The sequence below is a fragment of the Duganella sp. CF517 genome (assembly GCF_900110275.1).
Taxonomy (GTDB): domain Bacteria; phylum Pseudomonadota; class Gammaproteobacteria; order Burkholderiales; family Burkholderiaceae_D; genus Rugamonas.
Genome location: NZ_FODC01000003.1, coordinates 631,493 through 689,163, shown reverse-complemented (window position 1 = coordinate 689,163; position 57,671 = coordinate 631,493). Strand labels below are relative to the sequence as shown.

43 protein-coding genes (2 of these 43 running past the window's edge) are annotated in these 57,671 nt (G+C 65.3%); 20 read left to right on the top strand and 23 right to left on the bottom strand.

The annotated features are described in order from the left end of the window. On the bottom strand, nt 1–1,105 hold the 5' portion of the coding sequence (locus BMX85_RS14620) for an ATP-binding protein (protein WP_090319214.1). The gene continues 1,100 nt to the left of window position 1, outside the view; 1,105 of the gene's 2,205 nt are visible here — the first part of the coding sequence; it begins with the start codon at nt 1,103–1,105; the stop codon falls past the left edge of the window. Between the two features lie 6 nt (nt 1,106–1,111). Continuing rightward, entirely contained in the window at nt 1,112–2,263 is a 1,152-nt protein-coding gene (locus tag BMX85_RS14615) for a pyridoxal phosphate-dependent aminotransferase (RefSeq protein ID WP_090319211.1), read from the bottom strand. 123 nt (nt 2,264–2,386) lie between these two features. On the opposite strand from BMX85_RS14615, the gene BMX85_RS14610 reads away from it, so the two are divergent. Then, entirely contained in the window at nt 2,387–3,565 is a 1,179-nt protein-coding gene (locus BMX85_RS14610; protein WP_090319206.1) for a branched-chain amino acid ABC transporter substrate-binding protein, read from the top strand. 67 nt (nt 3,566–3,632) lie between these two features. On the opposite strand, the gene BMX85_RS14605 is transcribed toward BMX85_RS14610, so the two are convergent. Continuing rightward, entirely contained in the window at nt 3,633–5,918 is a 2,286-nt protein-coding gene (locus tag BMX85_RS14605) for an outer membrane beta-barrel family protein (RefSeq protein WP_090319203.1), read from the bottom strand. A gap of 335 nt (nt 5,919–6,253) precedes the next feature. Here BMX85_RS14605 and BMX85_RS14600 point away from each other — a divergent pair, with 335 nt between their 5' ends. The 4 genes from BMX85_RS14600 (at nt 6,254) to BMX85_RS14585 (ending at nt 10,349) form a co-directional block, all read left to right on the top strand. After that, nucleotides 6,254–6,643 carry an OsmC family protein gene (locus BMX85_RS14600; protein WP_090320104.1) on the top strand — a complete coding sequence of 130 codons (390 nt, stop codon included), beginning with the start codon at nt 6,254–6,256 and terminating at the stop codon, nt 6,641–6,643. A 154-nt stretch (nt 6,644–6,797) separates the two neighbouring features. Beyond that, nucleotides 6,798–7,226, top strand: coding sequence for a post-PEP-CTERM-1 domain-containing protein (locus BMX85_RS14595; protein WP_090319200.1), 429 nt, complete (start codon nt 6,798–6,800; stop codon nt 7,224–7,226). After that, complete coding sequence (locus BMX85_RS14590; RefSeq protein WP_229210463.1) at nt 7,216–8,628, top strand: PA domain-containing protein; 1,413 nt, start codon at nt 7,216–7,218, stop codon at nt 8,626–8,628. The genes BMX85_RS14595 and BMX85_RS14590 overlap by 11 nt, the downstream gene beginning before the upstream one ends. A 134-nt stretch (nt 8,629–8,762) precedes the next feature. Beyond that, nucleotides 8,763–10,349 (top strand): RecQ family ATP-dependent DNA helicase, encoded by a 1,587-nt coding sequence (locus BMX85_RS14585; protein ID WP_090319193.1) that lies wholly within the window; start codon nt 8,763–8,765, stop codon nt 10,347–10,349. Here BMX85_RS14585 and BMX85_RS14580 read toward each other — a convergent pair. The 11 genes from BMX85_RS14580 to hmpA all read right to left on the bottom strand — a co-directional run bounded on the left by BMX85_RS14580 (nt 10,315) and on the right by hmpA (nt 23,329). Next, nucleotides 10,315–11,481, bottom strand: a complete 1,167-nt coding sequence (locus tag BMX85_RS14580) for an esterase-like activity of phytase family protein (protein WP_090319190.1) — start codon at nt 11,479–11,481, stop codon at nt 10,315–10,317. The two genes, BMX85_RS14585 and BMX85_RS14580, sit on opposite strands and share 35 nt — an antisense overlap. 47 nt (nt 11,482–11,528) lie before the next feature. After that, complete coding sequence (locus BMX85_RS14575; protein WP_090319187.1) at nt 11,529–13,022, bottom strand: DUF3526 domain-containing protein; 1,494 nt, start codon at nt 13,020–13,022, stop codon at nt 11,529–11,531. Next, complete coding sequence (locus BMX85_RS14570) at nt 13,019–14,527, bottom strand: DUF3526 domain-containing protein (protein ID WP_177196760.1); 1,509 nt, start codon at nt 14,525–14,527, stop codon at nt 13,019–13,021. Before BMX85_RS14570 ends, BMX85_RS14575 begins: the two co-directional genes overlap by 4 nt. Continuing rightward, a complete protein-coding gene (locus tag BMX85_RS14565) occupies nt 14,487–15,191 on the bottom strand; it encodes an ABC transporter ATP-binding protein (protein WP_090319181.1) in 705 nt (234 codons plus the stop codon). Before BMX85_RS14565 ends, BMX85_RS14570 begins: the two co-directional genes overlap by 41 nt. A gap of 18 nt (nt 15,192–15,209) precedes the next feature. Then, a complete protein-coding gene (locus BMX85_RS14560) occupies nt 15,210–17,516 on the bottom strand; it encodes a TonB-dependent receptor (RefSeq protein ID WP_090319178.1) in 2,307 nt (768 codons plus the stop codon). Nucleotides 17,517–17,538: 22 nt separating this feature from the next. Then, complete coding sequence (locus tag BMX85_RS14555; protein ID WP_090319175.1) at nt 17,539–18,807, bottom strand: GTP-binding protein; 1,269 nt, start codon at nt 18,805–18,807, stop codon at nt 17,539–17,541. 128 nt (nt 18,808–18,935) lie between these two features. Then, nucleotides 18,936–19,367 (bottom strand): Fur family transcriptional regulator, encoded by a 432-nt coding sequence (locus tag BMX85_RS14550; protein ID WP_090319172.1) that lies wholly within the window; start codon nt 19,365–19,367, stop codon nt 18,936–18,938. A gap of 60 nt (nt 19,368–19,427) precedes the next feature. After that, on the bottom strand, nt 19,428–20,168 hold the full coding sequence (locus BMX85_RS14545; RefSeq protein ID WP_090319169.1) for an ABC transporter ATP-binding protein: 741 nt from the start codon (nt 20,166–20,168) through the stop codon (nt 19,428–19,430). Continuing rightward, nucleotides 20,165–21,049 carry an ABC transporter permease gene (locus tag BMX85_RS14540; RefSeq protein WP_090319166.1) on the bottom strand — a complete coding sequence of 295 codons (885 nt, stop codon included), beginning with the start codon at nt 21,047–21,049 and terminating at the stop codon, nt 20,165–20,167. Before BMX85_RS14540 ends, BMX85_RS14545 begins: the two co-directional genes overlap by 4 nt. Before the next feature lie 12 nt (nt 21,050–21,061). After that, nucleotides 21,062–22,054 (bottom strand): aliphatic sulfonate ABC transporter substrate-binding protein, encoded by a 993-nt coding sequence (locus tag BMX85_RS14535; RefSeq protein WP_090320101.1) that lies wholly within the window; start codon nt 22,052–22,054, stop codon nt 21,062–21,064. Nucleotides 22,055–22,147: 93 nt separating this feature from the next. Further along, a complete protein-coding gene (gene hmpA, locus BMX85_RS14530; protein WP_090319163.1) occupies nt 22,148–23,329 on the bottom strand; it encodes an NO-inducible flavohemoprotein in 1,182 nt (393 codons plus the stop codon). A 150-nt stretch (nt 23,330–23,479) separates the two neighbouring features. On the opposite strand from hmpA, the gene BMX85_RS14525 reads away from it, so the two are divergent. Together BMX85_RS14525 and BMX85_RS14520 are read left to right on the top strand one after the other, a co-directional pair. Then, complete coding sequence (locus BMX85_RS14525) at nt 23,480–25,576, top strand: TonB-dependent receptor family protein (protein ID WP_229210462.1); 2,097 nt, start codon at nt 23,480–23,482, stop codon at nt 25,574–25,576. A gap of 281 nt (nt 25,577–25,857) precedes the next feature. Further along, a complete protein-coding gene (locus BMX85_RS14520; RefSeq protein WP_090319160.1) occupies nt 25,858–26,631 on the top strand; it encodes a Crp/Fnr family transcriptional regulator in 774 nt (257 codons plus the stop codon). Between the two features lie 26 nt (nt 26,632–26,657). On the opposite strand, the gene BMX85_RS14515 is transcribed toward BMX85_RS14520, so the two are convergent. Beyond that, nucleotides 26,658–26,885, bottom strand: a complete 228-nt coding sequence (locus BMX85_RS14515) for a hypothetical protein (RefSeq protein WP_090319157.1) — start codon at nt 26,883–26,885, stop codon at nt 26,658–26,660. Nucleotides 26,886–27,089: 204 nt separating this feature from the next. Here BMX85_RS14515 and BMX85_RS14510 point away from each other — a divergent pair, with 204 nt between their 5' ends. After that, complete coding sequence (locus BMX85_RS14510; protein WP_090319154.1) at nt 27,090–28,538, top strand: SulP family inorganic anion transporter; 1,449 nt, start codon at nt 27,090–27,092, stop codon at nt 28,536–28,538. A gap of 27 nt (nt 28,539–28,565) precedes the next feature. On the opposite strand, the gene BMX85_RS14505 is transcribed toward BMX85_RS14510, so the two are convergent. From BMX85_RS14505 to BMX85_RS14485, 5 genes are all read right to left on the bottom strand, one after another. Then, the gene (locus tag BMX85_RS14505) at nt 28,566–29,021 is read right to left on the bottom strand and encodes a hypothetical protein (protein ID WP_229210461.1); all 456 of its coding nucleotides are present in this window, start codon (nt 29,019–29,021) and stop codon (nt 28,566–28,568) included. 52 nt (nt 29,022–29,073) lie between these two features. Next, nucleotides 29,074–30,513: a catalase gene (locus BMX85_RS14500; protein WP_090319152.1), complete on the bottom strand. Its 1,440-nt coding sequence runs from the start codon at nt 30,511–30,513 to the stop codon at nt 29,074–29,076. Nucleotides 30,514–30,662: 149 nt separating this feature from the next. Next, on the bottom strand, nt 30,663–31,196 hold the full coding sequence (pal, locus tag BMX85_RS14495) for a peptidoglycan-associated lipoprotein Pal (protein WP_090319148.1): 534 nt from the start codon (nt 31,194–31,196) through the stop codon (nt 30,663–30,665). Nucleotides 31,197–31,309: 113 nt separating this feature from the next. After that, nucleotides 31,310–33,481, bottom strand: a complete 2,172-nt coding sequence (locus BMX85_RS14490) for an ATP-dependent helicase (protein WP_090319147.1) — start codon at nt 33,479–33,481, stop codon at nt 31,310–31,312. A gap of 3 nt (nt 33,482–33,484) precedes the next feature. Next, on the bottom strand, nt 33,485–34,621 hold the full coding sequence (locus BMX85_RS14485) for a LacI family DNA-binding transcriptional regulator (RefSeq protein WP_090320095.1): 1,137 nt from the start codon (nt 34,619–34,621) through the stop codon (nt 33,485–33,487). A 198-nt stretch (nt 34,622–34,819) separates the two neighbouring features. On the opposite strand from BMX85_RS14485, the gene BMX85_RS14480 reads away from it, so the two are divergent. From BMX85_RS14480 to BMX85_RS14470, 3 genes are all read left to right on the top strand, one after another. Further along, nucleotides 34,820–36,070 (top strand): Hsp70 family protein, encoded by a 1,251-nt coding sequence (locus tag BMX85_RS14480; RefSeq protein ID WP_090319143.1) that lies wholly within the window; start codon nt 34,820–34,822, stop codon nt 36,068–36,070. 21 nt (nt 36,071–36,091) lie between these two features. After that, nucleotides 36,092–36,712 (top strand): 3'-5' exonuclease, encoded by a 621-nt coding sequence (locus BMX85_RS14475; RefSeq protein ID WP_090319141.1) that lies wholly within the window; start codon nt 36,092–36,094, stop codon nt 36,710–36,712. A 116-nt stretch (nt 36,713–36,828) separates the two neighbouring features. After that, nucleotides 36,829–38,226 (top strand): tetratricopeptide repeat protein, encoded by a 1,398-nt coding sequence (locus BMX85_RS14470; RefSeq protein ID WP_090319138.1) that lies wholly within the window; start codon nt 36,829–36,831, stop codon nt 38,224–38,226. A gap of 14 nt (nt 38,227–38,240) precedes the next feature. Here the strand turns inward: BMX85_RS14470 and BMX85_RS14465 are convergent, their stop codons facing one another. After that, nucleotides 38,241–40,028, bottom strand: coding sequence for a GGDEF domain-containing protein (locus BMX85_RS14465; RefSeq protein WP_090320092.1), 1,788 nt, complete (start codon nt 40,026–40,028; stop codon nt 38,241–38,243). Between the two features lie 239 nt (nt 40,029–40,267). Here BMX85_RS14465 and BMX85_RS14460 point away from each other — a divergent pair, with 239 nt between their 5' ends. From BMX85_RS14460 to BMX85_RS14435, 6 genes are all read left to right on the top strand, one after another. Further along, a complete protein-coding gene (locus BMX85_RS14460; protein ID WP_229210460.1) occupies nt 40,268–40,888 on the top strand; it encodes a cupredoxin domain-containing protein in 621 nt (206 codons plus the stop codon). A gap of 15 nt (nt 40,889–40,903) precedes the next feature. Continuing rightward, nucleotides 40,904–43,309, top strand: coding sequence for a putative bifunctional diguanylate cyclase/phosphodiesterase (locus tag BMX85_RS14455; RefSeq protein WP_090319132.1), 2,406 nt, complete (start codon nt 40,904–40,906; stop codon nt 43,307–43,309). A gap of 124 nt (nt 43,310–43,433) precedes the next feature. Further along, complete coding sequence (locus tag BMX85_RS14450; protein WP_090319129.1) at nt 43,434–44,516, top strand: DUF5694 domain-containing protein; 1,083 nt, start codon at nt 43,434–43,436, stop codon at nt 44,514–44,516. Nucleotides 44,517–44,605: 89 nt separating this feature from the next. Beyond that, nucleotides 44,606–46,831: a prolyl oligopeptidase family serine peptidase gene (locus tag BMX85_RS14445; protein WP_090319126.1), complete on the top strand. Its 2,226-nt coding sequence runs from the start codon at nt 44,606–44,608 to the stop codon at nt 46,829–46,831. Then, nucleotides 46,828–49,332, top strand: a complete 2,505-nt coding sequence (locus tag BMX85_RS14440) for a zinc-dependent metalloprotease (protein ID WP_090319123.1) — start codon at nt 46,828–46,830, stop codon at nt 49,330–49,332. The genes BMX85_RS14445 and BMX85_RS14440 overlap by 4 nt, the downstream gene beginning before the upstream one ends. A gap of 194 nt (nt 49,333–49,526) precedes the next feature. Beyond that, nucleotides 49,527–50,729 carry an ammonium transporter gene (locus tag BMX85_RS14435; protein WP_090319120.1) on the top strand — a complete coding sequence of 401 codons (1,203 nt, stop codon included), beginning with the start codon at nt 49,527–49,529 and terminating at the stop codon, nt 50,727–50,729. Between the two features lie 30 nt (nt 50,730–50,759). Here BMX85_RS14435 and BMX85_RS14430 read toward each other — a convergent pair whose 3' ends face one another. Further along, on the bottom strand, nt 50,760–51,335 hold the full coding sequence (locus tag BMX85_RS14430) for a helix-turn-helix domain-containing protein (protein ID WP_090319117.1): 576 nt from the start codon (nt 51,333–51,335) through the stop codon (nt 50,760–50,762). A gap of 191 nt (nt 51,336–51,526) precedes the next feature. Between BMX85_RS14430 and kbl the strand changes: the two genes are divergently transcribed. From kbl to BMX85_RS14415, 3 genes are read left to right on the top strand one after another with little or no spacing between them, the layout of a single operon-like run. Beyond that, complete coding sequence (kbl, locus tag BMX85_RS14425) at nt 51,527–52,732, top strand: glycine C-acetyltransferase (protein ID WP_090319114.1); 1,206 nt, start codon at nt 51,527–51,529, stop codon at nt 52,730–52,732. A gap of 17 nt (nt 52,733–52,749) precedes the next feature. Next, on the top strand, nt 52,750–53,718 hold the full coding sequence (locus BMX85_RS14420; RefSeq protein WP_090319111.1) for an NAD-dependent epimerase/dehydratase family protein: 969 nt from the start codon (nt 52,750–52,752) through the stop codon (nt 53,716–53,718). Between the two features lie 41 nt (nt 53,719–53,759). Beyond that, the gene (locus tag BMX85_RS14415) at nt 53,760–55,157 is read left to right on the top strand and encodes an L-serine ammonia-lyase (protein WP_090319108.1); all 1,398 of its coding nucleotides are present in this window, start codon (nt 53,760–53,762) and stop codon (nt 55,155–55,157) included. A 9-nt stretch (nt 55,158–55,166) separates the two neighbouring features. Here BMX85_RS14415 and BMX85_RS30995 read toward each other — a convergent pair whose 3' ends face one another. Further along, nucleotides 55,167–57,671, bottom strand: the 3' portion of a protein-coding gene (locus BMX85_RS30995; protein ID WP_229210459.1) for a bifunctional diguanylate cyclase/phosphodiesterase. The gene runs 642 nt beyond the window's last position; the window shows 2,505 of its 3,147 coding nt (coding positions 643–3,147); its start codon lies beyond the right edge, outside the window; its stop codon occupies nt 55,167–55,169.

Genomic DNA, 57,671 nt, shown 5'->3' with positions numbered 1-57,671 from the left:
GCAGCTGCGTTTCGGCCAGCAGGTGCTGCCGTTCCTTTTCCTGCAGCGCGGCGGCCATGGCGTCGAGCGCGCGCGCCAGCTCGCTGATCTCCTCGTTGCCGTAGGCGATGCCGCTGCGCGCGCCGAGCGTGCCGGAGGCGATGCTGTTGGCGGTGGTGGCCAGCCGCTTGACCCGGCGCAGCACCAGCACATCGCCGACGAACCACGCCGCCAGCAGCGCCAGGATCAGGGTGGCCGCCAACGCCATCAGGTCGAGCTTCTGGTCGCGGCGGGCGACTGCGGTGATGTCGTTGGCGGGAATGCCGATGGTGACGGTGTAGTCGGACAGGCCGTTGTTGCCGACCCGGGCGAAGCGGTGCAGCCGCTCGACGCCGTCGGGGCCTGTCAGCAGCACCGGCTTTCCCGGCTCGCCGGCCATGGCCGCGCGCATCTCGGGCCACACCTGTTTGCCGAACCACTGCTCCGGATGGGGTTTGCGGGCGATGATGTTGCCGTCCGAATCGGCCGTCATCAGCAGGGAGCCGGGCGGCAGCTGGATGTCGGCGACGAAGCGATCGAGCTTGGTCAGGTCGAGCGCCGCGAACACCACCGCCTGCACCTGCTGGCCCTCGTCGAGCAACGGATAGGTGAGGTTGACGGTGTGCTTCTGGATCACGCGGCCGAAGATGTAGCCGCCGGCGACGAAGCGGCGCAAATGCACGGCGCGGCGGAAATGCGTGCGGTCGCCCAGATTGACCTTGGTCTTGGACGGCACGGCGGTGCAGGTGACGTCGCCGTTCAACTGCACCAGCCCGAAATTGGCGTAGTCCGGATTCTGTTTGTGGATATTGGCCAGCAGGCGGCTGCAATGGGCCTGGTCGCCCATCAGATCGGGCACGCTGGCCAGGTCGCGCAGGATCTGGCGCGCGCTCTCGATCGATTGCGCCTCGTTGGCGGCGGCCAGGTTGGTCAGCTGCTGCAGGTTTTCCTCGGCCACGCGGATGGCGTGTTGGCGTTCGCGCACGCCGCTGACGATGGTCATCACCGCGATCGGCGCGATCGCCAGCGCCACCAGCAGAATCAGCCGGCTGCGCAGGCTATTGAGTTGGAAGAGGAGGAAGGCCACAGCGGATCAGCGGGCGCGGTGCAGCACGTTGCCGAAGTCGATGATGGCCCTGACACCGCGCCGCAGCGTGGCCACATCGTCCGAAATATAGCCGATACGGATATGCCCCGGCATGCCCAGCGCCTCGCCCGGCATCACCGCCACCGAGCGCTCGGCCAGCAGCCGCTCGGACAGCGCGGCGGTGTCCATCGTCAGCGCGGAGACATCGGCCCACAGATACGGTCCGGAGGCCGGGCAGCGCATCGTCAGCCACGGCAGGCCGGCCGTCAGGTCGAGCACCAGATCGCGGCGCGCGCGGTAATCGGCCAGCATCGCGCGCGGTTCGCCCGATTCGAACGCCGCGGCCATCGCCAGCTGAATCAGCATCGGCGTAGCGGCGGTGATCGGGCCTTGCAGCGCTTCCATCGCCGATACCAGGTTGGCCGGCGCCACCGCGAAGCCGGCGCGCCAGCCCATCATGGCGTAGCTTTGCGAGGCCGAGAACAGCGTGACGACGCCGATCCCGCGCCAGTCGAAGCGCGCGGCCAGGCTGATATGCGCGCCGTCGAAAATCAGCTTTTCGTAGCTCTCGTCGACGATGGCGTGGGTGCCGGTGCGTTCGAGCCAGGCGCCGATGCAGTCGATTTCGGCGGCGGCCAGCACCGCGCCGGTCGGGTTGTGCGGATTGTTGATCAACAGGACCTTGGCCGGCGGCAGGCTGTCGAGCAGTTCGGTGGTGATCGCGGCGGGCAGGTCGACCAGCACCGGCTCGAGTCCCAGCAGTTTGCTGGCCGCCACGTAGGCGGGCCAGTGCGGCTTGAAGATGATCACGCGGTCGCCGGGATCGGCCATCACATATAAAGCCTGGTACAGCGCCTGCTTGGCGCCGTTGGTGACCAGGATCTCGGCCGGTGCGGCGTCGATGCCGTTCTCGTTGACGACCTTGGCGGCGAGCCGGGCGCGGATCGCGGCGTCGCCGACGACCTCCGTGTAGGCCAGCGACGGCTGGCACAGGGCTTCGCGGGTGGCTTCGAGCACCGCCTCCGGCACCTGGAAATGCGATATCGCGATGGAAAAATCGACCACATCCTCGCCGCGCGCCTTCATGGCGGCGACCCGCCCATGCATGGCCGTTGTCGCCAACGGCCTGGAACGCGCGATGCGTTGGGAAATTTCCATATTGATATCCCTGAAGCAAATGTTTCGATGAATTATTTTACTTCAGTTATACCAGCAGCAACGCACGGAATGCAGAGACTGGTTCCGGATGTTATCCTTGCCAAGTTAACCAACGAGGATTGTATGAAGTTCCCAACAAAAGCTACTGTATTAAAAACAACGACCAGCGCTGGCGTCGTGGCGCTGGTACTGGCCGCCGGCGCGCCGGCCGCGCAGGCCGAAGACATCATTAAAATCGGTCACGTCGCTGCCACTTCCGGCCCCATCGCCCACCTGGGCAAGGACAACGAAAACGGCGCCCGCATGGCGGTCGATGAGCTTAACGCCAAGGGCGTGGCCATCGGCGGCAAAAAGTACAAGATCGTGCTGCAGGCGGAAGACGACGCCGCCGATCCGAAGCAGGCCACGGCCGCCGCGCAAAAACTGGTGGACGCCAAAGTGCAGGGCGTGATCGGGCACGAAACCTCCGGCACTTCGATTCCGGCTTCGCGTATTTACTACGACGCCGGTATTCCGCAGATCTCGCCGTCGGCCAGCAATCCGCAGTACACGCGCCAGCGCTACAACACCACGTTCCGCAACGTCGCCAACGACGAGCAACTGGGCGCCGCGCTGGCCCGCTACGCCATGCAGCAGGTCAAGGCCAAGCGCATCGCCGTCATCGACGACCGCACCGCCTACGGCAAGGGACTGGCCGATGAATTCATCAAGAACGTCAAGCGGGGCGGGGCGGCGTCCGGCTCGAGCATCGTGTCGACCCAGTTCACCAACGACAAGGCCACCGACTTCAGCGCCATCCTGACGGCGGTCAAGGCGACCAAGCCGGATATGATTTTCTTCGGCGGCATGGACGCCGTGGCCGGCCCGATGCTGCGCCAGATGAAGCAACTGGCGATCCCGATCAAGTTCATGGGCGGCGACGGCATGTGCTCGGACTCGGTGCCGCGGTTGGCGGGCAACGCGATGAGCGACGGGCAGGTGATTTGCGCGGAGGCGGGCGGGGTGGAGCCGTCGCAGGAAAAGGGCATGGCCGATTTCCGCGTCGCCTACAAGAAGCGTTACGGGATCGAGGTGCAGACCTACGCGCCTTACACCTACGACGCGTTGATGACGATGGTGGCGGCGATGCGCAAGGCCGGCTCGCCCGATCCGGCCAAGTACCTGCCGGAGCTGGCGAAGATCCAGTACAAGGGCGTGACCGGCAATATCGCGTTCGACGCGCGCGGCGACGTCAAGGACGGCGTGCTGACCATCTACACGTTCAAGAACGCCACGCGCGAGAAGCTGGCGGTGGTGAAGTAAGACGATAGCGTGTCGCCCGTTTCGACTTGGCGACACGCCTCAATGGACTCGGCGATGGACCCGGCCATCAGGCGCCCGGTGGACCGCCGCCGGGGCCAGGTCCGCCCGGGCCGCCCGGACCCATGCGCGGTCCGAAACCGCCGCCTTCGCGCTCGGACGACGAACCGCCGGGGCCACCGAAGCGGTATGACAATCCCACGTAGAATACGCGGCCATCGAAGCGCCGGGTGCTTGTTTCGCGCAGGGTGCTGCTGTTGATGACCGTCTCCATCTTGTTCTTATCCAGCACGTCGGTGACGTTGGCCACCAGGCTTAGTTGCGGCGTCAGCGCGTGGCGCGCGCTCAGATTGAGCGTGCGGTTCGGCGAGCGGTAGCCCTGGCCGGACAAGGTCTTGCCCATCATCTGCAGCGCCATCTGCATCTGCGTGGCGGCGCTGTACTGGTAGTTCAGCCGCAGCCGGCCGCTGAGCGAATTGGCGGTGCGCGTGCTGTACACACCGGTGTCGTCCTGCGAGCGCTGCTGGCTGCGCGCCAGGTTGCCGCTGGTGTTGATCGTCAGGTTGGGCAGCAGCTTGCCGCTGACGGTGAATTCCAGGCCGCTCGAGTGGCTGCCTTCGCCGTTTTGCTTGGTCGTCAGCAGCACGTTGTTGGCGATGAAGTAGCGGTAGTCGACGATGGCGTCCGAATCCTCGCGGTAGTAGGCGCGCAGATTGGTTTCCAGGCCGGCGACCTTGGTCTCGTAGCCCACTTCGAACGAATCGGTCTTGGTCGGCATCAGCTGCGGATTGCCGGCCGAGACGTTGAATTCATCGCGGTAGACCTGGTAGGGATTGAGGTCGTTGGCGCCGGGACGGCGGATGCGGCGCGCGTAGGCGAAGCGCATATTGGCCGTGTCGTTGACCTTGTAGGTCGCGAACAGGCTTGGAATGAAGTTGACGTAGCTGTTCTTGTCTTCCGTGCCGCTGGTGATCTGGCGGATGTCGATGTCGGTGTACTCGGTGCGCAGGCCGGCCAGCGCGCCCCAGTTTTCGCTCAGGCGCATCTGGTAGGAGCCGTACAACGCCAGCACCGTCTCATCGACTTCGAAGCGGTTTGTGCGCGCCGGGTTGACGATGGCGGCCGACGTCAATGGATCGATGTCGGTGTACAGGGTGTCGAACGTGCTTTTGGTGCTGGCGGCCTTGTAGCCTGCTTTGGCCGAGCCGCCCCACAGCGGCCGCTCGTAGTCGCCGGTGAAATCGACCACCTTGATGGTGGTGTCGCTGTGCTGGAAGGCGCGCGTGTCGGCCAAGCCCGGCGTGGCGTAATCGTTGGCGTAGTGGCTGTCGTTCTCGTTGTCCGACGAGGACACGCGCAGGTCGATCTTCAGCGACTCGCCCGGCAGCTCGCCTTTGTGGTCGTAACGTCCGCCCCAGCTGTAGTTCTTACTGTCCCCTTCGCGCGCGGTCGTGCGCACGTAGTCGCGGGCCGGGCTGAACGCGGTGGCGCCGTTGAGGTAGCGGTCGGTGCCGCGCTGGTCGTTGGTGCGGCCGTTGTAGGAGGCGCTGCCGGTCAGCGTGTCGGTCTGGTTGAGGTTGTAGCTCACGGTGCCGTTGGCGCCGACCATGTCGTTGAGGCCCTTGCCGACCGACGACTGGCTGCTGTGGACGAACTGGCCGGTGGACGGATCGAGGCGGTCGCGGCTGACCTCGGCGGTGGAGTCGCGACCGTCGTGGCGCACGTTGAGGCCGCCCTGGAAGCCCCACGCGCCCTCGTTGTAGCTGCCGTTGACGGCGCTGTTGTAGCGGCCGTCCTTGCCGGCGTTGGCGTTGACGGTGCCGAAGCCGCCCGGCTTGCGGTTGCGGCGCATCACCAGGTTGAGGATGGGGCCGCCGCCGCCCTCGTTGCCGAACTGCGCGCCGGGGTTGTTGATGACCTCGACCGATTCGATATCGTCGGCGCCCATCGCCTGCAGCGCCGCGCCGCGGTTCTCGCCTTGCAGCATGGCCGACGGCTTGCCGTCGACCAGGATTTGCACATTGCTGCTGCCGCGCAAGGTGACGGTGCCGTCCGGATCGACGGCGACCGATGGCACGTTGTTGAGCGCGTCGGCGGCGGTGCCGTTGGAGCTCGAGACGTCGGATTTGACGTCGTACACCTGGCGGTCGATGCGGTTGGTCGGGCGCTCGCCGGCGACGGTGACGGACGGCACGACGGCCGCGTCCTTCGCGGGCGCGGCCGTGGTGGCGGCCGGCTTGGCGGCCGGTTTCTCAGCCGTGGTTTGTGCCACGGCGCCGAGCGGCGCTGCCAGCAGCACGCCGAGCGAGCCGACGGTGAGGCACTGGGACAGGAGTTTCTTCTGCTTCTTTTGCATGAGGCTGGCGGGCCGCCGGGCGGCGCCGTCTTATATGATGTCGGAAGCCTGCTATTTTACAGAAGGCCCATGCCGAATATTGCCATTTACAAATCTTTACCAATATGAAGCTTGCGCAAACAAGCAAACCGTTGTTTCCCGGCGCTCCCGCCAAAACCCGGGCCACGCTGCCGGGGTCAAGTCTGTCATTCGGACACGGGCTGGTCCATCGAAGCGCGATCTTGGATGGGCTCGTGTCCGAATGACAGACTTGACCCCGGTCTGTCTTTTGGCGGAGCCGAATCGTGTCGCTCGAGTACGGCGGGCGCGTTAAAATGGCGCCAAGGAGAATGACCATGGCACAAGGCGTCGCACGCATCGGCAGGGATATTTATAAGACATCGATCGAGGTCGGCGGCCACGCGCTGACCGGCGACGAACCACCGCGCAACGGCGGCGCCAACGCCGGTCCGGCGCCGTATGATTTCATCCTGGCCGGATTGGCCTCCTGCACCGCGATCACCTTGCGCATGTACGCCGACCGCAAGCAGTGGCCGATGGAGGCGGTCGACGTCGCGCTGCACCTGGCGCCCGCCGACGACGGCGCCCTGCGCATCAAGCGCGTGCTGACTTTCCACGGCGCGCTCGACCCCGAGCAAAAAGCCCGCATGGCCGAAATCGCCGAGAAGACGCCAGTGACGTTGACCTTGAAAAGCGGCGTGCGCATCGATACCAGCGTCGCCTGACGTCGTCCAAACCGCCGTTCACGTATTGAACTGGATCAGGAAATCCTACCAGCCTGAAGTGGAACCAAATCGAGCTGTGCCTCGTCTAACTGAGGCAAGTTGAACCATACCCATGGTTTTTGTTCGATTCGACGTTCTTACCAAAGGGCTTGATATGAACCTGACTAAACTTCTGGCGGGACTGCTTGGCGCGGCCGCCAGTTGCAGCGCCACCGCCTCTCCGCCAGCCGCCAACGGCGTCATGGAATTTCCCAACGTAACTGTTGTCGCGCAGCCCGCGCCAGAGTCCGGGCGAGCGGCGCCGCCGCCGCGTGCCGGCATGACGGCCTACAAGGACCCGACCACCGGCAAGCTGACCGCGCCGACGGCCGGGCAGGCGACCGCATTGATCGTTCCGCCCAAGGCCGCCGCCGCCGCAGCCGCCGCCTCCAGACCCGCGCTGACCCGGCCGCCGCACGGCGGCGTCGCCGTCAAGCTCGACGAGCGCCACGAGCGCTACGCCGTGGCGCGCAAGGATGCCGCCGGCATGGTCGCCGCGACGTGCGAACCAGACAGCAAGCTGGGAGAGCATGATGAAAAATAAACTCATCGCCATCTGCGGCGCGCTGGCCATGCTGTGCTCGGCGGGCAGCTGGGCCGCCGCCACCATCACCATCGTCAACGGCGATCCGGCCGGCGTCGGCTTCAACGACCCCACGCCGGCGACGCCGGTGGGCGGCAACAGCGGCACCACCGTGGGCGCGCAGCGTATCAACGCGTTCCAGCAGGCAGCGAGCATCTGGGGCGCGACACTCGACAGCAGCGTGCCGATCCGCGTGCTGGCGACGTGGGAAGCCTTGCCCTGCAACGACACCGGCGCGGTGCTCGGTTCCGCCGGCGCCCTGCAGGTGTTCGCCAACTTCCCCGGCGCGCCGCAACCCGACGCCTGGTACGGCGAGGCCGAGACCAACAAGCTGGTCGGCTTCGACGCCGATCCCGACCTGCCCGAGATCCGCGCCCGCTTCAACGTCAACCTGGGCCAGCCCGGCTGCTTCACCGGCTCGCCGTTCTATCTGGGGCTGGACAACAACCACGGACCGTTGACCGACCTGGTGGCGGTGCTGCTGCACGAGTTCGCGCACGGCCTCGGCTTCCAGACCTACACCGACGACGCCACCGGCGAGCTGCTGGCCGGCATCCCCAGCATCTGGGACTATTTCCTGCTGGATACCGCGACCAACAAGTTGTGGAAGGACATGACCGACGCCGAGCGCGCCGCGTCGGCCCGGCGCGCCGGCCGGCTGGTATGGAACGGCGCCAACGTCACCGAGGCGGCGCAGCTCGTGTTGCGGCCAGGCACGCCATTGCTGACGATATTGTCGCCGTCGCGCGTGGCCGGCGTCCGGCGGATCGGCGTGGCGCAGTTCGGGCCTCCGCTCGCCAGCCCCGGGGTGACCGGCGAGGTGATGCCGGTCATCGATACCCCGCCCGACACCGGTCTGGCGTGCACGCCGCTGTCGGCCCCCAACGTTCGCGCCGTCCAAGGCAAGATCGCGTTGATCGACCGTGGCGGGTGCACGTTCGTCGAAAAGGTCAGGAATGTGCAGAACGCCGGGGCCATCGGCGCCATCATCGTCGACAACGCGGCAGGCACGCCACCGCCGGACCTGGGCGGCGACGATCCGACCATCGTCATTCCGGCGGTGCGCATTTCGCTGCAGGACGGCGCCGCGCTGAAGGATGTGCTGGCTACGCGTTCGCGGACCAAGTCGGGCCTGTTCGCCAACCTCGGCGTCAATTTGGCGGTGCGCGCCGGGGCCGATCCGTCGGGGCGGGTGCTGATGTACGCGACCGATCCCAATCTGCCCGGATCGTCCGTGTCGCACTACGACATCAGCGCCATCCCCAACCAGTTGATGGAGCCGTCGATCAACGACGACCTGTCGCACAAGGTCACGCCGCCGCGCGATCTGACGTATCCACTGCTCAGGGACATCGGCTGGTGACGCCGTAAACCACGCGCGCCGCGGGCGCCACGCCACCGCCCCGGCCAACACGCCCGGGCGGTGCGTTGGCGTACATACCAAGGTGGCGTCCTTGTCTACTCTTTCCCCAGTCCCGCTGAATAGAAAGAGTGTCCATGGCAGCCCCCAAAAACAAGCAAATCAACGACCTTCTGCGCAAGGTCTTCGGCATCGAAGCGCTGCGCGACGGCCAGCGCCACGTCATCGACAGCGTACTGGCAGGCCAGGATACGTTGGCCGTCATGCCGACCGGCAGCGGCAAGTCGCTGTGCTACCAGTTGCCGGCGCGGCTGTTGAAAGGCGTGACGGTGGTGGTGTCGCCACTGATCTCGCTGATGAAGGACCAGGCCGAGAAGCTGGAGGAGGCGGGCATCGCCAGCGCCGCGCAGATCAATAGCAGCCTGTCGCGCGTCGACGAGCTGGCCGCGCTCGAAGGCATCGAAAGCGCCGACAAGGACATCGTCTTCTGCACGCCTGAGCGGCTGGTGACCCCGGAATTCCTGGCGCTGCTCAAGAACACCGAGATCGCGCTGGTGGTGATCGACGAGGCGCACTGCATTTCGCAGTGGGGCCACGACTTCCGTCCGGCCTACCTGGAGATCGGCGCCGCGCTCAATGCGCTGGGCCGCCCGCCGGTGCTGGCCCTGACCGCGACCGCCACCGACGGCGTGATCGCCGACATCCGCGCGCAATTGGGCAGGCCGCGCATGGCCGTCATCAACACCGGCATCTACCGCCCCAATCTGCATTACCGCGTGCGCCAGGTGACCAATCCCGGCGAAAAGGGCGCGCAGGCGCTGCAACTGGTGCGCGAGACCGCCGGCGTGGGCATCATCTACGCCGCCACCGTCAAGGCGGCGGAGGAGATGTACGACATGCTGCGCAACGCCGGCGAAAGCGTGACTCTTTATCACGGCAAGCTGAAGGCCGCCGAGCGCAGCGAAAACCAGAACCTGTTCATGAGCGGAGAGCGGCGCGTGATGGTAGCGACCAACGCCTTCGGCATGGGCATCGACAAGAGCGACACGCGCTTCGTCATCCACCTGCAAGTGCCGGCCAACCTGGAGGCCTACTACCAGGAATCCGGCCGCGCCGGGCGCGATGGCCTGGACGCGGAGTGCACGCTGTTGTACTACCACGCGGACAAGCGCTTGCAGCAGTTCTTCCTGATCAAGCATTATCCGACGGCGCAGGAACTGCGCGCCGTCTACGAGGCGGCCGTGGCGTCGGAGCAGATGACGTTCACCGAGGCGGATCTGAAGCCACGCCTGGAGCAGATCCCCGCCAGCCAGTTGAAGATTTGCCTGAAGATGCTCAAGGACGGCAAGCTACTGAAGCGCAACAGCAAGTTGGCTTATCTGCTGGCGAAGCAGCCGAAAGGCCCGCCGAAGATGGCGGAGTTCGAGCGCATGGCGCAGATCTACGTCGACAAGCACGAGCGCGACCGCGAAGGGCTGGAGCAAATGGTGGGCTATGCGCAGAGCGGCTATTGCCGCTGGAAGCTGCTGCTCGATTACTTCGCCGACCTGTCGCCGGGCTTCGAGCGTTGCTGCAAGTGCGACAATTGCCTGTCGCCGCCGTCGATACAGGAAAGCGGGCCGCTGCTGGCGGTCGATGCCGACCCTGCGCCGGCATCGCCACCGCCCGCGCTTCCGGCGCAGCTGAACGCTATGGGATCAGCTCAAACAGCAGCAGTTGCGTAACCTGGTCCTTGCCGAAATTGTCGTCCGAGACCAGCACCAGGCTGGCGTGGCCGTTCGGCAGCACCGGACCAAGCGAGATGCCTTCCAGGTTGTCCACCCGTGGCAGCTTGAGCTCATTGACGTCCAATACGAGGCGCTTTTTCAGCGGCGTGTAGGCCGAGCCCTTGAGCGTCGCCAGGTTGCGGATATCCGTGGCGCCGTCGGTGGTGATCTCGTAAATGCGGACGAAATCCTGGAAGCTGCCGTCGTCGGCCTGCACGCCGGAGCGCTCCATGACCAGCACCCGGCTTTCGCTCAGGGCGAGAATTTCGGAGATGCCGTTGTCGGCGAACTTGCCCTGGCCGGGAGAAGCCGGAATCGCATCGAGCGGGTAGGCGAACTGCCCCAGCACATTGCCGTCGCGTTCGAAGTGGGTGATGCGGGTGAAGGCGCCGGTGCGCGGGTCCGGCAGCGCGCCGTCCTGGATCATCGGTCCTTCCATCGACACCCACAGCGAATTCCCATCCGGCGAAAAGCTCAGGCCTTCGAAGCTTTGATTGTTGCGCGGTCCGGACTTGCCGTCGGCGGGCACGTTGAACATCGCCGGCAACGGCAGCTCCGACAGGAAGGCGCCATCGGCTTTGGCGTGGCGCACGAACGGCGGCAGGCGGGCCGGAACATCGCCTTCGCTGGAGTACCAGATGCTGCCGTCGCGCGGATCGACGCGGGCCGACTCCAGGTCGGGTACCACGCCGCCATGCCGCTTGAAGTTTTCCTTCGACGGATAGGCCTTGCCATCCGGTTGCAGCAGCGTGACGACGCTGGTCAGCTCGACGGACTTGAACGACTTGTCATCGTACGCGAGCCGCGCGCGGTAGTAGCGCGCCGGATTGTGCTCGGAGCGGTCGTCGGAGATCATCACCCAGTCGCCACGGGCGGCGTCGTAGTCGATGCCGGACAGGCCGCCCACCATCGTGCCCTGGAATTGCACGCGCCACGGCAGCCGTTGTTCGCCGATCAAACGCATCGACGATACCGTATCGGGAATGGTTTTGGCCGTCGGCAGCTGGCTGCAGCCGGCGAGCGCCAGAAGCAGGGATAACGCGCCGGCGAGTGGCCCGAAGGACCGGCGAGGTGGGTGGTAAAGCGTCATAATCTCTTGTCGTAAGCAGCAAAGCCAGCAGTATAACGGAGCCGGCGCTACCGCCGCCGAATGCGCGACATCAGGCCGGCCGCCAGTGCCAACAGCGCGGCGATCCACAGCGGCAGCGCGACCAGTTGCGGCGGCCCGTCCGGCGCCCGCAGCAGCGCCGTGGAGGCGCTGAAGCGCGGCACCTGGTCGAAGTCACGGAAGCCGTAGCCGCCAAGGCAGGTGGCGGGGCAGGGCTGGCGTTCGTCCCCCAGCGCCGCCAGCTGGATGGCGCGCTGGAAGTAGTCGCGCAGCCGCTCCTGGTGGCGCTGCACCTCCGCCATGAATTGCCGGTGGCGCTGGCCGTCGTTGCCGGCGATGCCGGACAGGGCTTGATACGCCAAGGTCACGGGGCTGAAAACGACCGCCTGCTCGAACAGCTCTTGCTGGCGCATCCTCGCCTGTTCGAACTGGCGGTCGACACCGGCCATGACGCGTTCCAGCTCCTGCGCGCGCTGCAGCCGCGACACGCTAGACGAGACCTTCGAGAGCGGGGTGGCGGACGGTTTCCATTCCGGGTGGCTGTCGTAGAAGCGCGCCAGGCTGCCCAGCTTATCGGCGTTGACCTGGTCGCCGGCGTCGCGCAGCGCCTGGACGTAGCGTTCCCGCACCGGCACCGGCGCGCCGATCTGGATGGCCGCCGTCATCGCGCCGGGCAGCAGCACCGCCAGCATCAGCCACGCGCCGAAGCCGGCGAAGGCGGCCGTCATGCGGTTGCCGCACACCGAGCAGATGACGATCGTGACGGCGGCCCAGAACATCGAGTACAGCAGCACCACGCCGGCCCACGACGCCAGCGCCGCCATGCCGGCGCCATCGGCCGGTATGGCGGCGGCGGCGAGCGACGCGGCGCCGACGGCCAGCACCAGCACCAGGCTGGCGGACAGGGCGCGCGCTCCGACCTGCGCCGCCAGCATGCGGCCAAGGCGCACGCCTTGGAGCTGCAAGGCCCGCAAACGCTGGCTCTCGCGGTCCTGCGTCAGCACGGAGGTGCATAGCGCGAGCAGGATCAACGGCCACAAATAGACGACGAAGAACATCAGATCGAAGCGGCCGACGGCCAGCCGCCCCGGATGTTCGATCTCCAGCGCCGTGCGCGCCAGCTCCATCGACTCGGCGCGCACCCGGACGTAGGCGGGCAGCAGGTCGGCCTGGCCAATCGCCAGCGCGGCGCCGGGAACCTCCGGCTTGCCGGCGAAGCCGACATGCGTGCGGAAGGCGTAGCCGCGCACGTCCACCGGCGTCTTGTACCATTGCAGCGCCTTGAACTCGGGCGCCGCCGGATCGGCGAAATAGCGCTTGGCCAGCGCGTTGGCTTCGGCGCGAGCGGTGATTTCCTGGCCGGCGGCTTCGGCCACCGCCCGCCGCTGGTCGCGTTCGAAGCGCGCACCTTCGAACAAGCCGAATCCGGCCAGCGCGAGGGCGACCAGCACCAGGGCGACGGTGCCGCGCTCGCGCAACTGGCTGCGCAGGTCGTAGGCGATCAATGTGAACATCTGTTTCATCGTAGGTTTCCGCTGCGTAGATGGCGCAAGCCGGCGCCGCACAGCAGCAGGCTTGCGATGAAAAGGGCGAGCAGGGGCAGGCCCTGGCGCAACGCCAGCGCCTTCAGGTCGAGCGCCTCGAAGGTGAATATGAACGGCGGTATCTTGTCCCACAGCGCCTGGTCGCCGTCGTGGCGGACGCCATCCTGTTCCGGGTGGTCGGTGATCGCCTGGTTCAACACCTGCTGCATGCGGCGCCGCTGGCGCTCGGCGCCATCGACGAATTGCAGATGGTGGTGGGTGTCGCTGCCCGCCGCCGCGCTGGACAGACCGGCCATCGCGACCGCCGGCGACAGCCAGCCGGCTAGCGCCGAGGCGTCGCTTTGCCGCCGCATCGCGTCGAACAGGCGGCCGTAATGTTGGTCGAAAATGCGGTCGCCGTGCTGCTCGCCGCGCTGCAGACTGATGCCCGCCCAGTTGACCGGCAAGTCCTTGACATCCTTGACGCCATAATCGCGCAGCAGCTGCTGCTTGTCGCGTTCCGCTTGTTCGGGATCGTCCGGCATACCGAGTTCCACGTCCAGGGCGGCGCGGAACTGCTGCATGGTCGGCAGCGGCGCGGCCATCCGCGACAGTTCGACCGCCGCGCGCGGTACCACCAGCGTGGTGGCGGCCCACAAGCCGATCAGCACCGCCAGGCTGGCGCGCAGTGTCGCGGCGCGCGCCGAGACGGCGGCGATCAAGGCGGCCCAGGTGCACAGGTAGACCAAATAGCCGGCCCCGAACAGCAACGCGCGCGGCAAGCCGTCGCTGAATGGACTGCGCGCCTGGAGCGTCCATTCCAGCACGCCGACTGCGATACAGGCCGGCAGCACCAGCACCATCGCCAGGCAAAGCAGCACCGCGGCGCGCGCCAGCGCCAGGGCGCCCAGCGGCGCGGCATTGATGCGCAAGGCCGCCAGCGTGCCGCGTTCGCGCTCCGCCGCGAACATGCCGAAGCCTAGGAAGATCATCGCCATCGGCGCCAGCACCTGCAGCACGAAGGCGGGGTTCAACCGGAACTGGCGGGCCACACCCGGTTCGTCGTTGGCCGGGCGGTACACAAGCTCATTCTGCTTGTGCGCCTCGAGCCACACGCTGGCGCCGACGTAATGCTCTACGCCGGGATCGAGCGCCGCCAGCGCCGACAGGGGTTTGAAGACGTAGACGCCATAGTGTGCCGCCGAATGCGGATACTTCTTGCCTTGTTGCGACCAGCGCTGTTGCTCCGCCTGTTGCGCGATGGCGCGGCCCTCCAGCGTGGCGCGCAGCTCCATCGACGACAACAGCGCCGCGCATACGGCCAGCGCCAGTCCGACGCCGACCACCAGCCACACGCGCCAGTCGCGCCGGCGCTCGCGCCAGTCGGCCTGCCAGGCGCCATGCAGCGCGCGCAGCCACCATTGGCGGTTCGACGTGGCGTCGCGCGCGTCCGGCGTGCCCAGCTCAGGCGCGGCCGGCGAGGATGCCAAGGTAGTTGCGTTCAAGTTCGCCTGCATTCAAATCTCCCAATTTCCATTCACCGGCCAGACGGCCTCCCACCAGCATGCCGCAACGGTCGGCCAGCTCCTGCGCGCGAAACAGGTCGTGCGTCGCCATCAGAACGGCGGCGCCGTCGTCGGCCAGCGCCCGAACCAGTTCACCGAAGGTCACGCTGGCCTCCGGATCGAGGCCGGAGGTCGGTTCGTCCAACACCAGCACCTGCGCGCCCTTGGCCAGCGCCATGACGATGCCGACCTTTTGGCGCATGCCTTTCGAATAGCCGGAGGCCATGCGGTGCCACGCGTGCTCCGGCAGGCCGGCGCGTTCCAGCAGCGCTTCGATCTCCGCGCGGCGCGGCTTTCGCCCCAACAGGCGCATGAAGAACTCGACGTTTTCGACGCCGGTCAGGCGTTCGTAGAGCGCGACGTTTTCCGCGATATAGGCCGCGTGCCGGACCGCCGCGCGCGCCGGCGGCAGGCTGGAACCTGCGAGGCGGATGCTGCCGGCGTCGGCGTCGATGAAGCCCAGCAGGCAGCCAATGGTGGTGGACTTGCCGGCGCCGTTGGGGCCGAGCAGCGCGTAGATTTCTCCGCCCTGCACGTGCAGGTCGAGGCCATCGACCACGGTTCTGCCTTCATAGCTTTTGCTTAGTTTTTCGATGTGTATCATCCGTGCTCCGTGGGTATCCTAGAAGGCGTAACGCATCTCCGCGAACAAGGTGCGGCCCGGGTAGGGATGCATCTGGTAGGCGCGGTCGTCATTGAGGTTGTCTATGCCGACAGCCAGTTCGGTGCCGGCGACAGGCTTGAACAGCAGCCGCATATCCACCTGGCTGACGCGCGAGATGGCGCCGTAGACATCGGTGTTGTAGTCTGAATTGTTCATTTCGTTGAACTGGCGGCCGGAATAGCGGTAGGTCGCCGAGGCGCTCCATTTCGCCCCGGGCGCGTAGGTCAAGGTGGTGGCGCCGCGCACGCGCGGAACCCGGGTCCAATCCTTGCCCACCGACGGCTGATAGGTGGCGTTTTCCAGGATCGTCGATTTGCTAAAGGCGATGTTGGCATCGGCGCTGAGTCCAGCCACGCCCAAGCGGTCGACCTGCGCCACCAACTCGAGCCCGCGCGTGCGCACCCGGCCCACGTTGGTCACATTGGTCACGTTGGGGAAAACGCTCAGATTTAGCTGGCTCCAGATGGCGTCACGCACGTCGTCCTGGAACAGCGAAGCGCGCAGCATTCCGAAGGAGTGGCGTTGTTCGGCCATCAGTTCGAGCGCGTTCGAGCGTTCCGGCTTCAGATTCGGGTCGTTGACGACGATGGCGCTGCCCACGGCCGTGCCCTGGAACAGTTCCGCGACGGTGGCGAAGCGCGCGCCCCGGCCTGCCGACAGGCGCAACGTGGTATCGGCCGCCGCGTCCCAACCCAGCGATAGCTTGGGCGACCAGGCCTGCTCGCTGCGCCCCGGGTAGTTTTGGGCCGCGCCGGGGATGCGTTGCGCGCCGTTCCTGGCCTGCCATGATTCCGCTCGCACGCCCAAGGTGGCCGTCCATTGCGGCGCGAAACGCCACGCGTCCTGGCCATACAGCGCCACGATGCGTGTTTCGCCGCCGATGAACTGCGTCTCCGGTCCGGCGGCATTGCGCCAGTCTGCGGTGGCGCGGGTCGATTGTTCGAGCTTGTAATCGTCCGCGTGCAGGCCGATGGTCAGCGCATGGGCGCCGCCGGTCCAGTCGCCCGCGACCGGTGAATAGGTGGTTTGCAGATCGACGGAATTGAAGCCGCTGCCGTCCCGCAGCACCGCGTTACCGGCGCCGCCGCCGGCCGCGAACGGATCGGCGCTGCCGGCGTTGCGCTGCACGTCCTTCATGATGCGGTAGGCGCTGGCCGATACGCTGCCGTTCCAGCCGTTGCCGTTGCGGGTCTTGACGGTCGCCCCGGCCTGCGCGTGGCGCTCATCGCGCGTGTAAGGCGCGAAGGCGGCGGTCGGAACGACGAAGACATTGGCGCCATCGGTGACCCTCCCGGACCAGACGGTGTTGCCGGCGGCGTCGCGCATGAAGCTTTGATTGCGTGTCACGCTCTCGTTGCTCCACCAGGCTACGAAGCCCTCCGCGCTCACGGTGCGATTGAAGTCGTAGCCGAGAGTGGTTTTGACGGTATCCTGCCTGGTATGGTCGATGGCGCCGGCATTGGCGCCGAAGATCGCCCGCGCCGTGCCAAACGGACCGGTGTCGTAGCGGATGCCGGTGACCGGCGTGGCGGCGCCCGCGCCGGCCGGCGTCGCGAAGGCCCCCGCAACGTTGGCGGTCGCGGTGTAGTAGCCCATCGGCTGGCTGGTCGAGTCCTGATGGTTGACCATCAGCTTGTACCACAGGCCCGATGCCAGCCTGTCGCCGATCAGCGCCGAACCCTGGTAGTTGCGGTAGTGGTCTTTGAGGCCGTACTGGTCGAAGCTCTGATCCTGCACCGCCACCCGCACCGATCCCTCGAATTTGGCCGGGCGGCTGGTGGTGACGGCGATCGTTGTGCCGATCGAGTTGCCGGGGTAGAGCGCCGAGAACGGGCCGTACAGCACATCGACCCGTGTCATTTCCTCCGGCGCGATCATGTTCCAGCGGGGTGCGTCGAAGCGGCCGAGGAAGTTCGACAGCAGGTAGCCGTCCATCGTCACCAGCGCGCGCGGCGCCTGGGTGGTGGAGAAACTGCGTCCGCCGACCAGCGCGTTACGGTCACCGCTATAGCGTTTGCGGATGGTCATGCTGGGCATGTTGCGCAGCGCGTCTTCGGGATTGAAGATGTTCTGCTGCTGCCGCAGCTCGTCCTGGGTTTTGGTGACGCTGGTGGTCGGCAGATCGGGATCGAGCGCGCTGCGGCTGCTGTTGATGGTCACCGTCTGCATGGCCGCATTGGCGGTTGTGTCGTCGGCGTGGGCGTAGGGGCAGTTGGTGAGGGCGAGCGAGATCGCCGCGGCCAGCGGCCGTGTCGTTGTTTTCATTGTCGGGAATAGTAAAAAGGAATCAGGCGTGCGCGGGTTCTGCTACCGCTTCGTCTTGGCGGCTCCAGTCCGGGAAGGGATCGCTGTAGCCGCGCCACGTCTGCATGCCGGCGGCAAATTCGAGGTCGGTCAGCACGCAGGCGTTGAAGGCGGCTTCGATCGCCGCGCGGCTCATGCCGCGGCCGATGAATACCAGTTCGTTGAGACGGTCGCCATACGGCTCCTCCCAGATCGCCTCGATCGCCTGCCGGTCGGGATCGCCGGGCGACGGCCATTGCGCCTTGTCGCTGGCGGCCCACCACTGGCCGACCGGTTCCACGGCGGCGATGCGGCCGGCGCGCGAATACGCGACCGCCCAATCGGGCCGGCTGGCGAGCCAGATGTAGCCTTTGGCGCGGATCAGGCCGGGCAGCGTCTCGTCGAGGAAGGTGTTGAACCGGTCCGCATGTAGTGGTCTACGCTGGCGCAGCACAAAGCTGTCGATGCCGTATTCCTCGGTCTCCGGCGTGTGTTCGCCGGCCAGTTCGCGCGCCCAGCCGGCCATCTGGCTGGCCTGTTCCAGATCGAATCTGCCGGTGCCCAGTATCGTATGCAGCGGCACGGCGCCTTTTTCGGCATGGACGATGGTGGCCGTTGGATTGAGCGCCTTGATGACGGCGCGCACTTCCGCCAGGTGCGCGGGACTGACCAGGTCCGTTTTGCTGACGACGATGACGTTGGCGAATTCGATTTGTTCCGACAGCAGCGCCGCCAGGGTGCGGTCGTCGCCTTCGCCGGCGGTTTCGCCGCGCTGGGCCAGGAAATCGGTGCCGTGGTAATCGTTCAGCAGGTTGAGCGCGTCGACCACCGTGACCATCGTATCGATGCGGGAGATGTGGTTGAGCGAGTCGCCGTTTTCATCCTCGAAATCGAAGGTGGCCGCCACCGGCATCGGTTCTCCGACGCCGGTCGACTCGATCAGCAGATAGTCGAAGCGGTTTTCGGCGGCCAGCTTGCGCACCTCCAGCAGCAGGTCCTCGCGCAAGGTGCAGCAGATGCAGCCGTTGCTCATCTCGACCATTTTCTCCTCGGTGCGGGACAGCGCGGCGCCGGCGTTTTGCGCGCCCTTGCGCAGCAGCGACGCATCGATATTGACCTCGCTCATGTCGTTGACGATCACGGCCACGCGCAGTCCTTCGCGGTTTGCCAGCACATGATTGAGCAGGGTGGTTTTACCGGCGCCGAGGAAGCCGGACAGCACGGTGACGGGAAGCCGGTAGTCGGGATGGGCGGCGGGGGAAGGAATAGACATGGGACAGCTCACTGAAAAGGGCGCGGGTGCGCAAGATTATTAATGCAAATGAGTTGCATAATAAATCCAATCAGTCGTTAATGCAACTGGGTTGCGTTAACTATTTTGTCGCCGTGTGAATCGCTCGTTTATTTTTTCGGAGCGCAGTGCGGGCAGGTGCCCTTGATGAGGAAGTCGATTTCCTGGCTTTGGAAACCCTCGGGCAGCTTGATTTTGCGGGGCAGGGCGACCTCGGTGAAGCAGGTCACCTCTTCGCATTTGGTGCACTGGAAATGAGCGTGTTCGTGCGAATGATGGCCGGCGCCGGCGCTGAAGCGCCAGACCTGGTCGGCGCCTGCGATGCGGTGCACCAGTTCATTTTCGGTCAGCCATTCGAGCACGCGGTACAGCGTGACGGAATCGAGCGCCTCGTCCGACAGGTGGTTCTGGATTTCATGGTGGGTCAGCGACTTGCCCTGGCCCAGCAAGAAATCGAGCACCGTCACACGCTGGCGCGTGACGCGGGCGCCGGTGGCGCGTATCAGCGTTTCTGCCTGGTCTGTGGTGGAGGTTTGCATCATGAACGGGATTTTACCAGTTCCGACAGCGCGTCGCACTTCCTGCGAAAGTAGACTTTTTGATCAGATGGCGTGTACCGCGTGCAATCGGTCGATAATCGAGGACTTCAACGCGGCCAGCGCGACATCGCCGCGCCCGCGCGGCCGCGGTGGCGGCTGAAACTCCGTCACGGCCGGCGATCCCACTCCGTCCAGCAGCATAATCCGGTCGCTCAGATACAGCGCCTCGTCGATATCATGCGTCACCAGCAGCACGGTCAGTTCGCGCTGGCGGGCCACCTTGAGCAGCAGATCCTGCAATTTCATCCGGGTGAAGGCGTCGACGGCGGAAAACGGCTCGTCGAGCAGCAGCACCCGCGGATGGCTGAACAGCCCGCGCGCGATCGCGGCGCGTTGCGCCTGGCCCCCGGAGAGCTGCTTGGGAAGCGACTGCGCTTGCTCTTGCAGGCCGACCTCCGCCAACAGGCGCGCGGACAGCTTTTGGGCGGCGGCGTCGTTGTCGCTGTCGAAAGCGACGTTTTGCGCCACCGTCAGCCAGGGAAACAGGCGCGGTTCCTGGAAAATGAAGCCGATGTTGCGGTGCACGCCGTCGAGCGGCTGGCCGTGCAGCTTGATCCCGCCTTCAAACTCCCGATCCAGACCGGAGGCGATCGACAGCAAACTGCTTTTGCCGCAACCGCTGGCGCCGATCAGGCTGACGACTTCACCCTGGCGCAAGCGGATGCCGACATCGCGCAGCGCCGTGCGGGCGCCGTAGCGCTTCTCGGCGATATGGATGTCCAATGCATGGCTGACGCTCTTCATGCGCCGCCCGTGCTGGAAAAGCTGTCGCGCCAGGCCAGGCCGCGCCGTTCGATGGCCGCCATCAGGCTGTCGCTGGCTTTGCCCAGTATCGCCAGCAGCACGATCGCGGCCAGCACGATGTCCGCGCGGCTGGTTTCGCGCCCGTCCGACAGCAGGTAGCCCAGGCCCTGGCTGGCGGCGATCAGTTCCGCCGCCACCATGAACATCCACGCCAGGCTCAATCCGTTGCGCAGGCCCGTGAGGATGGACGGCATGGCGGCCGGCAGCAGCACGCGGCGGGTCAGCGCCACGCCGCCCAGGCGGTACAGGCGCGCCACTTCGATCAGCTTGCGGTCCACGCCGCGTATGCCGGACGACACGCCCATGTAGACCGGGAAAAAAGCGCCGATGGCGATCAGCACCACCTTGGGCGCCTCGTCGATGCCCAGCCAGAGGAGCAGCAGCGGCACCCAGGCCAGCGACGGAATCGCGCGCAGCGCCTGGAAGGTCGGATCGAGGATCGCTTCGGCGCGCCGATTCAGACCGACGGCGGCGCCTAGGAACACCGCCAACGCGGCGCCGGCGCCGAAGCCGGCCGCCACGCGCAAGGTGCTGGCGCCGATGTGGCCGAGCAGGCCGCGGGCGCCGAGATCGGCCAGGGTTTCGAGTATTTGCGTCGGGGCGGGCAGCAGGTTGGATGGAATCCAGCCGGCACGCGCGCCCACTTCCGCGCCGATCAGCACCGTCGATGGCAATAGCAGCCCAAGCAGAGTACGAGAAATGTGACGCGGGCGCCGCTCGCGGGGCCTGCGCGGGGACCGCGCCGCCGGCGGTGATAGCGCGTTCGCCGCTTCACGGTCGTCGAAATCGGATTGCGCACGCGCCGCCAGTTGACTGCTCATAGCAGGCCGTTCCTAGGCGCGGACGATGAACGGCTGGGCGAAGCGCGTGTCGACCAGATCGAGGATGGTGCGGTTCAAATCCGTGCCACCCTTGACCAGTGCTTCGTCGCGCAGGATGGGCGCGGCGACCTGCAAGGCTTTCACGTGCTCGCTGCCCGGCTGGGGATTGGTGAAGTCCGTGCGCAGCTTGATCTGCAACAGCGCCACCGGCAGCGACACCTTGGCTTCCTCCGACAGTATCTTGGCCGCTTCCGACGGATTGGCGCGTATCCACGCGCGCGCTTTCTCGTAGGCCTTGATCACGCGGCCCAACTCCGCCGGATGCGCGGCCAGGAAGTCCTCGCGCACGTTGAGGAAGCCGTAGGTGTTGAAGGCGACGTTGCGGTAGATCAGACGCGAACCGCTTTCCAGTTCGCTGGCCGCCATGTGCGGGTCCAGGCCCGCCCACGCATCGACCTTGCCTTGCTCGAGTGCCGCGCGGCCGTCCGCGTGCTGCAGGCCGACGTGTTCGATGTCGCTGCGTCTAAGTCCGACCGTCTGCAAGGATCGCAGCAGGAACAGATAGGGGTCGGTGCCTTTGGTGGCGGCGACTTTTTTACCCTTCAAATCCGCCAACGTGCGGATGGTCGAATCGTTGCGAACCACCAGCGCCGTCCACTCGGGACGGGAGAAGATATAGGGGGTTTTGATGGGATTGCCGTTGGCCTTGGCCAGCAACGCGGCCAGCCCGGCGCTGGAGCCGATATCGATGCTGTTGCCGTTCAGGTATTCGAGCGCGCGGTTGCTGCCGGCGCTGAGCACCCAGCGCACGCTGGTGCCGTCGGCCTTGAATTCATCTTCGAGCCAGCCGAAGCGGCGCAGCACCAGGCTGGCCGGCGAATAGTAGGCGTAATCCAGGCGCAGCTCCTTGAGCGGCGCGGCGCCGAACACCCGCGGCGGGATGCCGCCGAGGGTGGCGAGGGCGGCGCCGTTGGCCGCCAGCTTCAATACAGTCCTGCGCTTCATGGTTTCCTTCGGATAGGCGAGATGCAAGCAGTATTGCATCGGCGCCTTCCGTCGTACACGAAGATATCCGGCTTTACATATCCGGAAAACGCATCAGGCCAGCGCTTCGGCCGGGCCGAAGAACTCGTAGTGCGTTTGCGCCGGCGGCACGCCCAGTTCCAGCAGATGCGATTTGACGGCCTTCATGAACGGCGTCGGTCCGAGGAAGTAGGCATCGACATCGCGCGTGGCCGGCAGCCATTCGCCGAGGCGCTGCCGATCCAGATAGCCGGTGGCGTGCGGCTGCGGGCCGGACTCGCCGGCGGTTTCGTAGCAGTAGAAGCGCCGCAGCTGCGGATATTCGTTTGCCAGCGCGTCGATCTGGTCGCGGAAGGCGTGCACGCCGGCGTGGCGCGCCGCGTGGATGAAATGGATGGCGCGGCCGGTCGACAGGGCGGTCGTCAGCATCGCCAGCGTTGGCGTGATGCCGACGCCGCCGCTGATCAGCACCAGCGGTTTGTCGCCGTCCTTCAGCACGAATTCGCCCGACGGTGGGAACAGCTGGATGCTGTCGCCGACATTGACGTGATCGTGCAGGAAGTTCGACACGGCGCCGCCCGGTTCGCGCTTGACGCTGATGCGGTAGCTGGCGCCATTGGCGGCCGCCGACAGCGAGTATTGGCGGCGCGCCTCCTCGCCGCCGATCCTGACGCACACGCCGATGTACTGGCCCGGCTTGTGGGCGAAAACGGCGCGGCCGTCGGCCGGTTCCAGCACGAAGGAGGTGATTTCGTCGCTCTCCGCCTTCCGGGAGGCGACTTTGAATTCGCGGGCGCCGCTCCAGCCACCGGGCGCGCGGGCGTTTTCATCGTAGACGGTTTGTTCGGCGCCGGCCAGGATGTCGGCCAGTTGGCCGTAGGCCGCAGCCCAGGCGTCGATCACGGCGTCGGTCGCGGTGTCGGCGCCGAGCACTTCGCGGATCGCCTTCAGCAGCGAAGCGCCCACCAGCGGATAGTGCTCGCGCTGGATCTGCAGCGAAACGTGCTTGTTGACGATGGTCGACACCAGCGGTCCGAGTTGTTCCAGACGATCGATATTCTTCGCGTACATCAGCACCGCGTTGGCCAGCGCGCGCTGCTGGTTGCCGTCCTGCTGGTTGGCCTGGTTGAAAAACGGCTTCACATGCGGGAAGTCGCGGAACAGGGTCAGATAGAAGTGGCGCGTCAGCGTCTCGCCGCCTTGTTCCAGGATGGGTACGGTCGCGGTGATGATGGCTTTTTGTTCTACGCTCAGCATGATGGTCTCTCGTCGTTGGGAAGTGGTGATGTAAAGAAGTATAACGTATACATCTTTAAGACGGTTGAGTCATTTTGTCCAAGCGGTCGATGACCGATGAGAATGAGAAGTGTTATCATCTCGCCCTTTCATGCCAACCAGATCACATCCATGTCCGATTTCGCCTTGTCCGCGCCGCGCCGCGCGCATTTCCCCCTGACCGCGATGGCCGCCGCCGTCACCCTGTTGCTGGCGCCGTCGGTGCGCGCCCAGGAGGGAGCGAGCGCCGCGCCGATCGAATCGATCCAGGTCACGGGCAGCTGGCTAGGCTCGGGCTTGCAGAACAGCGTGAAGAATTTCCCGGGCGCGCGCACCGTCGTCGGCAAGGAGGAGATCGACAATTCCGGCGCGCTGGACATCGGCGACGTGCTGCGCCGCATTCCAGGCGTGCAGGCGACCGACAACTCCGGCACGGCCGGCAGCGCCATTTCGCTCAACATCGGCGTGCGCGGGCTGACCGGCCGCTATTCGCCGCGCTCGACCATCCTGCTTGACGGCATCCCGCTGGCGGTGGCGCCGTATGGCCAGCCGCAGCTGTCGTTCGCGCCGGTGAGCCTGAACAACATCGAATCGATCGACGTCGTGCGCGGCGGCGGGGCGGTGCGCTACGGCCCGCAGAACGTCGGCGGCATCATCAACTTCCGCAGCCGCGCCATTCCCGAAGGGCCCGGCATCAGCGGCGACGTCTCGGTGCGCTACAACGACTTCAGCGAAACCGGCCACAACCGCCAGTACAGCGCCTTCGTCGGCAGCACGCTCGACAACGGCCTTGGCATCGCACTGATGTATTCGGGCATGGACGGTTCGGGCTGGCGCGAGGGCAGCGACGAAAAGGTCAACGACGTCGCGCTCAAGTTCCGCTACAAGATCGATCCGCAAAGCGAGGTTTACGGCAAGCTGACCTACTTCGACGTCAACTCGCGCACGCCGGGCGGCCTGACGGTGGCGCAGTACAAGGCCAACCCGTTCCAGAACACGCGGCCGACGGACTTCTGGAGCGGCGACCGCAAGGGCGCCGACGTCGGCTACCTGAACACCTTGTCGGCCACGCGGGAAGTCGAGGTCAAGGCGTACTACAACGAGAGCTTCCGCCAGAGCGCCCTGATCAACGCCGCCCGCACGCAGCTGACCTACCAGCCGCGCAATTACCAGGTGCTGGGCATCGAGCCGCGCTACACGCAACGCTTCGCCGCGTCCGGCATGACGCATGACGTCACGGTCGGCTACCGTTTCCTGCGCGAGCGCGGCGACGACAACAACTACGTGCAAAACGTCGCCACCGGCGTCAACGGCGCCACCGCCACCTTCGTCAACAGCACCGACGCGCACGCCGTTTATATAGACGACCGCATCGCGCTGGGGGCCTGGCGCATCACGCCGGGCGTGCGTTACGAGCGCATCCGCTCCGAGCGCGACGACGTCGCCGGCCGCAACACCTTCGAATCGAACAACAACAAGGCGCTGCCGTCGCTCAACGTCGCCTATCTGGTCAACAAGGCGCTGACGGTGTTCGCCAACTACACGACCTCGTTCGGACCGGTGCAGAACACGCAGTTGAATTCGCAAACGCCGTCCAATCCGCTCAAGCCCGAGCTGGCGAAGACGGCCGAAGTCGGCGCGCGCTGGAAAACCGGCGCCGCCAGCGCCGAGCTGACCGCGTTCAAGCTCAAGTTCGACAACCAGATCATCCAGGTGCCAGGCATCACGCCTGCGACGTTTCAGAACATCGGCGCGACCGACCACGAGGGCATCGAGACGGCGGCCGACTACACCTTCGGCGACGACAGCGCGCTGGCCGGGCTGAACATCTACGCCAACTACACGTACACCAAGGCGATCCAGGAATCGGGCGTGACGTCGGGCATGGACGTGCCGTTCTACTCGCGCAACACGGACACGGTGGGTGCGCGCTACCGCGTCGGCGCCTTCACCGCCAATTTGTCGAGCACGCACCAAGGCAAGCAATACTCGGACGCCGCCAACACCGTGGCGGAGTCCGCCAGCGGCGGTGTGGGACAAATCCCCGGCTTCCGCCTGTGGAACGCGCAGCTGGGCTGGAAACTGCCCGGCAAGCCGGGCTACGAAGTGATGGCCGGCATCAACAACCTGTCGGACAAGCGCTACTACACGCGCAACGTCGACGGCAACGCCGGCCGCATGGTCGGTGCGCCGCGCACCGCCTACCTGCAGCTGCGCGCAACGTATTAAGGCAATCCCGGGGGCGCCTGGGTCGTTAATCAGCCTCTGCATAAAGCAAGTACGGCAAGCGCACATCCTTTTTTTTGCCCCGGATGTGCGTTGAACCGCTTTGCGTAGGACAAAGATGACATTTTGCAATGTTCACAGCCTACATATGACTACAGGGTGGTCCTATACCGCAGAGTTAGCCCGCTAGATATAGTGTCATCAACGGTGCAGCACATAGATAGGCCACCGCGATCCACACGACATTATTCGAAGGATCAACACGATTTCCAGGGGCATACACCATGAACGCTTTCAATACCACCACCTCCTCGAGCCGCTCGATCAATGTCGGCGTTGCCGCGCAACCTATCAGCTTGATTGGCGCGCAACAGAACGACTTGCTGCGCGCCTTGTCGCGTGACGATCTGCTGGCTTTGTTCAGCGATCTGGAGTTGGTGGCGTTGCCGGCGGGTAAGCATCTGTTCGACTACGGCGACAAGGTCGAATACACTTACTTCCCGACCAATGCGATCGTGTCGCTGCAGTATGTGATGGAAGATGGCGCGACCACCGAGATCGCCGTCGTCGGCCGCGAAGGCGTGGTGGGCGTGGCCCTGTATCCAACCGAGCGCGCCAGCTACTCGGCGGTCGTCGAGGCCGATGGCTACGGTTACCGCCTGCGCACCGAAGTGTTGCGTGAAGCCTTCTACGCCGGTGGCCCACTGGCCCAGCAATTGATGCGTTACACGAGCGCAATGTTCGCCCAACTGGCGCAAAGCGTGGCTGGCAGCCGCCACACCAGCATCGAACAGAAACTGTGCCGTTGGCTGCTGGAACGTCTGGACCGCTCCATGACCAGCGAACTGAAGGTAACCCAGGAGATGATCGCCAACATGCTGGGCGTGCGCCGCGAGAGCGTCACCGGTGCCGCCGGCAAGCTGGCTGAGGAAGGTTTGATCACCTATCGCCGTGGTTGTGTAACCGTGCTGGATCGTGCAGGAATGGAACGTCGCGCCGGCAGCTGCTACCAAGCCAGCCGCAACAAAGCGGCGACTATCGAACAGCGTGCGGCGTAAGAGGGCGGCGAAAGCGAATTAGGGAATTAGTGCAGAATGCGGGTGGCAGGCGGCGTGACGATGAAGCCGCTGAAATCCACCCGCAGAGCAGGACGGGCCGACATATTGTCCAATTTGCGCTGTACCAGCTTATGCCAGGCGCTGGCCCAACGGGCGGCCAATTGCGATTCCTCGGCCGAACGCGCATAGAGCGTTCTCTCCACGGCGATTTTCTGTCTGTTCAGGGCGCGTGTGGCGGATGTCAGAGTAGTCATGGCGATATGTCGTGCAGGAAAGTGGTTAAGAAGTTCGCAAGGCTATTTTGCCGCGCTCGCCGCTTTTTGAATGTGCGCCAGTTCACCCATACCGATGAGAAAACGAACCCGGCCGTGTAAAATACGCGAATTGTTGCGTTTTCACGTCGCCCGCAGGCGCCTTGCCGCACCTCGCCGGTGCGTTTTCATCCCTTCCTTTCTCCTATGTGGTCATCGAATCTTTCCAAAAATGCATTAGCCGGCCTGACCACGTCCTTCGCGCTAGTTCCTGAGTGCATCGCTTTTGCGCTGGTTGCGCACCTCAATCCGCTCACCGGCCTGTATGGCGCCTTCTTCATTTGTACACTGACAGCAATTTTCGGCGGCCGGCCAGGCATGATTTCCGGCGCCGCCGGCTCGATGGCGGTGGTCATCGTCGCGTTGGTCGCCCAGCACGGCTTGCAGTATTTCCTCGCGACCGTCGTGCTGAGCGGCTTGATCATGCTGCTGTTCGGCGTGCTCAGGATGGGCAAACTGGTCAGCATGGTGCCCCATCCGGTCATGCTCGGCTTCGTCAACGGCCTGGCAATCGTCATCGCGTGGTCGCAGTTGCAGCACTTCCGCGCCGACGGCCAGTGGCTGCGGGGCGACTCGCTGGCCTGGATGTGCGCGCTGGTTGCGCTGACCATGCTGATCGTCTATTTACTTCCCCGCCTGACCAAATCCGTGCCGCCGGCACTGGTGGCGATCGTGGGCGTGGGCCTGTTGTCCGAGGGTTTGCATCTGCCGGCCCGCACGCTGGGCGACATGGCGCAAATCGCCGGCGGCCTGCCGGTGTTCCACGTTCCCGAATTACCGATGACGATGGAGACGGTGCGGATCGTGCTGCCATACGCGCTGCTGATGGCGGTGGTCGGCCTGCTTGAGACGCTGCTCACCTTCAATCTGACCGATGAAATCACGGAGACGCGCGGCTTGCCGAACCGCGAGTGCGTCGCGCTCGGCGCGGCCAACGTGACTTCGGGCCTGTTCGGCGGCATGGGCGGCTGCGCGATGATCGGCCAGACCATGATCAACCTGAGTTCGGGCGGCCGCACGCGCGTCTCCGGCGCCGTCAGCGGCATCATGATTTTATTGTTTATACTGTTTCTGTGGCCGCTGATCGAGCGCATTCCGGTGGCGGCGCTGGTCGGCGTGATGTTCGTAGTGGCGCAGCAGACCTTTGCCTGGGGTTCGCTGCGCGTGCTGGGCAAGGTGCCCAGGCACGACGCGCTGCTGATCGTCGTCGTCACCTGTATCACCGTGGCCACCGACCTGGCGGTGGCGGTGCTGTGCGGGATCGTCATCGCGGCCCTCGGTTTCGCCTGGCGCCACGCCCGCGAGATCCGCACCGACGTGGTCGACGGCGCCGACGGCGTTAAACACTATGCGCCGCACGGCACGCTGTTCTTCGCCTCGATCGCCCACTTCAACGATTTGTTCGATCCGCAGGGCGATCCGCAACGCGTCGTACTCGATTGCCGCTACCTGCGCCTTGCCGACCATTCGGCGGTGGTGGCGGTGGCAACCCTGCACGAGCGCTATGCCAAAGCCGGTAAGGCGCTGGAGGTCCAGCACTTGTCGCAGCGGTGCGAGTTGCTGCTACAGCGCGCCGGCGTCGCGGTCACCGCCTGAATAAAAGGGCGGCGTCGGAGGAGGGCGTTAGTAGAAGTAGGGCGTTTTCGATGCCCAATCCTTTTTGCCGTAGCGTTTGTGCAGCAGGTGGAAGGCGCGTTGCGAGGGTTTGGCTTCCATATCGAGCTGCACCCAGCCGGAGGTGCTGGCGCCGGCCGCTTCGAGCATCGCGCGCACGATCATCGGACGGCGCGATTCGAGGTCGATCGGAGGATTGATGGTGCTCACTTCGACGTGCAGCACCGGCGTCACGCGCGTCGTGGCGGGCATCGCGGGCCAGCGCTGGCGCGGGCGGGTGAGGGCGGAGTCGCCCGAGAGCAGGATGTGGCGCTGCAGGACGGCCGCTTCCGGCGCGGACCACGCGGGCAGGCGGGCTTCGTCCCACAGCCAGGCGACGGCCGGCGCGCCATGGGCGGCGCCGGCATTGGCGTAGCAAAGCAGTGCGGCGAGTGGCGGCAACAGGGAAATCGCGAAACGTGCCACTGGCGTCTTCAGTTGCTGAAAACGCCATTTTACACAGCTGTTGCCTAATTTGCTACTTCGCTTCCAGCGCGTTGATAGCCGCCGCCACGCCCGCGCCGTAGGCCGGATCGGCCTGGGTGCAGTTGAAGATGTGGCGTTCCTGGACCGGCTTCGAGACACCGTGTATCGCGCGCGCGGTATTTTCGAACAGCAGCCGCTTCTTCTCGTCGGTCAGCAGCCGGAACAGATTGCCGGGCTGCGAGTAGTAGTCGGTGTCGACCCGGTGGTCCCAGTGGGCGGCGGCGCCGTCGAGCGACAGCGGCGGTTCGGCGAACTGCGGCTGCTGCAGCCATTCGCCCCGGCTGTTCGGTTCATACGAGGTGCCGGCGCCGTGGTTGCCGTCGGTGCGCATGGCGCCGTCGCGGTGGTAGCTGTGGAACGGGCATTTCGGCGCGTTGACCGGAATCGCGTGGTGGTTCACGCCCAGGCGGTAGCGGGCCGCGTCGCCATACGAGAACAGGCGCGATTGCAGCATCTTGTCCGGCGAGAAGCTGACGCCCGGGACCACGTTCGCGGGCGAGAAGGCCGACTGTTCGACGTCGGCGAAGTAGTTTTCGGCGTTGCGGTTCAATTCCAGGATGCCGACGTCGACCAGCGGGTAGTCCTTGTGCGGCCAGATCTTGGTCAGGTCGAACGGGTTGTAGGGCACCTTGGAGGCCTCGTTCTCCGGCATGATCTGCACCGCCAGCTTCCAGCGCGGGAAGTCGCCGTTTTCGATGGCGTCGAACAGGTCGCGCTGCGAGCTTTCACGGTCGTTGGCGACGACGGCCGCCGCCTCGGCGTCGCTGAAATTGGCGATGCCCTGCTGGCAGACGAAGTGGAACTTGACCCAGAAGCGCTCATTGGTCGGGCTGATGAAGCTGAAGGTGTGGCTGCCGAAACCGTGCATGTGGCGGTAGCCTTTCGGGATGCCGCGATCGCTCATGACGATGGTGATCTGGTGCAGCGCCTCCGGCAGCAAGGTCCAGAAGTCCCAGTTGTTCTCGGCGCTGCGCAGGTTGGTCTTGGGGTCGCGCTTGACGACGTGGTTCAGGTCGGGGAACTTGAGCGGGTCGCGGAAGAAGAACACCGGGGTGTTGTTGCCGACCACGTCCCAGTTGCCTTGTTCGGTATAGAACTTGACGGCGAAGCCGCGGATATCGCGTTCGGCGTCGGCCGCGCCACGCTCGCCGGCGACGGTGGAAAAGCGCATGAAGATCTCGGTCTTCTTGCCGATCTCGGAAAACAGCGCGGCGCGCGTGTACTTGCTGATGTCGTGGGTGACGGTGAAGGTGCCGAAGGCGCCCGAACCCTTGGCGTGCATGCGACGCTCCGGGATCACCTCGCGCGCGAAGTGCGCCAGCTTTTCAAGATGCCAGACATCCTGCAGCAGCACCGGGCCGTGCGGGCCGGCGGTCTGGGTGTTCTGGTTGTCGACGACCGGCGCGCCGGCGGCCGTGGTGAGGTTTTTCATGGCAGTCCTTCAGGGATTTGACGTTGAATGGAAACTCCCAGCATAACCAAGACGTTGCCTGCGCGCAGCTCTCTTTCGGGAGAGCCCAAAGTAAAAAAGCCCGGCTTTGCAGCCGGGCTTTTCATGACGCTACTGACACCGCAAGCGAATTACTTGCTTGGGTAGGCCAGGTCGGCGCGGCGGTTCTGGGCGCGCGAGTCGGCGTCGGTGCCCGATGCTTTCGGCTTCTCTTTGCCGAAGCTGACCGCTTCCATCTGGGTGTCTTTCACGCCTTGGGTTTTCAGGGCGGTGATGACGGCTTGGGCGCGCTTCTGGCCCAGGGCCAGGTTGTACTCGGCGCTGCCCTGGTCATCGGTGTTGCCTTCGACTTTGATCGACACGTTCGGGTTCGCGGCCAGGAATTTACCGTGGTCGGCGACGACGGCGTCGAATTCCGGCTTGACGGTGTACTTGTCGAAGTCGAAGTAGACGCTACGGTTTTTGTAGATCGAGCTGTTTGGGTCCAGGTACGCTGGCAGGGTGGCTGCCACAGGCGCGGCGACCGGCGCCGGTGCTGGAGCTGGTGCCGCCGCTGGCGCTGGCGCAGGGGCTGGCGCCGGTGCAGGGGCTGGAGCTGGGGTCGAGCAAGCGCTCAGCAGGGCTACGGTGCAGGCTGCCAGCAGGGTGTTGATTTTTACGTTCATGGAAATACTCCCGAATTGTATTTTGTTATTGACACATTGGTGTAGTGAGGCTGTTCAGCCAGCCGCGAGCGACATTATATAAGCAATTCTCTATTATTAATTGGCGCAATGCATTATTTTTTCAGCCAGCGTGAGAACGGTGACATATCCCGCCCGGATTCGACGTACCAGGCGCGCCGCGCGATGTCGAATTGGGCTCCCAGCGCCTTGACTTCGTCCTTTTCGTGGAAGGTTGCGGTCAGATAGTGACGGCCGGGCGCCGCCACCGGCTGGGCCTGGTTGCGGGCGATGGCCGCCTCGGCGGCGGCGGCAGATTGCTGCAACCGCATATTGGCGATGAAGCCGCTGCGCAGCGCCGGGTCCGTCGGCGACAGCAGGGTCAGGCGCGCGCGGGCGCGGGTGACGCCGACATAAAACAGGTTTTCCTCGTCGCGCCGGGGCTGCAGCGGGTGCGGGAACTCGTCGGCCTGCAAAAACGGCAGGATCACGTGTTCGAATTCCTTGCCCTTGGCGTTGGCCACGCATTCGATCAGCACCGCCTTGCGTTCGCGCTTGCGGCGGATGAACGCTTCGCGGGCGTTCATCGCGGTCCAGAACTCGCGCAGGCTCTGACCGGAGGCGGCGGCCGATTGCAGCAGGCCGGCCACCGATTTGTTGACCACGCCCGCTTCGTATGGCCGCACGAAGATGCGGCGGGCGGTCGCCACCAGCTTGACGCGTTCGCACAGCTCCGTCAGCACGGCGGCCGCCGGCGTGGCCGGATCGAGCGCGGTCAGCCAGGCGATGGCGTCGATGACGGCCTTCTTGGTGGCCTGGCTGGCGACGTCGCGGTAGCCGATTTCCACGCCGTCGCGGCGGTCGTCCTCGATCATGAACAATTCGCCCAGCAGCGCCGGATCCTTGATGATCTGCGCCTTGAAGTTGTCCATGCGCCGCGCCGAGAACTTCATTTCGCTGAAGGCGGTCATGGCGTCGACGATGGCGCTGCGCACCTGCTCCGATTTGACGGCGGCGAAGTCCTTGAGCGCGATCGCCAGCATGCCGCGCAAGAACAGGATCTCGTCGCGCTGCAGGTAGCCGGCCATGGCGGGGGTGCGGTAGTCGATGTCGGCCTCGATCAGCGCGTTCTCGATCGCCATCGACTGGTGGCGGTCGCGGATCAGGATTGCGCAGCCGTCGTAGGCGTTGCCGTCGGCCTTCCACTGGCGGATCGCGGCGATCGCCTGTTGCGCGCATTCGGCCGGCGTGGCGTAGTGCGCCTGGCCGATCCGCGTGTGCACCGGCAGGCTCGATTCGACCGCCTTGTGTTTGAATTCGGCCATCGCGTAGGCCAGGTGGGGGCCGTGGCGGTAGCTGTAGGTCAGCGGGTAGCGAACCAGCTTGGGATGGCGTTCGGCGAAGCGGCGGTTCAGGTATTCCTCGCTGGCGCCGAGTTTCGCGTGGATCACCTGGTCCTTGTCGCCGGCGCCGACGAAAAAGCACTGCGGGCGGCCGATCAGGGCGTCGAGGATGCGGAAGGCCGCCTCGTTCAGGTCGTGCAGCTCGTCGCACAGCACCAGCCGGTAGTCGGGAAAGTGTTCGGCCAGGCGCGCGCCGGCGTCGAGGTTGCAGGCCAGGTCGTAGGTGGCGTCGAACGGGCCGCGGAACACCGCGCCGGCGCCGCCGTCCAGGCGCAGGGTTTCGTACTCCACCGTGGTCAGGTAGTCGGCCAGCGGCACGCCGAGCAGCTCGGCGATGTCCTCGAGGCCCATGAAGTCGACGTCGGCGGCCAGCGCCATCGTCGCTTTCAGGCCCAGCTGCGCATCCAGGAACTGGCTCAGCGCGATGCTGTGGGTGTTCAGTTCCAGCGCCTCCAGGCGTCCGGCGTAGCGCGCGCCGACACGGTCGACGGCGGCCAGCGCGTAGTCCTTCAGCTGGCGCGCCTCGGTACAGCGGCGCAGGTTGTCGCCGTCGATGGCGTCCAGCCGCCAGGCGGCGAAGTCCTCGAACGTCATCACGGCCAGCCGCGCCACCAGCGCCTGCGGCACGCCGACATCGATCAGGCGCTGGCGCATGACGTCGCGCGCCTCCGGCGTAAAGGTCAGCGCGAGGATTTGTTCAGGGGGGAGCTTGCGCGCCAGCGCCTCGCCGATGCGGATCGCCAGCGTGGTGGTCTTGGCCGCGCCGGCGTTGGCGTCGACCAGCACCACTTTGCTCTGCGACAGCTGAATCGCCGTTTGTTCCGGCGTCGGGATCAGGCCTTGCGGCGTAAATCGGATGGGATTTGGAGGTTGGGCTGCGTTCATCCGCTACATTATAGCGACCGGCGTGCGCACGCCGGTCCCCGATGTGCCGGCGCGCGCCGGCGCCGGCGTCAACCTTGCCGTCGCGCCCTCGATGAACTGGGCATTGAAGACGCGCCGCTGCGGCTGCGCATCGGAACCATGTTCGTGGCCGTCGATGACGGCGCACAGCAGGTCGGCCGCCGACGCGGCCATTTTGGGCATCGGCTGGCGCAACGTGGTCAGGTTGTAGCTCAACCAGTTGGATGGTTCGACGGCGTCGAAGCCGGCCACCGACAGCTGGCCCGGCACGTCGATGCCCAGTTCATGCCGGGCGCAATCGAGGCAGCCGATGGCCATCACGTCGCTGCCGCAGATGATCGCGTCGGGCACGTCGCCCATTTGCGCGATGATGGCCTTGAGGCCGGCGCCGCCGCTGCGGTAGTCCGATTGGCCCGGCACCACCACCGGCGGCGGCAAGCCCAGTTCGGCCAGGCGCTCGCAGGCGCCGCGGCGGCGCTCGTTGGCGACCGAGGAGTCCTCGGTGCCGGCGATGATGCCGAAGCGGCGGTGGCCGGCGGCGGCCAGGCGCGAGACCAGCGTGCGGCCGGCCTCCAGGTGGTCGCAGGTGACGGTGTTGACGACCCGGTGGCGCAGGGCGCGGTTGAACAGCACCAGCGGCATGTGGCGGCGTTCGAATTCGGCGATATGCTCGTCGCTGAGGCGGGCGGCGGCGATCACGCCGTCGACCTGGAATTGCCAGACGTCGGTCAGCACGCGGTCGACATCGGTCTCGCGCGCCAGGGTGAACAGCAGCACGCGCTTGCCGCGCGCGGTGATTTGCTGGCTCAGCTCGGCAAGCAGTTCCGGATAGTACAGGTTGGCCTGGTTGGTGATGATCACCGCGACCATGTTGGAGCGGCGCGTGATCAGGCTGCGGGCGGCGGCGTTGGGGATGTAGTCGAGCAGCGAGGCCGCCTTCATGACGCGCGCGTAAGTGGCCTTGGAAACGCTGGCGCCGGGCTTGAAGCAGCGCGAGACGGCCGATTGCGAGACCCCGGCGACGATCGCCACGTCGTACGAGGTGACGCGGCGGGCTTCGCGGGCGATGATGGCTCTGTGTTCGGTGGCGCTGATCTCAACTGTCGGCTTGGATGTCGTCATTGTCTCGTTATCGTCGTGGGGACCCGGGCTGTGTCCCATGGCGGTCATGCCGAGGATAAACAAAAGCTTACTCTAGGGCAACAATTATCGTATTTCCATGTGGAAATTACGTATGCGGTGTGGTGGCACAGCAATTTTCCCTGATGAGGACGTTTTTCTGATAGCATAACGCCCCTTTATTACGTGTGAAGGGTCGACATGGCCAATGCTTGCGGCGTCGATTTCGGCACGTCAAATTCCACGGTCGGCTGGGTGCGTCCCGGCCAGCCCGTGATGCTGGGACTTGAGGACGGCAAGACCACCTTGCCGTCGGTCGTTTTCTTCAACGCGGAAGACGAGCAGGTCACCTTTGGACGTGCGGCGCTGGCCGAATATCTGGCCGGCTACGAGGGGCGCTTGATGCGCTCACTGAAGAGTTTGCTCGGGACCAGTCTGATCGACGGTCAGACCGAGGTGGGCGGCCGCGCGCTGCCGTTCCGCATGTTGCTGGCCCAGTTCATCGGCGAGGTCAAGCACCGCGCCGAGCAGTCGGCCGGGCGCGAATTCACGTCGGCAGTGTTCGGCCGGCCGGTGCATTTCATCGACGACAGCAAGGTGAACGACCAACTGGCCGAGGATACGCTGGCCGAGGTCGCCCGTTCCGTCGGCTTCAAGGATATCGCCTTCCAGTTCGAGCCGATCGCGGCCGCGTTCGACTACGAGTCGCAGATCGACCGCGAGGAACTGGTGCTGATAGCCGACATCGGCGGCGGCACGTCGGACTTTTCGCTGGTGCGCCTGTCGCCCGAGCGCGCCAAAAAGAGCGAGCGGCGCGACGACATCCTGGCCAACGGCGGCGTGCACATCGGCGGTACCGACTTCGATAAATACCTGAGCCTGTCCTCGGTGATGCCGTTGCTGGGCTACGGCAGCCGGCTGCGCAACAACAGCGAAGTGCCGTCGAGCTACTTCTTCAACCTGGCAACCTGGCACACCATCAACCAGGCCTACACCAAGAAGATGTGGACCCAGCTGTCTGACTTGCTGCGCGATTCGGCCGAGCAGGAAAAGCTTGGCCGCCTGCAACGCCTGATCGACGAACGCGCCGGCCATTGGCTGGCGATGAAGGTGGAAGAGGGCAAGATCGCGCTGTCCGACGACGTCAAGGTGCGGCTCGAGCTGGACCGTTTGTCGCCGGCGGTGAGCCTGGAGCTCGACCGCGACCAGTTCGACGCCTCGATCGACCATCTGGTCGGCTCGGTCGAAAATACGGTGCTGAGCCTGCTGCGCGACGCCGGCGTCGGCCCCGCCGACGTCGATACGGTATTCTTCACCGGCGGTTCGAGCGGCGTGCGCATGCTGCGCGAGCGCATCGGCGCGCTGGTGCCGGCCGCGCGCAAGGTCGAAGGCGACCTGTTCGGCAGCATCGGCGCCGGGCTGGCGCTCGACGCGGTGCGCAAATTCGGCTAACACTACTTAACAGGGACGTAAATGCTCGAAAAATCCATCGTCATGCTCGACTTCGAGACCACCGGCCTGTCGCCCGCGATGGGCGACCGCATCACCGAGGTGGCGGCGTTGCGCATCGTCGGCGGACGCATCGTCGAGCGCTACGTGTCCCTGATTAACTGCGATGTGCGCATTCCATCGTTCATCACCGGCCTGACCGGCATCACCCAGGCCATGGTCGACAACGCGCCGCCGGTCTCGCGCGTGGTGCCCGACCTGCTCGATTTCATCGGCGGCGACGCGCTGTCGGCCCACAACGCCAGTTTCGACGAAAAGTTCCTGCTCGCCGAAGCGGCCCGGCTCAACCTGACGCCGGGCCACCAGGCGCTGGTGTGCTCGCTCAAATTGTCGCGTCGGGTGTTTCCGAATCTGGCCAGCTACAAGCTCGGCAATTTGTCGGGCCAGCTGGGCATCCGCTTCAAAAGCGCGGCCCACCGCGCCGAGTCCGATGCCGAAGTGGCGGCCGAAGTGCTGATACACATCGGTAAACACATCGGTTCGACCTATGGCATCGCCGGCGTCGATCCCGCTCTGCTGGTGTCGGTAAACAAGCTGGCGGCCGCCAAAGTGCACCAATTCCTGCAAAAACAGTCCCCTCCGTAAGTTTAGGCTTAAACGATAGCATTTCATCATCACTCCTTTGATGACGCTCAAATCTGAAGTCACTATCGGGCTTACACTTTAGTCAACATAGTTGCAGTGTTGGCAAGGGGTGCGCGATGAAAAACCAGAGCTCCGCCAGAGATGGCTACGACAGTTATGTGTGGTACAAGGAGGCGGCCGAGCGGGGCAATCCCTACGCGCAATTCAACCTTGCGATGGTCTATAAAAAAGGCCAGGGGGTGGCGCGGGACGACACCCGGGCCTTCCATTGGATGCACAAGGCTGCGGAGCAGGGGCTGGCGTTCGCCCAGAACCATCTCGGCGCGATGTATTACAACGGCCGGGGTGTCGCCAACAACGACAAGGAGGCGGTGCGCTGGTTTCGTGCCGCCGCCCAGCAGGGCGACGCCTCGGCGCAGCAAAATCTCGGGCAAATGTATAGAAAGGGACGCGGCGTCGCGCGCAGCGACGAGATCGCGCTGTCCTGGTTCTACCGCGCCTCCGAGCAGGGCATCGCCAGCGCGCAAACCTTGCTGGGCGAGGCCTATGTGCACGGCACCGGCGTGCGCCGCAACTATACGTTGGCGTTGGCATGGTTCCGCAAGGCCGCGTTGCAAAACGATGCCAACGCCCAACTCAACCTCGGCCTGATGTACAAGCATGGCCACGGCGTCACGCGCAGCGATGCGCAGGCGCTGGCGTGGTTCCGTCAGGCCGCCGCCCAGGGCGACGCGGTGGCCCAGCGCCTGGTCGGGGTCGCGTATTCGGAAGGCCTGGGCGTGCCGGCCGACCAGTTGCGGGCCTACGCGTGGTTGTCGCGCGCGGCCGAGCAGGACGACGCCGACGCCCAGTTCAACCTCGGCATCATGCTGGCCAACGGCAAGGGCGTCGACCGCGACGACGAGCTGGCCTTTTCGTGGTACCGGCGCGCGGCCGAGTCCGGCCATGTGCTGGCGCAGTACAACCTGGGCGGCATGTACGCGCGCGGACGCGGCGTCGGCCGCGACGAGCAGCGCGCGCTGGAATGGTACCGGATGGCGGCCGAGCAGGGGGCGCCGAACGCGCAGTTCAACGTCGGCGTGATGTACGCCAACGGCCACGGCGTGGCCAAGGACGAGGCGCGCGCCGTGGCCTGGTATCGCAGCGCCGCCGACCAGGGCGACGCCAGCGCGCAGAACAACCTGGGCGTGATGTACGCCAATGGCTTGGGCGTGGCGCAGGACGACTTGCAAGCGGTCAAATGGTACGGCAAGGCGGCCGAGCAGGGCCACGCCTTGGCGCAGTTCAACCTGGGCGGCATGTTTGGCAGCGGGCGCGGCGTCAAGCGCGACGAATTGCGCTCGTTCATGTGGCTGACGTTGGCGGCCGACGCCGGCGATGTCGCGGCCGCCAGCAACCGCAAGAAGGTGGCGCTCGACATGACGCCGGAAGCGATCGCCGAGGCGCAGGAACTGGTGCGCCGCTGGCGCGCGCAGCACCGCAGGGCGGTGCCGCTGCGCGAGCGACCGCGGTGATGTCGCGCTTTTGTCTAACCCTGCGGATGCTGGCGGCGGTCGAGGAACAGGCTGTTGCCGTGGATTTTCTTGGCCTGGCGCTTCGATTCGGCCGCCGCCGTGGCGATCTGGTGGTGCGTGTAATATTGGCGCGGGTCGACGCGGATCACGCCGATTGACAGGCTCATCAACGAGTAAAACACTTTCTTGCCCTGCCGGTCCTCGCTCAGATAGCCGCCGCGCTCGCGGTCCTCGACGCTGTAGAACTCCTGCACGCTCCGCTCGAAATCGGCCAGGATGCCTTCGCACCTCGCCTCCCAATCCTCGCTTTGGAACAGCACCATGAAATCGTCGCCGCCGATATGGCCGACGAAATCGCGGTTGGCGTCGCAGCGCTCGCTGAGCAGGTTGCCGGTCAACTGGATGACGTCGTCGCCCCGGCGGTAGCCGTAGACGTCGTTGAACGGTTTGAAATGGTCCAAATCGACGTAGCACGCCCAGAAACGCGTGTCGCTCTCGAGCAGCCGGTCGATGTGCTCGTTGATCGGCACGTTGCCCGGCAGCTGCGTCAGCGGGTTGGCGTAGCGCGCCGCGTTGATCTGCATTTGCGTGATCTCGCGCATCAGCTCGTGGCCGGTGCCCAGGCCCAGATAGCGGCCCCGGTCGGTGATGATGAAGCCGTTGAACAGGTGGTGGGCGTCGGCCTGCACCATGCGGTAACTCAGTTCCTGCAACGTCGTGTCCTGCTCGGCGATCAAGGAAGTGGCGTCCATGAATTGCCTGCATGACTTCTTGCCGTACAACTCGCGCTGGTAGGGGCGGGCGAAGTGGTCGATCATCTCGAAACGGCTGATCAGGCCGAGCGGCTGGTCGCCGTCGACCACCGGAATGATCAGCAGCTTCGGTTCCTTCGAGAAGATCTCGTAGACCTCGTTGTTGGTCATGCTCGACGCGACGGTGCGCACCTGGTTGAGCAGTTTGAGGATGGTGGCGGCGTTCTTTTCCGCGCCGCGCTGCGGATACACGGCGACGCCGGTGCGCGCCAGCGCCTTGACCACTTCGGCCGGGGCCGCGCGCGCCGGCTGCGGGTGGGGCCTGCCCAGATGATAGCCCTGGCCGTTGGCGACGCCGACATCGCGGATCACCAGCAGCTCGGCCTGGGTTTCTATGCCTTCGGCGATGACCAGCGTGTTCGATTTTTCGGCGATCTCCTGGATCGAACGGACGAATTGCAGCTTGACCGGGTCGTTGTTGATACCCTGGATGAAATGCATGTCGATCTTCACATACTCCGGCCGCAGCTCCGACCACAGGCGCAGGCTGGAAAACCCTTCGCCCAGATCGTCGATGGCGATCTGGAAGCCCATCGCGCGGTAGTGCCGCACCGCCTCGCGCATCAGCTCATAGTCGTAGGTTGGCTGGTTCTCGGTCAGTTCGATGATGACGCGGTCCGGGTTGATGCCGATCTGGTGGATGTACTCCAGCGTCTCGCCGTGGCGCGCGTCGCGCTGCAGCAGGCATTCCGGGCTGACGTTGAGGAACAGTTTGCCCGGCAGTGCCAGCTCGGCGAAGCGCTCCAGGATCACCTGCCGGCACAGGTGTTCGACCTGCACCGTCAACCCGCTGGCGCGCGCCACCTTGAACAGGTTCATCGGCGAATGCAGGGGACTGTCGGACGGCCCGCGTATCAAGCCCTCGTAGGCGATGATGTCGCCGTTTTGCAGATTGACGATCGGCTGGAACAGGGCGCTGAGCTGGCGGCGCGCCAGGATGTCGTACAAATGGGCGCGCAACACAGCCTCCTCGTCCTCGAGTTCGGGCATGATATAGGTCACCGCGGCGGGTGCGGCGTTGCTACGGTGCAGCGTTTTGCTGGCGGTTTTCACGATTAGCGCTTGCGAAATGTGGGTTTAACTGTACGATTCTATGAAGTATTTGTGACGGCATCATGAAATTCGTCCTGTAACGCAATAAGTATTTCCATGTCACATTGTTGTCGCGCTACAATAGTCAGACCACGTGCTTTCCCGGGCCCATCATGTATAGCTTCAACCGCCGTCGCATGCCTTTCAGTCTGATGTTCTTGAGCGCCGCCTCGGCGGGCGCGACGGGCGTCGCCGTGCAGGTGCAGGACGCGGCTGGCAATCCGCTAGCCGATACGGTGGTCTATGTCGAGGCCGAAACGGCGCCGGCCGCCGCCAAGGCGTCCGCCAACGGACAGATCGAGCAGAAGGGCTTGAAGTTCATGCCGCTGGTCACGGTCGTCCAGACCGGCAGCAAGGTGTTCTTCCCGAATAACGACAAGGTCCGCCACCACATTTATTCGTTCTCGGCCGCGCACAAATTTGACCAAAAGCTGTACTCGGGCGAGTCGGCCGCGCCGCAGGTGTTCGACAAGGCCGGCACCGTGGTACTGGGCTGTAACATCCACGACAAGATGCTCGCCTACGTCAAGATCGTCGACACGCCGTACTTCGCCAAGACCGACGCCACGGGCGCGGCGCGCATCGCGCTGCCGGCCGGCGGCAAGTACGTGGTCAAGGCCTGGCACTACAACACCGCCGGCGGCGCCACGCCCGAGCAGGTGTTGACGGTGAAGGCGGGCGACGCGCCGTCGACGGCCACCTTCAAACTGCCGATGAAGCCCGCGGCGCCAGCCGACGCGTCGTCGTCGCCTAATTAAAGGATCGCCACGAGCATGCGTATGCGTTTTCGCAGCCTGGAAAGCCGGATCGTCGCGCTGTTCCTGGTACTGATCGTCGCCGTGCAATTGGTCGGGCTGGTGGTGATCCAGCGCGGCATCGACAACAACGCGCGCCTGGCCATCGGCGGGGAACTCAATAACGGCGCCAAGGTGTTCCGCCGCCTGCTCGATCAAAACGCCCAGAGCCTGCGCTTCGGCGCACGCCTGCTGGCGCGCGACACCGCCTTCCTGGCCGCCATCGGCAACAACGACGAAGGCGACCGCGCCACCATCGAATCGGCGCTGGCCAACAGCGGGCGCCGCATCAAGGCGTCGCTGACGATGCTGATCGACGCCGAGCGCAAGATCAGCGTATCGACCAACACCAGCCAGGGCGCCGGCCTGGAGAAAATGGCCGTCAGCATGCTCGACGCGGCCGAGGCGGCCGATGGCGCCAACGGCATCGCCATCATCGAGGGCCGCCCGTACCAGATCGTCGTCATGCCGGTCAAGGCGCCGGTCACCATCGGATGGATCGTGATGACGTTCCCGATCGACCGCCAGCTGGCCAGCGAAATGCGCGAGGTCAGTTCGCTGCACACCACCGTGCTGACGCGCGACCCGCGGGGCAAATGGATGTCGGCCGGCTCCACCTACGTCGGCGCCTCGGCGCAGGCGGTGGTCGACCAGCTGCAGGCCTTGCCGGCGGCGCCCGCCGGACCGTTCGACATCGAGGTGGAAACCGGCCGCTATAGCGCGCGCCTGATGTCGATCGGCCAGGACAACGGCCAGACCGCCAGCGTTCTGCTGGCGCGCTCGATCGACGAGGCCACCGCCGAATACGCGCGCCTGGAACGCTGGCTGATCTTCCTCACCGCCGGCGGCATCGCCATCTCGGCGCTGGCCATCATCTTCACCGCCAAGCGCATCGCCCAGCCGATCAGCGAACTGGCCGACACCGCCAAACGCCTGGAGCGCGGCGATTACAAAGGCCAGATCGACACCAGCCGCGAAGACGAAATCGGCGCGCTGGCGCAGGCCTTCGATTCGATGCGCGAGGGGATCGCCAAGCGCGAACAGGAAATCCGCCGCCTGGCGTATTGGGACACGCTGACCAACCTGCCCAACCGCGCCCAGTTCCTGCTGCTGCTGAACGATGCGATGGAGGACGCCCGCAAACGCGAGGAAGCCGTGTTCGTGCTGATGATGGACCTGGACCGCTTCAAGCACGTCAACGACGTCATGGGCCACAGCTTCGGCGACGCGCTGCTGCGTCAGGTGGCCGGCCGCTTGCAACTGCTGCTGGCCAACCGGCGGCAGTCGTCGGCGCAGGTGGCGCGGCTGGGCGGCGACGAATTCGCGGTGCTGCTGCCGGCGTCGGACGTCGACGCGGCGCAGCGCATGGCGGCCGAAATCCTGCAGGCGCTGGAGACGCCGCTGTCGCTGGAGGAGCAGATGGTCGACATCGGCGCCGGGCTGGGGATCGCCGGTTATCCGATGCATGGCAGCGACGGCGAGGCCCTGCTCAGCATGGCCGAGGTGGCGATGTACGCGGCCAAGCAGCGCAACGACGGCGCCGTGGTCTATGACGCGGCGATGGACAAGTCCAGCGAAAAGAGCCTGTCGCTGCTGACGGAGCTGCGCAACGCCATCGAGCGCAATGAGTTCCGCCTGCACGTGCAGCCGAAGATCATGCTCGATACCGGCAAGGTGGTCGGCATGGAGGCGCTGGTGCGCTGGGTGCATCCGGAGCGCGGCAACGTGTTCCCGGACCAGTTCATTCCGTTCGCCGAGCAGACCGGGTTTATCCGCGTGCTGACGCGCTGGGTGATGGAGCGCTCGGCGGAACTGTGCCAGGAGCTGGCGGCCAAGGGCCATCATCTGAAGATATCGGTCAACCTGTCCACGCGCGACCTGCTGGACCAGGACCTGCCGGCCAAATTCGCCGACCTGCTGGTGCGACACAAACTGTCCCCGGGTTCGTTCTGCCTGGAGATCACCGAGAGCGCGATCATGGACGATCCGGTGCGAGCGCAAACCACGCTGGAACGCCTCAGCGCCATGGGCTTCGATCTGTCGATCGACGATTTCGGCACCGGCTATTCGTCGCTGGCCTACCTGAAACGGTTGCCGGTCAATGAGCTCAAGATCGACAAGTCCTTCGTGCTCAATATGGAGCACGATGACGGCGACACCAAGATCGTGCGTTCGACCATCGACCTGGGTCACAACATGGGCCTGCGCGTGGTCGCCGAGGGCATCGAGAGCGAGGCCGTATGGCGCCTGCTGGCCGGCCTCGGGTGCGACCAGGGCCAGGGCTACTTCATGAGCCGTCCGATCCCGGGCGACCAGTTGATCGCCTGGCTGGAGAAGTGGCAGGCGCCGTCCGTCTCGACCGCCCCGAACCACATCTTCGTGTAAACCGGGTCGTCGGCCCGTCGCCGATATTTGCATTTCATGCAAGCGATTTCGCCGTACGTCGCAAGCCTATCCATTGGCGGCCGCCTCTCGCCTACACTGCTGAAACCCCATTTCAGGAGCACGTATGCATCGCTTATTTGCCGCCATCTTCGTCACGGCCGTCTGCCATCTCTGCGCCTACGCCGCCGAGGCGCCGACGCCGCCGTTCGCGCCGGGCGCCCACAAACTGCAAAACGGCCAGGCCAACCAGCTGATGGTGCTTGGCTCACCGCACCTGTCGCAGATGTCGAAGTCCTTCGATCTCGCCAAACTGAGCCTGCTGAACGAGCGGTTGGCGGAGTGGCAGCCGCAGGCCATCGCCATCGAAGAGATGTCCGGACTGCGCTGCGCGTTCATGCGCGGCTATCCGCAGCGCTATGCCGATACCACCAAGAGCTATTGCTGGGACCCGGCCGTTGCCAAGGCGGCGACCGGGCTCGATGTGCCGGAGGCGAACGCGCAGGTCGAACGCCTGCTGGCCGCCTGGCCGGTAGCGCCATCGCCGGCCGAACGCCGCAAGCTGGCGGCGCTGTTCCTGGCGGCCGGCGAGCGCGCTTCCGCCGTGGTGCAGTGGCTGCGGTTGCCGGCCGGCGAACGGCGCGCCGCTGACGGCCTGCCGGACAGCCTGGTGGGGCTGTTGAACACATTTGCGCAGCGGCGCGACGAAAGCTACCAGATCGGCGCGGCGCTGGCCGCGCGCGGCGGACACGATCGGGTCTATCCGATCGACGACCAAACGGCGGCATCGCCCGACGGCGATATGAACGCCTACGCCGCCGCCATCGGAAAGGCCTGGGACAATCCATACACCGCCGCGCGCACGCGGCAATCGGAGGAAGTGGAGAGCCGTCTCGGTACACCGGCCGGCGTGGTGGCGATGTACCGCGCGTATAACGACGCCGGCGCGGCCGAGCAGACCTTCCGCAGCGACTTCGGCGCGGCATTGGAGGAACCGTCGCCGCAGCATTTCGGGCGGGGCTACGTCGGTTATTGGGAGACGCGCAATCTGCGGATGGCCTCCAACATCCGCGACGTGATGACCGCGCGGCCAGGCATGCGCGTGCTGGTGATCGTCGGCGCCTCCCATAAAGCGTATCTGGAGGCCTACCTCGACCAGATGCACGACGTGCGCATCGTCTCCACGGACCGCGTGCTGCGCGCCGAATAAAACACGAGCAGATCGCTCGCCTAGCGTTGCTTATTTGTTACAAGGCACGCTATCATCGATATATCATTTTACGATTACTGGAACCACGCATGAAGCAATTCAAACGCGCCGCGCTGGCGGCCGCCGTGCTGCTGTCGCAAGGCGCCATGGCGCAGACCTGCGCAAATCCAGGCACCAACGCCGGCGCCGCGCTGACTTATCCGGCCACCCGCACGGTCGACCAGACCGACGACTACCACGGCGTTAAAGTGGCCGATCCGTACCGCTGGCTGGAGGACGCCAACAGCGCCGACACCAAGGATTGGGTCGACGCCCAGAACAAGCTCACGCAAGGCTATCTGTCGCAGATCCCCGGCCGCGAGGCGATCAAGACGCGTCTGACCAAGCTGTGGAACTTCGAGCGCTTCAGCGTCCCGTTCAAGGAAGGCGGTCGCTATTTCTACAGCCGTAACGACGGCCTGCAGAACCAGTCGGTGCTCTACACGATGAAAACGCTGGCCGACGTGCCGCGCATGCTGCTCGATCCGAACACGCTGGCCGCCGACGGCACCGTGGCCCTGGCCGGACTGGCCGTCAGCCCGACCGGTAAATACCTCGCCTACAGCACCGCCGCATCGGGCTCGGACTGGAACGAGATCAAGGTGCGCGACATCGACAGCGGCAAGGACGTCGAAGACCATATCAAGTGGGTCAAGTTCTCCAACACCGCGTGGCTGCACGACGGCTCCGGTTTCTTCTACAGCCGCTACGACGAGCCGAAGGAAGCGACCAAGCTGGCCGACGTCAACTACTTCCAGAAGCTGTACTTCCACAAACTGGGCACGCCGCAGAGCGCCGATACGCTGGTCTACGACCGCCCCGACCACAAGGACTGGGGCTTCAGCGCCGACGTGACCCAGGACGGCCGCTACCTGATCATCACGGCGTCGCAGGGCACCGAGAACAAGAACCGCGTGTTCTACAAGGACTTGAGCCGCAAGGACTCCAAGGTCGTCGGCTTGCTGGAGGACTTCGACGCCGTCTATAACTTCGTCGGCAACGAGGGGCCGGTGTTCTGGTTCCATACCGAACGCAACGCGCCGCGCGGCCGCATCGTCAGCATCGACACGCGCAAGCCCGCGGTGCTGAACTGGAAGCAGGTCGTGCCGGAGAGCTCCAACACGCTGGTGTCGGCGTCGATCGTCAACCACCAGCTGCTGGTCGACTACCTGAGCGACGCGCATAGCCTGGTCAAGGTGTTCGACCTCAAAGGCAAACCGCTGCACGACATCGAGCTGCCGGGCCTCGGCACCGCCGGCGGCTTTAGCGGCAAGCGCGCCGACACCGAGACCTTCTATTCCTACACCAGCTTCACCACGCCGACGACGATCTATCGCTACGACCTGAAGGCCAACAAGAGCAGCGTGTACCGCCAGCCGAAGGTCGACTTCGATCCGGCCGGTTTCGAGACGCGCCAGGAGTTTTTCACCAGCCGAGACGGCACCAAGGTGCCGATGTTCATCGTCGCCAGGAAGGGCGTGAAGCTGGATGGCGGCAATCCGACCTACCTGTATGGCTACGGCGGCTTCAATGTGTCGCTGACGCCGGCGTTCTCGGTCGCCAACCTGGCATGGCTGGAGATGGGCGGCGTGTATGTCATGGCCAATCTGCGCGGTGGCGGCGAATACGGCGAATCGTGGCACGAGGCGGGCACCAAGCTGCAAAAGCAAAACGTGTTCGACGACTTTATCGGCGCGGCCGAATGGCTGATCGCGCACAAGGTCACCTCGCCGGCGAAACTGGCCATCGGCGGGGGCAGCAACGGCGGCCTGCTGGTCGGCGCGGCGATGACGCAGCGCCCCGAATTGTTCGCCGCCGCGATCCCGCAGGTGGGCGTGCTCGATATGCTGCGCTTCCATAAATTCACCATCGGCTGGGCGTGGACCTCGGACTACGGCTCGTCCGACAACGCCGACGAGTTCAAGGCGCTGGTCAAGTATTCGCCGCTGCACAACCTGAAGAAGGGAACCTGCTATCCGGCCACGATGATCACCACCGCCGACCATGACGACCGCGTGGTGCCGGCGCACAGCTTCAAGTTCGCCGCCACCGCGCAGGCCGACCAGGCGGGCGCGGCGCCGATCCTGATCCGCATCGACACCAAGGCCGGCCACGGCGCCGGCAAGCCGACCACCAAGCAGATCGAGGAAGTGGCGGATCGCTGGGGCTTCCTGAGCCGCGCGCTGCAGATGGACGGCGCGACGCCGGTGGTGCAAGCCACTGGCGCGCAAGCCGCGCCGGCGCCGGCGGCGGTCAAGGCGGCGGGCCAGCAATGAGGGCCGCGCCAGCCACGGGGCCACTGCTGCTCGCTCTCCTGATGTTGGGCGCGGCGCCGGTGGCGCCGCTGCTGGCGCAAACGAACAATTCTTCGGGAGCGCCGGCGTCCGCCAAATCGCTGGCGGAGGTCACGCGCGGCCTGCAATCGCAGCCGGGCTTCATCGACGTCTGGCGCGACGCGGCCAGGGGCAGGGTGCTGCTGTCGGTGGTGTCGCTGGAGCAGCCGTTCCTGTTACTCAGTTCCCTGCCGTACGCGTTGGGTTCGAACGACGTCGGCCTCGATCGCGGACAGGCCGGCGACATGCGCATGGTCCGTTTCGAGAAGCATGGCGCCAAACTATTCCTGGTCCAAGACAACACGGCCTACATCGCCGCGTCGGCGGACAAGGACGAGCGTGCGGCCGTCAAGGAATCGTTCGCCAACGCCGTGCTGTGGTCGGGCGACATCCTCGCCAGCGACGGCGGCGCGCATCTGGTCGACTTCTCCAGCTTCCTGCTGGCCGACCGTCATGGCGTTGCCGGACGGCTGGCGGCGGCCAGGCAAGGCGCCTATCAGGTCGATCCGGCCCGCAGCGCGGTGCTGGCCGAACAGGCTAAATCCTTTCCCGATAACGTGGAACTCGAAGCGCTGCTGACCTTCGCCGGTCCGGGGCAGGCGGAGTACGTGCGGCAGGTCGCCGTCGATCCGGCCAGCCTGTCGATGCGCCAGCGTATCAGCATGGTGCGTCTGCCGCGCGTCGACCGGCAGGCGGGCTGGCGGCCGCGCAGCTATCATCCGTTCTCCGGCGGCTTCGATGTCAACTACTACGACTTCGCCACGCCGCTCGCCAGCAGCATCGACGTGCACTGGCAGGTGCGGCACCGTCTGGAAAAGACCGATCCCTTGGCGGCGGTCAGCACCGTCAAGAAACCGATCGTGTACTACGTCGACCGTGGCGCGCCGGAGCCGGTGCGCAGCGCGCTGCTGCAGGGCGCCTCGTGGTGGGCCAGCGCCTTCGAGAAGGCCGGCTTCAAGGATGCCTACCGCGTCGAGCTGCTGCCGGAAGGCGTCGATGCCATGGACATCCGCTACAATGTGATCCATTGGGTGCACCGCGCCACGCGCGGCTGGTCCTACGGGAACGCGCTGGCCGATCCGCGCACCGGCGAGATCATACGCGGCGCCGTCACGCTCGGATCGCAACGCGTGCGGCAGGACATCCTGATCGCCGAAAGCCTGCTCGCCCCGTACGGAAAGAACGCCCCGGCGGACAAGCATCGGCTGGCCGAGGAGATGGCATTGGCGCGCCTGCGCCAGTTGGCGGCGCACGAAGTCGGCCACACACTGGGCTTCGCGCACAACTTCGCCGCCAGCCGCGCCGGCGATGGCAACGGCTCGGTCATGGACTATCCGCATCCGATCCTGAAACTCAACGCACAAGGCGAGGTCGATCTGGCCGGCGCGTACGGCGTCGGCGTCGGACCCTGGGACGATTACATCGTCAACTACGTCTACGGCGATTTCGGTGGCGGCGCTCAGGAGCAGGCCGCGCTGGCCAAGCTGCGCGCCGATGCCAGGGCCGCCGGCCTGTTATATTCCAGCGACCAGGATGACCGCACGCCGGGGGCCAGCCACCCGGATGGACTGCTATGGGACTTCGGCCCCGATACGATCAAGACCTGGGACCAGCTGGGCGCCGTGCGCCAGCGCGCGCTGCAAACCTTTTCGGTGGACGTGCTGCCGGACGCACGCCAGATCGGCGAGCTCGAAGCGCGCCTGGTGCCGGTGTACCTGCTGCAACGCTACCAGGGCGAAGCGCTGGCGCGTCTGATCGGCGGCGGCGACTTCGATTACACGACCAGCGGCGACGTCAAAGCCGGTATCGGCAAGGCGGGCGTCAACGCCACGCCGGCGCCGGTCCAGCGCCTGGCGTTGAACCGGCTGGCGGACAGCCTGCGGGCGGAATACCTGGCGCTGCCGGCGAACGTGCTCGATGTGCTGACGCCACCGGCGATGGGACATGATCGTGGCCGCGAATACTTCGCCACCCGCATGGGTTCCGTGTTCGACGCCTTCTCGATCGCCGAGGCGGGCGCCGCGCAAACCGCCGGCTTCCTGCTGGACGCGGCGCGCATCAACCGCTTGGCGTGGCAGCATGCGCGCGACGCGCAGCAGCCCGGCGTGCAGGAGGTGCTGTCGCTGCTGCTGCAAAAGACGTGGAAGCGCGAGCCGGTGCCGGCGGCGGTGGTGGGCGGCGAGGCGGTGCAGCTGGCGGCCAACTGGGTGCTCGTCGACGGATTATTGAATCTGCTGGATGGGGGCAAGCTGCATCCGAACGTCGCGGCCGAAGTCACGCAGTCGGTCCGTGAGCTGGCGCAGTGGCTGCAAAAAAATCCCGGCAAGGGCGTAACGGCCACCAGCCGCAAGGAGGCGGCCGAACTGGTAAGCGCCTATCTGAAGGACCCGCGCAGCGTTAAACTGCGCGCCGCTCCGGCGGTTCCACCGGGAGCGCCGATCTAGGACTAGAACCGACCGGCGCGACGCGCCCGCACTAATATGATGCAATTTTTCGGTGCGCACGCCCATGGTGCGTGCGCAGTGCCGAAACAAAATACAGTTAAATCATAGACTTAAAATTTGCACCAATCTGGAACAAATATTGCTTATATGCGTATTGGTTCTCAGATCATGCATTATTTTGGGGAGTGATTTTGATGGGTTTACACAAAGACGGCGCCGACGCATTGTTCATCTTGCTAGGCGCCATCATGATTTTGGCGATGCACGCCGGCTTCGCGTTCCTCGAGCTGGGCACCGTGCGCAAGAAAAACCAGGTCAACGCGCTGGTCAAGATCCTGGTGGATTTCGCGGTATCCACCATTGCCTACTTCTTCGTCGGTTACAGCATCGCGTATGGCGTCAATTTCTTCTCCCCGGCCGACGTGCTGGCGGCCAAAAATGGCTATGAGCTGGTCAAATTCTTCTTCCTGCTGACGTTCGCGGCCGCCATCCCGGCCATCATCTCGGGCGGCATCGCCGAACGGGCGCGCTTCCATCCACAATTGATCGCCACCGCGCTGCTGGTCGGCTTGGTCTATCCGTTCTTCGAGGGGATAGTCTGGAACCGCCGCTTCGGCATCCAGGACTGGCTGCTGCGGGCTTCAGGCGCCGAGTTTCATGACTTCGCCGGCTCGGTGGTGGTGCACGCGGTGGGCGGCTGGATCGCGTTGCCGGCGGTGCTGTTGCTGGGCGCGCGGCGCGGGCGCTATATGAAGAACGGCGCGATCGCCGCGCATCCGCCGTCGTCGATTCCGTTTCTGGCGCTGGGCGCGTGGATTCTGACAGTGGGCTGGTTCGGCTTCAACGTCATGAGCGCCCAATCGCTCGACAAAATGAACGGCCTGGTGGCCGTCAACTCGCTGATGGCGATGGTCGGCGGCACGCTGGTCGCGCTGCTGATGGGGAAAAACGATCCCGGTTTCGCCTATAACGGGCCGCTGGCGGGGCTGGTGGCGGTGTGCGCGGGATCGGACCTGATGCATCCGCTGGGCGCGCTGGTCACCGGCGGTATCGCCGGCGCCATCTTCGTCGGGATGTTTACGCTGGCGCAGAACAAGTGGAAGATCGACGATGTGCTGGGCGTGTGGCCGTTGCATGGCCTGTGCGGCGCATGGGGCGGGATCGCGGCGGGGATTTTCGGATTGAAGGCGCTGGGCGGAATGGGCGGCGTGTCGTTCGCCGCGCAGTTGGCCGGGACGGCGCTGGGCGTGGCGATCGCGCTGGCGGGCGGCTTCGCGATCTATGGCGTGTTGAAGGCCACGATGGGACTGCGGCTCGATCCGGAAGACGAGTTCCAGGGCGCCGACCTCGCGATCCACCGCATCAGCTCCACGCCGGAGCGCGAATCGAACTGGTAGTGGCGTAGCCTGCGCTGGCCCGGCCCCGGGTCAGCGGTGTATCACCACCAGCAGCGCCTTCGCCTCGGTCTTGCCGACATTGCGGATGGTGTGCTGCTGGTCGCCAGGGTAGCGCGCCGTGCCGCCCAGTTTCACCTTCTTCTTGGTATTGCCAACTTCCACCTCAACCGATCCATGCAGCAGCGTGACGTGCTCCTGCGCCCCCGGATCGTGCCCTTGCGACGCCAGTTCGCCACCGGGCGACAAGGTCAGCTCATACCATTCATACTTACCCGCCAGCTCCATCGGCCCGAGGATGCGCAGCACGTAGCCGGCGTGGTTGCCGGGCAGGGTGGGGGTTTCGTGGGCATCCAGCACGCGGATGGTCTCGGATTCCTTCTCCGCCGTCGCCAGCAGTTCGCCGATCTGCACCCCCAACGCGTTGGACAGCCGCCAGGTGATCGCGATGGTTGGATTGGCCTTCTCTCGCTCGATCTGCGACAGCATCGATTTGGAGACGCCGGCGATGCGCGACAGGTCTTCCAGCGTCAGGCCGCGCGCCAGGCGCAAACGTTGCAGGGCGGCGCCGACCTCGGGTGGTGCGTTCGTCGAAACAGGTGTTTTCATTGTTTTATTCGGCGGATAGGCTAAATTCTAAGTAAATCTGTCGGAAAAACGCGGTCAGAACCGCATGCTCCCGTCTTGCGCAGTTCACTGGTTCTCTGTAAGATTCGATATATTGAATTTGAGTTCGACATAACGGATTTCTCATAAGGCAGTGAAAATCTGCTGAAATCGTACCACATACAAGGACCATCATGAGCGACCAAGCAAAAAGCACTTTCTTCAGCGGCCTGCAGCAAAACCTCGATCAATTGCGCGATCAGGGCCTGTACAAGCCGGAGCGCGTGCTCGCTTCGCGCCAGGGTTCCGAAGTGGTCGCCCAGGATGGCAGCACCCTGATCAATATGTGCGCCAACAACTACCTCGGCCTGTCCGGCGAGGAGTGGGTGGCCAAGGCATCGATCGAGGCGACCGAAAAATACGGCTACGGCCTGTCGTCGGTGCGTTTCATCTGCGGCACCCAGACCGTGCACAAGCAGCTGGAGCAGGCGATCTCCAAATTTCTCGGCACCGAGGACACGATCCTGTACGCGGCCGCGTTCGACGCCAATGGCGGCGTGTTCGAGCCGCTGTTCGACGAGAACGACGCCATCATCTCCGACGCGTTGAACCACGCCTCCATTATCGACGGCATCCGCCTGTGCAAGGCGGCGCGCTTCCGCTACGCCCACAACGACATGGCCGACCTGGAGGCGCAGCTGCAAGCGGCCGCCGACAAGCGCCATAAAGTCATCGTCACCGACGGCGTGTTCTCGATGGACGGCACCATCGCCCAGCTGGACAAGATCTGCGACCTGGCCGACAAATACGGCGCGCTGGTGATGATCGACGAATGCCACGCCTCCGGCTTCATGGGCGCGACCGGCCGCGGCACGCACGAGCACCACAACGTGATGGGCCGCATCGACATCATCACCGGTACGCTGGGCAAGGCCCTGGGCGGCGCGATGGGCGGCTTCACCTCCGCACGCAAGGAAGTGATCGACATGCTGCGCCAGAAATCGCGTCCCTACCTGTTCTCCAACACGCTGGCGCCATCGATCGCCGGCGCCTCGCTGGCGGTGCTGGAACGCCTGTCGCAGTCGACCGAACTGCGCGACCGCCTGCACGAGAACACCGCCTACTTCCGCAAGGAGATCGAGCGTATCGGCTTTACCATCAAGCCGGGTACGCATCCCGTGGTTCCTGTCATGTTGTTCGATGCGCCCGTGGCGCAGAAATTCGCAGCACGAATGTATGAGCTGGGCGTTCTGCTCAGCGGCTTCTTCTACCCGGTGGTCCCGATGGGCCAGGCGCGCGTGCGTGTCCAACTGTCTGCCGCGCATACCCGCGCACAGCTGGACGCCGTGCTCAAAGCATTCGAACAGGCGGGCACAGAGCTTGGCCTGCTTAAAAAATAAAACAGTCAGGAATCAAAATGGAACAACAACGCATCCTCGTCATCGGCGCCAACGGCCAAATCGGCAGTGAACTGGTGGAGGCGCTGGCCGCCAGGCACGGCGCGCAAAACGTCATCGCCAGCGACATCAGCCCGACCAATCTGTACAACGCGGCGCGCTACACGCCGCTCAACGTGCTGGACAAGCAGGCGCTGTCCACGCTGGTGACGGAGGAGGGCATCACGCAGGTGTACCAACTCGCGGCGATGCTGTCGGCCACCGGCGAAGCGGCACCGCTCAAGGCCTGGACGTTGAACATGGACGGCCTGCTGAATATCCTGGAAGTGGCGCGCGAGCGCGGCATCATCGGCAAACCGCTCAAGGTCTTCTGGCCGTCGTCGATCGCCGCTTTCGGCCCGAACACGCCTGCCGTGAACACGCCGCAAACGACGGTGATGGACCCGACCACGATCTACGGCATCAGCAAGCTGGCCGGCGAGCGGCTATGCGAGTACTACTTCATCAAGTACGGCGTCGATGTGCGCAGCATCCGCTACCCGGGCATCATCAGCTTCAAGTCGCCACCGGGCGGCGGCACCACCGACTATGCGATCGCGATCTTCCATTCGGCGCTGCGCGGCGAGCGCTATGAATGCTTCCTCGGCCCGCAGACCACGCTGCCGATGATCTACATGCCTGACGCGATCCGCGCCACCATCGAACTGATGGAAGCGCCGGCCGAACAGGTCAAGGTGCGTTCGGCCTACAACGTGGCCGGCGTGTCCTTCAACCCGGAGCAACTGGCCGCAGCGATCACGCGCGCCGTACCGGACTTCAAAATCGCCTATAAGCCCGACAGCCGCCAGGCCATCGCCGACACCTGGCCGCAAAGCCTGGACGATGCCACCGCGACGGCCGACTGGGGCTGGAAAGCCCGCGTCGGCATCGAGGAGATGGTGACCGACATGCTGGCCAACGTCGACGTCAGTCTCGGCAAAGCAGCGTAATCAACACCAGCAACCACACTATAAAAAAAGAGAGACAACTGATGGACATGAGCGTATTCGATTTGTTCAAGATCGGCATCGGGCCGTCGAGTTCCCACACGGTGGGACCGATGGTGGCGGCCCGCCGTTTCCTGCTCGACTGCGCTCCGCTTGACGATGTCACCGAGGTGAGCGCCGAGCTGTATGGCTCCTTGGCGCTGACCGGCATCGGCCACGCGACCGACAAGGCGGTGATTCTCGGCTTGATGGGCGAGACGCCGCAGGACGTGGTGCCGACGCGGGTCGAAGGCCAACTGGCCGAAGCCGAAACGGCGGGTGAGCTGAAGCTTCTGGGTAGCCATGCGGTGCCGTTCAAACGTGGCAAGCACCTGATCTTCCACATGGCCGAGTCGCTGGCCGAACACCCCAACGGCATGCGTTTCACGCTGACCCGCGCCGACGGTTCCACCACCAGCAAGGTCTATTATTCGGTGGGCGGTGGTTTCATCAAGGAGGAGGGCGAGGCGCCGCAGATGCCCTCCAGCGGCGACGGCGCCGCCGCCGCCTCGGCGATCCCGTACCCGTTCGACACCATGGACCAGCTGCTGGCCCATGGCGAAGCGAGCGGCCTGACGATCCCGCAAATGCTGCGCGCGAACGAACGCCTCAAGCGCAGCGAGGATGAACTGAACGCCGGCATCGACAAGATCTGGCACGTCATGCGCGACTGCATCGCACATGGTCTGGAAACGGCCGGCCGGCTGCCGGGCGGCTTGAACGTCAAGCGCCGCGCCGCCAACCTGTGGACGCAATCCCAGTCCAGCGACAGCCGGGCGAACCAGCTGCCGCACGACGCGCTGCACCAGGTCAGCCTGTACGCGATGGCCGTCAACGAGGAAAACGCGGCCGGCGGCCGCGTGGTCACGGCGCCGACCAACGGCGCGGCCGGCATCATTCCGGCGGTGCTGCGCTACTACGCGGAGGACTGCAAGCCGAGCGATCCGGTCACCGGCATCCGCGACTTCATGCTCACGGCGGCGGCCATCGGCATGCTGTGCAAGCGTAACGCGTCGATCTCGGGGGCCGAAATCGGCTGCCAGGGCGAGGTTGGCGTGGCCTGCGCGATGGCGGCCGCGGGCCTGGTGGCGGCGCTGGGCGGCTCCAACAACCAGATCGAGAACGCCGCCGAAATCGGCATCGAGCATCATCTCGGCATGACCTGCGATCCGATCGGCGGGCTGGTGCAAATTCCCTGCATCGAGCGTAACGGCATGGGCGCGGTCAAGGCGATTACCGCGGCGTCACTGGCGCTGAAGGGCGACGGCACGCATTTCGTCAGCCTCGACGAAGTGATCGAAACGATGCGCCAGACCGGCGCCGACATGCAGGCCAAGTACAAGGAAACCTCGCTCGGCGGCCTGGCGATCCACGTCATCACCGTCAACCACGCGGCCTGCTGAGGCGCGAACTTACGTCACCACCTCCAGCATCAGCTGCCGGAACGCCTGTTCCGGCACCGGTTTGCTGAATAAATAGCCCTGCATCTCGTTGCAATGCTGCTGCTGGAGGAACTCCAGCTGCTCGGCCGTCTCCACGCCTTCGGCGATCGTCTTCAGTCCCAGGCTGCGCGCCATGTTGATGATGGCGCTGACGATCGCCTTGTCCTCGGCGTCGGTGCTGATATCGCGCACGAACGACTTGTCGATCTTTAGCTTGTACACCTTGAACTTCTTCAAGTGACTGAGCGACGAATAGCCGGTGCCGAAATCGTCGATCGACATCCGTATGCCGCGCTCGTGCAGGTTGTTCATCATGGCGATGGCGCCCTGCGGATCGTTCAGCGCCACGCCTTCGGTCAGCTCCAGCTCCAGATACTCCGGCGGCAAGCCTTCCTCCTGCAGGATCTGCGTGATCAGTTCCGGCAGATCGGTATTGCGGAACTGCGTGGCTGACAGGTTGACGGCCATGACCAGCGGCGGCAAGCCATCGTCGAGCCACGCGCGCGCCTGCCGCACGGCCTGGCGCAGCACCCATGCGCCGATCGGCAGTATCAGTCCGCTCTCCTCGGCGGCGGGAATGAATTCGACCGGCGATACCACGCCCAGCTCCGGCGTCGACCAGCGCAGCAGCGCCTCGGCGCCGATGATGCGTTGCTCCGGCAGCGACACCTGCGGCTGATACACCACCTGCATCTGGTCGCGCTCGAGCGCATAGCGCAGCGCGTTGACCAATTGCAGATGGCGCGCCGCGCGCTGCTGCATGGCGGCCGTGAAAAAACGGAAGTCGTGCCGGCCCGCGTGCTTGACCTGGTACATGGCGGCGTCGGCGCGTTGCAGCAGCGTTTCCATGTCGGCGCCGTCGGCCGGGAACAGGGCGATGCCGATCGACGCCGTCACCTTCAGGTCGTGCGTGCCGACCCGGAACGGCTGGGCGATCAGATCCATCAGCTTGCGCGCCACTTCGGCCGCGTCCTGCGATTCCGCTTTTTGCAGCACGAAGATGAACTCGTCGCCGCCCAGGCGCGCCACGATGTCCTCCTCGCGCAGGCCCTGGCGCAGGCGCTTGGCCAGCTCGCACAGCAGGCCGTCGCCGACGCTGTGGCCGAGCGAATCGTTGATGTCCTTGAAGTGGTCCAGGTCGAGCATCATCAGCGCCATCGATTCGCGGTTGCGGCGCGCCAGCGCCAGCGCGTGCAGCGTGTGCTCCTGCAGCTGCGCGCGGTTCGGCAGGCCGGTCAGTGGATCGAAATGCGCCAGGTACTGTATCCGCTCGTCGGCCAGCTTGCGGTCGGTGATGTCGCGTGTGATCCCGAGCAGCATGCGCTGCTCGCCGTCGGCGCCGTACATCGGCGCCGCGTGGGTCTCCAGCCAGCGCTGGCCGCCCTTCAAACCCTGGATGCGGAATTCCAGATGGCCGTTCTCGCCGTTGATGACGCGCTGGTGCAGCGCGATGAAGGCGTCGCGGTACTCCGGCAGGATCAGGTCCGTGAGCACGTGGTTTTGCAGCTCCTCGAGCGAATCCGCCTCGAGGATCTTCAGGCCCGCCGCGTTCATTTCCAGCAGCCGGCCATGGGCGTCCACCACCTTGATGCATTCCGGTTCGGTCTCGATGATGGTGCGCAGGTGCTGCTCGCTTTTGCGCAGCGAGGCCTCGGTCAGCTCGCGTTTGCGGTCGTGGTCGAAGTTCTTCAGCGCGAATTCGATGTCGAGCGCCATCTCGACGAACAGCTCGCGCACCTCGGCGTCGAACACCTCGGTGGTGGTGGAATAGGCCGAGAAGAAGCCGACGATCCGGCCCTGGCGCCGTAGCGGCAGGTGCGCCGATGCCGCCCAGCCATAGCGCGCCGCGCGCGCGTGCCAGGGCGCCGTCTCCGGCGACTTCAGGAAGTCCTGGCACCAGTAAGGCTCGCCACTGCGGTGGCACACGCCGATCGGTCCGCGCCCCTCCGGCAGCTCTTCGTCGAGCGAGATGCCAAGATTGTTCAGGTACTCGGTGCCGTCGCCGGCGCACGCCGCCGGCGATACGTTGCTCGGCTGGCCATCGCCGGCGGCGTCGATCATGCCGATCCAGGCCATCGACATGCCGCCGTAGGTGACCACCGCGCCGCAGATATCGTCGAACAGTTCCTGTTCGCTGGTGCTGCGCACGATGGACTGGTTGCACTGGCTGAGCGCCGCGTACAGGCGGCCGACGCGCTGCGAGCGCGCCAGCGCCAGTCCGCGCTCGGAATCGAGCCTGGCCAGGTTGCGCTGCATGCCGGCCAGCCAGGTCCAGACGCTTTCCCCGGCGCCGTCGCGCACCACCAGCGGTTCGCTGACATCGCCCCGGCCCAGCCGCCCGATGGCGGTCTGCAATTGCTCGACCGAGCAGCCCAGCGCCGTGTCGAGGTTGCGCTTGGCACGCCACAACAACGCCAGCAGGATCAGCGCGACCAGCATGAAGCCGGCCCTGGCCAGGTTGGCCTCGGCCGACGT

What these genes read in the sequence shown, in the direction of transcription:
- BMX85_RS14615 (WP_090319211.1), bottom strand. Translation starts at nt 2,263, where the DNA reads ATGGAAATTTCCCAACGCATCGCGCGTTCCAGGCCGTTGGCGACAACG.
- BMX85_RS14610 (WP_090319206.1), top strand. Translation starts at nt 2,387, where the DNA reads ATGAAGTTCCCAACAAAAGCTACTGTATTAAAAACAACGACCAGCGCT.
- BMX85_RS14605 (WP_090319203.1), bottom strand. Translation starts at nt 5,918, where the DNA reads ATGCAAAAGAAGCAGAAGAAACTCCTGTCCCAGTGCCTCACCGTCGGC.
- BMX85_RS14600 (WP_090320104.1), top strand. Translation starts at nt 6,254, where the DNA reads ATGGCACAAGGCGTCGCACGCATCGGCAGGGATATTTATAAGACATCG.
- BMX85_RS14595 (WP_090319200.1), top strand. Translation starts at nt 6,798, where the DNA reads ATGAACCTGACTAAACTTCTGGCGGGACTGCTTGGCGCGGCCGCCAGT.
- BMX85_RS14590 (WP_229210463.1), top strand. Translation starts at nt 7,216, where the DNA reads ATGAAAAATAAACTCATCGCCATCTGCGGCGCGCTGGCCATGCTGTGC.
- BMX85_RS14585 (WP_090319193.1), top strand. Translation starts at nt 8,763, where the DNA reads ATGGCAGCCCCCAAAAACAAGCAAATCAACGACCTTCTGCGCAAGGTC.
- BMX85_RS14580 (WP_090319190.1), bottom strand. Translation starts at nt 11,481, where the DNA reads ATGACGCTTTACCACCCACCTCGCCGGTCCTTCGGGCCACTCGCCGGC.
- BMX85_RS14575 (WP_090319187.1), bottom strand. Translation starts at nt 13,022, where the DNA reads ATGAAACAGATGTTCACATTGATCGCCTACGACCTGCGCAGCCAGTTG.
- BMX85_RS14565 (WP_090319181.1), bottom strand. Translation starts at nt 15,191, where the DNA reads ATGATACACATCGAAAAACTAAGCAAAAGCTATGAAGGCAGAACCGTG.
- BMX85_RS14560 (WP_090319178.1), bottom strand. Translation starts at nt 17,516, where the DNA reads ATGAAAACAACGACACGGCCGCTGGCCGCGGCGATCTCGCTCGCCCTC.
- BMX85_RS14555 (WP_090319175.1), bottom strand. Translation starts at nt 18,807, where the DNA reads ATGTCTATTCCTTCCCCCGCCGCCCATCCCGACTACCGGCTTCCCGTC.
- BMX85_RS14550 (WP_090319172.1), bottom strand. Translation starts at nt 19,367, where the DNA reads ATGATGCAAACCTCCACCACAGACCAGGCAGAAACGCTGATACGCGCC.
- BMX85_RS14545 (WP_090319169.1), bottom strand. Translation starts at nt 20,168, where the DNA reads ATGAAGAGCGTCAGCCATGCATTGGACATCCATATCGCCGAGAAGCGC.
- BMX85_RS14540 (WP_090319166.1), bottom strand. Translation starts at nt 21,049, where the DNA reads ATGAGCAGTCAACTGGCGGCGCGTGCGCAATCCGATTTCGACGACCGT.
- BMX85_RS14535 (WP_090320101.1), bottom strand. Translation starts at nt 22,054, where the DNA reads ATGAAGCGCAGGACTGTATTGAAGCTGGCGGCCAACGGCGCCGCCCTC.
- hmpA (WP_090319163.1), bottom strand. Translation starts at nt 23,329, where the DNA reads ATGCTGAGCGTAGAACAAAAAGCCATCATCACCGCGACCGTACCCATC.
- BMX85_RS14525 (WP_229210462.1), top strand. Translation starts at nt 23,480, where the DNA reads ATGTCCGATTTCGCCTTGTCCGCGCCGCGCCGCGCGCATTTCCCCCTG.
- BMX85_RS14520 (WP_090319160.1), top strand. Translation starts at nt 25,858, where the DNA reads ATGAACGCTTTCAATACCACCACCTCCTCGAGCCGCTCGATCAATGTC.
- BMX85_RS14515 (WP_090319157.1), bottom strand. Translation starts at nt 26,885, where the DNA reads ATGACTACTCTGACATCCGCCACACGCGCCCTGAACAGACAGAAAATC.
- BMX85_RS14510 (WP_090319154.1), top strand. Translation starts at nt 27,090, where the DNA reads ATGTGGTCATCGAATCTTTCCAAAAATGCATTAGCCGGCCTGACCACG.
- BMX85_RS14500 (WP_090319152.1), bottom strand. Translation starts at nt 30,513, where the DNA reads ATGAAAAACCTCACCACGGCCGCCGGCGCGCCGGTCGTCGACAACCAG.
- pal (WP_090319148.1), bottom strand. Translation starts at nt 31,196, where the DNA reads ATGAACGTAAAAATCAACACCCTGCTGGCAGCCTGCACCGTAGCCCTG.
- BMX85_RS14490 (WP_090319147.1), bottom strand. Translation starts at nt 33,481, where the DNA reads ATGAACGCAGCCCAACCTCCAAATCCCATCCGATTTACGCCGCAAGGC.
- BMX85_RS14485 (WP_090320095.1), bottom strand. Translation starts at nt 34,621, where the DNA reads ATGACGACATCCAAGCCGACAGTTGAGATCAGCGCCACCGAACACAGA.
- BMX85_RS14480 (WP_090319143.1), top strand. Translation starts at nt 34,820, where the DNA reads ATGGCCAATGCTTGCGGCGTCGATTTCGGCACGTCAAATTCCACGGTC.
- BMX85_RS14475 (WP_090319141.1), top strand. Translation starts at nt 36,092, where the DNA reads ATGCTCGAAAAATCCATCGTCATGCTCGACTTCGAGACCACCGGCCTG.
- BMX85_RS14470 (WP_090319138.1), top strand. Translation starts at nt 36,829, where the DNA reads ATGAAAAACCAGAGCTCCGCCAGAGATGGCTACGACAGTTATGTGTGG.
- BMX85_RS14465 (WP_090320092.1), bottom strand. Translation starts at nt 40,028, where the DNA reads ATGCCCGAACTCGAGGACGAGGAGGCTGTGTTGCGCGCCCATTTGTAC.
- BMX85_RS14460 (WP_229210460.1), top strand. Translation starts at nt 40,268, where the DNA reads ATGCCTTTCAGTCTGATGTTCTTGAGCGCCGCCTCGGCGGGCGCGACG.
- BMX85_RS14455 (WP_090319132.1), top strand. Translation starts at nt 40,904, where the DNA reads ATGCGTATGCGTTTTCGCAGCCTGGAAAGCCGGATCGTCGCGCTGTTC.
- BMX85_RS14450 (WP_090319129.1), top strand. Translation starts at nt 43,434, where the DNA reads ATGCATCGCTTATTTGCCGCCATCTTCGTCACGGCCGTCTGCCATCTC.
- BMX85_RS14445 (WP_090319126.1), top strand. Translation starts at nt 44,606, where the DNA reads ATGAAGCAATTCAAACGCGCCGCGCTGGCGGCCGCCGTGCTGCTGTCG.
- BMX85_RS14440 (WP_090319123.1), top strand. Translation starts at nt 46,828, where the DNA reads ATGAGGGCCGCGCCAGCCACGGGGCCACTGCTGCTCGCTCTCCTGATG.
- BMX85_RS14435 (WP_090319120.1), top strand. Translation starts at nt 49,527, where the DNA reads ATGGGTTTACACAAAGACGGCGCCGACGCATTGTTCATCTTGCTAGGC.
- BMX85_RS14430 (WP_090319117.1), bottom strand. Translation starts at nt 51,335, where the DNA reads ATGAAAACACCTGTTTCGACGAACGCACCACCCGAGGTCGGCGCCGCC.
- kbl (WP_090319114.1), top strand. Translation starts at nt 51,527, where the DNA reads ATGAGCGACCAAGCAAAAAGCACTTTCTTCAGCGGCCTGCAGCAAAAC.
- BMX85_RS14420 (WP_090319111.1), top strand. Translation starts at nt 52,750, where the DNA reads ATGGAACAACAACGCATCCTCGTCATCGGCGCCAACGGCCAAATCGGC.
- BMX85_RS14415 (WP_090319108.1), top strand. Translation starts at nt 53,760, where the DNA reads ATGGACATGAGCGTATTCGATTTGTTCAAGATCGGCATCGGGCCGTCG.